The organism is Parahaliea mediterranea (genome assembly GCF_017255185.1).
Taxonomy (GTDB): Bacteria; Pseudomonadota; Gammaproteobacteria; order Pseudomonadales; family Halieaceae; genus JAFKCZ01.
Genome location: NZ_JAFKCZ010000019.1, coordinates 1 through 57,671 on the forward strand (window position 1 = coordinate 1; position 57,671 = coordinate 57,671).

At 65.0% G+C, this 57,671-nt stretch carries 50 protein-coding genes and 1 pseudogene; 19 read left to right on the forward strand and 32 right to left on the reverse strand.

All coding sequences use genetic code 11. The annotated features are described in order from the left end of the window. Positions 1–189: 189 nt before the first annotated feature. The 3 genes from clpA to icd form a co-directional block, all read right to left on the reverse strand. Complete coding sequence (gene clpA / locus JYP50_RS19515; protein ID WP_206562248.1) at positions 190–2,472, reverse strand: ATP-dependent Clp protease ATP-binding subunit ClpA; 2,283 nt, start codon at positions 2,470–2,472, stop codon at positions 190–192. Between the two features lie 31 nt (positions 2,473–2,503). Continuing rightward, positions 2,504–2,860 (reverse strand): ATP-dependent Clp protease adapter ClpS, encoded by a 357-nt coding sequence (gene clpS / locus JYP50_RS19520; RefSeq protein ID WP_347136856.1) that lies wholly within the window; start codon positions 2,858–2,860, stop codon positions 2,504–2,506. Positions 2,861–3,134: 274 nt separating this feature from the next. Beyond that, a complete protein-coding gene (gene icd / locus JYP50_RS19525) occupies positions 3,135–4,388 on the reverse strand; it encodes an NADP-dependent isocitrate dehydrogenase (protein WP_206562250.1) in 1,254 nt (417 codons plus the stop codon). 155 nt (positions 4,389–4,543) lie between these two features. Here icd and JYP50_RS19530 point away from each other — a divergent pair, with 155 nt between their 5' ends. The 7 genes from JYP50_RS19530 to JYP50_RS19560 are packed head-to-tail and all read left to right on the forward strand — an operon-like array spanning position 4,544 to position 10,866. Then, complete coding sequence (locus tag JYP50_RS19530) at positions 4,544–5,137, forward strand: pseudouridine synthase (protein WP_206562251.1); 594 nt, start codon at positions 4,544–4,546, stop codon at positions 5,135–5,137. Positions 5,138–5,189: 52 nt separating this feature from the next. Further along, complete coding sequence (locus JYP50_RS19535; protein WP_206562252.1) at positions 5,190–5,645, forward strand: NUDIX hydrolase; 456 nt, start codon at positions 5,190–5,192, stop codon at positions 5,643–5,645. After that, a complete protein-coding gene (gene mnmA, locus JYP50_RS19540) occupies positions 5,642–6,730 on the forward strand; it encodes a tRNA 2-thiouridine(34) synthase MnmA (RefSeq protein ID WP_206562253.1) in 1,089 nt (362 codons plus the stop codon). Before JYP50_RS19535 ends, mnmA begins: the two co-directional genes overlap by 4 nt. Positions 6,731–6,733: 3 nt before the next feature. Further along, positions 6,734–7,378, forward strand: a complete 645-nt coding sequence (hflD, locus tag JYP50_RS19545) for a high frequency lysogenization protein HflD (protein ID WP_206562254.1) — start codon at positions 6,734–6,736, stop codon at positions 7,376–7,378. Positions 7,379–7,415: 37 nt separating this feature from the next. Beyond that, entirely contained in the window at positions 7,416–8,804 is a 1,389-nt protein-coding gene (purB, locus tag JYP50_RS19550) for an adenylosuccinate lyase (protein WP_206562255.1), read from the forward strand. A 9-nt stretch (positions 8,805–8,813) separates the two neighbouring features. After that, positions 8,814–9,926: a cupin domain-containing protein gene (locus JYP50_RS19555; RefSeq protein WP_206562256.1), complete on the forward strand. Its 1,113-nt coding sequence runs from the start codon at positions 8,814–8,816 to the stop codon at positions 9,924–9,926. Further along, complete coding sequence (locus tag JYP50_RS19560; protein WP_206562257.1) at positions 9,916–10,866, forward strand: GNAT family N-acetyltransferase; 951 nt, start codon at positions 9,916–9,918, stop codon at positions 10,864–10,866. The genes JYP50_RS19555 and JYP50_RS19560 overlap by 11 nt, the downstream gene beginning before the upstream one ends. 165 nt (positions 10,867–11,031) lie before the next feature. On the opposite strand, the gene JYP50_RS19565 is transcribed toward JYP50_RS19560, so the two are convergent. The 6 genes from JYP50_RS19565 to JYP50_RS19590 all read right to left on the reverse strand — a co-directional run bounded on the left by JYP50_RS19565 (position 11,032) and on the right by JYP50_RS19590 (position 19,809). Continuing rightward, positions 11,032–11,352: a Rieske (2Fe-2S) protein gene (locus JYP50_RS19565; RefSeq protein ID WP_206562258.1), complete on the reverse strand. Its 321-nt coding sequence runs from the start codon at positions 11,350–11,352 to the stop codon at positions 11,032–11,034. A gap of 41 nt (positions 11,353–11,393) precedes the next feature. Beyond that, the gene (gene meaB, locus JYP50_RS19570; protein WP_347136857.1) at positions 11,394–12,353 is read right to left on the reverse strand and encodes a methylmalonyl Co-A mutase-associated GTPase MeaB; all 960 of its coding nucleotides are present in this window, start codon (positions 12,351–12,353) and stop codon (positions 11,394–11,396) included. 58 nt (positions 12,354–12,411) lie between these two features. Continuing rightward, complete coding sequence (gene scpA / locus JYP50_RS19575) at positions 12,412–14,568, reverse strand: methylmalonyl-CoA mutase (protein WP_206562260.1); 2,157 nt, start codon at positions 14,566–14,568, stop codon at positions 12,412–12,414. 221 nt (positions 14,569–14,789) lie between these two features. Next, complete coding sequence (gene mce, locus JYP50_RS19580) at positions 14,790–15,200, reverse strand: methylmalonyl-CoA epimerase (protein ID WP_206562261.1); 411 nt, start codon at positions 15,198–15,200, stop codon at positions 14,790–14,792. Positions 15,201–15,210: 10 nt separating this feature from the next. Continuing rightward, the gene (locus JYP50_RS19585) at positions 15,211–18,024 is read right to left on the reverse strand and encodes a biotin/lipoyl-containing protein (RefSeq protein WP_206562262.1); all 2,814 of its coding nucleotides are present in this window, start codon (positions 18,022–18,024) and stop codon (positions 15,211–15,213) included. A 51-nt stretch (positions 18,025–18,075) separates the two neighbouring features. Continuing rightward, the gene (locus JYP50_RS19590) at positions 18,076–19,809 is read right to left on the reverse strand and encodes an acyl-CoA carboxylase subunit beta (protein ID WP_206562263.1); all 1,734 of its coding nucleotides are present in this window, start codon (positions 19,807–19,809) and stop codon (positions 18,076–18,078) included. Positions 19,810–20,133: 324 nt separating this feature from the next. Between JYP50_RS19590 and pabB the strand changes: the two genes are divergently transcribed. Then, positions 20,134–21,531, forward strand: a complete 1,398-nt coding sequence (pabB, locus tag JYP50_RS19595) for an aminodeoxychorismate synthase component I (RefSeq protein ID WP_347136858.1) — start codon at positions 20,134–20,136, stop codon at positions 21,529–21,531. A 294-nt stretch (positions 21,532–21,825) separates the two neighbouring features. Here the strand turns inward: pabB and thrH are convergent, their stop codons facing one another. The 7 genes from thrH to yajC form a co-directional block, all read right to left on the reverse strand. Then, positions 21,826–22,443: a bifunctional phosphoserine phosphatase/homoserine phosphotransferase ThrH gene (thrH, locus tag JYP50_RS19600; RefSeq protein WP_206562264.1), complete on the reverse strand. Its 618-nt coding sequence runs from the start codon at positions 22,441–22,443 to the stop codon at positions 21,826–21,828. A 244-nt stretch (positions 22,444–22,687) separates the two neighbouring features. Beyond that, positions 22,688–23,662 carry an HTH-type transcriptional regulator CysB gene (gene cysB / locus JYP50_RS19605; protein WP_206562265.1) on the reverse strand — a complete coding sequence of 325 codons (975 nt, stop codon included), beginning with the start codon at positions 23,660–23,662 and terminating at the stop codon, positions 22,688–22,690. Between the two features lie 157 nt (positions 23,663–23,819). After that, complete coding sequence (locus tag JYP50_RS19610; protein ID WP_206562266.1) at positions 23,820–24,746, reverse strand: 5'-nucleotidase; 927 nt, start codon at positions 24,744–24,746, stop codon at positions 23,820–23,822. A 77-nt stretch (positions 24,747–24,823) separates the two neighbouring features. Next, positions 24,824–26,950 (reverse strand): acetyl-CoA hydrolase/transferase C-terminal domain-containing protein, encoded by a 2,127-nt coding sequence (locus tag JYP50_RS19615; protein ID WP_206562267.1) that lies wholly within the window; start codon positions 26,948–26,950, stop codon positions 24,824–24,826. Positions 26,951–27,052: 102 nt separating this feature from the next. After that, positions 27,053–28,375 (reverse strand): alanine/glycine:cation symporter family protein, encoded by a 1,323-nt coding sequence (locus JYP50_RS19620; protein WP_206562268.1) that lies wholly within the window; start codon positions 28,373–28,375, stop codon positions 27,053–27,055. Between the two features lie 60 nt (positions 28,376–28,435). After that, on the reverse strand, positions 28,436–29,422 hold the full coding sequence (locus tag JYP50_RS19625) for a 1-aminocyclopropane-1-carboxylate deaminase/D-cysteine desulfhydrase (protein WP_206562269.1): 987 nt from the start codon (positions 29,420–29,422) through the stop codon (positions 28,436–28,438). A gap of 20 nt (positions 29,423–29,442) precedes the next feature. Then, positions 29,443–29,781 (reverse strand): preprotein translocase subunit YajC, encoded by a 339-nt coding sequence (yajC, locus tag JYP50_RS19630; protein WP_206562270.1) that lies wholly within the window; start codon positions 29,779–29,781, stop codon positions 29,443–29,445. Between the two features lie 282 nt (positions 29,782–30,063). On the opposite strand from yajC, the gene JYP50_RS19635 reads away from it, so the two are divergent. After that, entirely contained in the window at positions 30,064–31,767 is a 1,704-nt protein-coding gene (locus tag JYP50_RS19635; RefSeq protein ID WP_206562271.1) for a class I adenylate-forming enzyme family protein, read from the forward strand. A gap of 50 nt (positions 31,768–31,817) precedes the next feature. Here JYP50_RS19635 and JYP50_RS19640 read toward each other — a convergent pair whose 3' ends face one another. The 11 genes from JYP50_RS19640 to moaC all read right to left on the reverse strand — a co-directional run bounded on the left by JYP50_RS19640 (position 31,818) and on the right by moaC (position 39,274). Continuing rightward, positions 31,818–32,267: a nuclear transport factor 2 family protein gene (locus tag JYP50_RS19640; protein ID WP_206562272.1), complete on the reverse strand. Its 450-nt coding sequence runs from the start codon at positions 32,265–32,267 to the stop codon at positions 31,818–31,820. Between the two features lie 34 nt (positions 32,268–32,301). Further along, on the reverse strand, positions 32,302–33,066 hold the full coding sequence (locus JYP50_RS19645; protein ID WP_206562273.1) for a glutathione binding-like protein: 765 nt from the start codon (positions 33,064–33,066) through the stop codon (positions 32,302–32,304). Positions 33,067–33,074: 8 nt separating this feature from the next. Continuing rightward, a complete protein-coding gene (locus JYP50_RS19650; RefSeq protein ID WP_206562274.1) occupies positions 33,075–33,947 on the reverse strand; it encodes an amidohydrolase family protein in 873 nt (290 codons plus the stop codon). Between the two features lie 194 nt (positions 33,948–34,141). After that, positions 34,142–35,377, reverse strand: a complete 1,236-nt coding sequence (locus JYP50_RS19655) for a cytochrome P450 (RefSeq protein WP_206562275.1) — start codon at positions 35,375–35,377, stop codon at positions 34,142–34,144. A 170-nt stretch (positions 35,378–35,547) separates the two neighbouring features. After that, positions 35,548–36,237: a type II secretion system protein GspG gene (locus JYP50_RS19660; RefSeq protein WP_206562276.1), complete on the reverse strand. Its 690-nt coding sequence runs from the start codon at positions 36,235–36,237 to the stop codon at positions 35,548–35,550. A gap of 106 nt (positions 36,238–36,343) precedes the next feature. Further along, entirely contained in the window at positions 36,344–36,823 is a 480-nt protein-coding gene (bcp, locus tag JYP50_RS19665; RefSeq protein WP_206562277.1) for a thioredoxin-dependent thiol peroxidase, read from the reverse strand. Between the two features lie 38 nt (positions 36,824–36,861). Beyond that, positions 36,862–37,413, reverse strand: a complete 552-nt coding sequence (locus JYP50_RS19670) for an NUDIX hydrolase (RefSeq protein WP_206562278.1) — start codon at positions 37,411–37,413, stop codon at positions 36,862–36,864. A gap of 80 nt (positions 37,414–37,493) precedes the next feature. Further along, entirely contained in the window at positions 37,494–37,970 is a 477-nt protein-coding gene (locus tag JYP50_RS19675) for a flavin reductase family protein (RefSeq protein ID WP_206562279.1), read from the reverse strand. A 96-nt stretch (positions 37,971–38,066) separates the two neighbouring features. Next, a complete protein-coding gene (locus tag JYP50_RS19680; protein WP_347136860.1) occupies positions 38,067–38,534 on the reverse strand; it encodes a molybdenum cofactor biosynthesis protein MoaE in 468 nt (155 codons plus the stop codon). Further along, positions 38,535–38,777, reverse strand: a complete 243-nt coding sequence (locus JYP50_RS19685) for a MoaD/ThiS family protein (protein ID WP_347136862.1) — start codon at positions 38,775–38,777, stop codon at positions 38,535–38,537. 11 nt (positions 38,778–38,788) lie between these two features. Then, a complete protein-coding gene (gene moaC, locus JYP50_RS19690) occupies positions 38,789–39,274 on the reverse strand; it encodes a cyclic pyranopterin monophosphate synthase MoaC (RefSeq protein ID WP_206562281.1) in 486 nt (161 codons plus the stop codon). 205 nt (positions 39,275–39,479) lie between these two features. On the opposite strand from moaC, the gene JYP50_RS19695 reads away from it, so the two are divergent. The 5 genes from JYP50_RS19695 to JYP50_RS19715 all read left to right on the forward strand — a co-directional run bounded on the left by JYP50_RS19695 (position 39,480) and on the right by JYP50_RS19715 (position 47,020). Then, on the forward strand, positions 39,480–40,493 hold the full coding sequence (locus JYP50_RS19695) for an LLM class F420-dependent oxidoreductase (protein WP_206562282.1): 1,014 nt from the start codon (positions 39,480–39,482) through the stop codon (positions 40,491–40,493). Positions 40,494–40,694: 201 nt separating this feature from the next. Next, complete coding sequence (locus JYP50_RS19700) at positions 40,695–44,027, forward strand: efflux RND transporter permease subunit (RefSeq protein WP_206562283.1); 3,333 nt, start codon at positions 40,695–40,697, stop codon at positions 44,025–44,027. Further along, the gene (locus tag JYP50_RS19705) at positions 44,020–45,072 is read left to right on the forward strand and encodes an efflux RND transporter periplasmic adaptor subunit (protein WP_206562284.1); all 1,053 of its coding nucleotides are present in this window, start codon (positions 44,020–44,022) and stop codon (positions 45,070–45,072) included. Before JYP50_RS19700 ends, JYP50_RS19705 begins: the two co-directional genes overlap by 8 nt. Before the next feature lie 49 nt (positions 45,073–45,121). After that, the gene (locus JYP50_RS19710) at positions 45,122–45,697 is read left to right on the forward strand and encodes a Tll0287-like domain-containing protein (RefSeq protein WP_206562285.1); all 576 of its coding nucleotides are present in this window, start codon (positions 45,122–45,124) and stop codon (positions 45,695–45,697) included. A 108-nt stretch (positions 45,698–45,805) separates the two neighbouring features. Further along, positions 45,806–47,020, forward strand: a complete 1,215-nt coding sequence (locus tag JYP50_RS19715; RefSeq protein ID WP_206562286.1) for an NnrS family protein — start codon at positions 45,806–45,808, stop codon at positions 47,018–47,020. A 77-nt stretch (positions 47,021–47,097) separates the two neighbouring features. On the opposite strand, the gene JYP50_RS19720 is transcribed toward JYP50_RS19715, so the two are convergent. Both JYP50_RS19720 and JYP50_RS19725 read right to left on the reverse strand, forming a co-directional pair. Continuing rightward, positions 47,098–47,493 (reverse strand): SirB2 family protein, encoded by a 396-nt coding sequence (locus JYP50_RS19720; protein WP_206562287.1) that lies wholly within the window; start codon positions 47,491–47,493, stop codon positions 47,098–47,100. 87 nt (positions 47,494–47,580) lie between these two features. Further along, a pseudogene (locus tag JYP50_RS19725) lies at positions 47,581–47,811 on the reverse strand (GTP cyclohydrolase I); the annotation flags it as partial. A 328-nt stretch (positions 47,812–48,139) separates the two neighbouring features. On the opposite strand from JYP50_RS19725, the gene JYP50_RS19730 reads away from it, so the two are divergent. Next, positions 48,140–48,589, forward strand: a complete 450-nt coding sequence (locus JYP50_RS19730; RefSeq protein ID WP_206562288.1) for a MarR family winged helix-turn-helix transcriptional regulator — start codon at positions 48,140–48,142, stop codon at positions 48,587–48,589. Then, a complete protein-coding gene (locus JYP50_RS19735) occupies positions 48,586–49,896 on the forward strand; it encodes a carotenoid oxygenase family protein (protein ID WP_206562289.1) in 1,311 nt (436 codons plus the stop codon). Before JYP50_RS19730 ends, JYP50_RS19735 begins: the two co-directional genes overlap by 4 nt. A 22-nt stretch (positions 49,897–49,918) precedes the next feature. Here JYP50_RS19735 and map read toward each other — a convergent pair whose 3' ends face one another. Next, a complete protein-coding gene (gene map / locus JYP50_RS19740; protein ID WP_206562290.1) occupies positions 49,919–50,671 on the reverse strand; it encodes a type I methionyl aminopeptidase in 753 nt (250 codons plus the stop codon). Positions 50,672–50,953: 282 nt separating this feature from the next. Here map and JYP50_RS19745 point away from each other — a divergent pair, with 282 nt between their 5' ends. Further along, the gene (locus tag JYP50_RS19745) at positions 50,954–51,832 is read left to right on the forward strand and encodes an enoyl-CoA hydratase-related protein (RefSeq protein ID WP_206562291.1); all 879 of its coding nucleotides are present in this window, start codon (positions 50,954–50,956) and stop codon (positions 51,830–51,832) included. Positions 51,833–51,838: 6 nt separating this feature from the next. Continuing rightward, complete coding sequence (locus tag JYP50_RS19750) at positions 51,839–52,636, forward strand: TIGR03084 family metal-binding protein (RefSeq protein ID WP_206562292.1); 798 nt, start codon at positions 51,839–51,841, stop codon at positions 52,634–52,636. Positions 52,637–52,670: 34 nt separating this feature from the next. Here the strand turns inward: JYP50_RS19750 and JYP50_RS19755 are convergent, their stop codons facing one another. Then, positions 52,671–54,365, reverse strand: a complete 1,695-nt coding sequence (locus JYP50_RS19755) for a cation:proton antiporter (RefSeq protein ID WP_206562293.1) — start codon at positions 54,363–54,365, stop codon at positions 52,671–52,673. 43 nt (positions 54,366–54,408) lie between these two features. Further along, a complete protein-coding gene (locus tag JYP50_RS19760) occupies positions 54,409–55,059 on the reverse strand; it encodes a c-type cytochrome (RefSeq protein ID WP_206562294.1) in 651 nt (216 codons plus the stop codon). Positions 55,060–55,502: 443 nt separating this feature from the next. Between JYP50_RS19760 and JYP50_RS19765 the strand changes: the two genes are divergently transcribed. Then, positions 55,503–57,491, forward strand: coding sequence for an acyltransferase family protein (locus JYP50_RS19765; RefSeq protein ID WP_206562295.1), 1,989 nt, complete (start codon positions 55,503–55,505; stop codon positions 57,489–57,491). The last annotated feature ends 180 nt before the right edge of the window (positions 57,492–57,671 follow it).

Sequence of the window (57,671 nt, forward strand, 5' to 3'; positions counted from 1 at the left end):
GGTCAGTTGTGGGCACAACTCAACCTCAAGAGATAGCATGAGCCTTTCTATTCGTAACAGGCAGAGCCTGCCACTCATGACCACGTCCGTAGGACGTGGTTTCCCACGCTTAAATGAATTCCGCACTACAGGAACCCCTTCCCAGCCGCTGTAGGGTCGAATTTATTCGACCAGCCAATCCGGCGGCAGCTAATCCGAGGTAACGGCGGCCTCCTCTTCCTCCACCGTGACCTCCAGGCGGTCCCCGGCGTGATCGAGCCGCACCAGCGCGGTGCCGCCCTTGTCGGCGAGGGCGCCGAACAGCACCAGCTCCGCCAACGGCTTCTTGATGTACTCCTGGATTACCCGCTCCATGGGGCGGGCGCCCATGGTCTTGTCGTACCCCTTCTCCACCAGCCACAGGCGGGCATCCTCGTCCACATCCAGGGTAACGCGCTTTTCGTCGAGCTGGCCCTGGAGCTCGGTGAGGAACTTGTCCACCACGGTAAGAATGACGTCCTCGCCCAGGGGCTCGAACCGCACAATGGAATCCAGCCGGTTGCGGAATTCCGGGGTGAACATCTTGTTGATCGCCTCGAGGGCGTCGGTGCTGTGGTCCTGGTTGCTAAAACCGATGGTGCGGCGGCTGATGTTCTCGGCGCCGGCATTGGTGGTCATCACCAGGATCACATTGCGAAAGTCGGCCTTGCGGCCGTTGTTGTCGGTCAGGGTGCCGTGGTCCATCACCTGCAGCAACAGGTTGAACACTTCCGGGTGGGCTTTCTCGATCTCATCCAGCAGCACCACCGCGTGGGGATGCTTGGTCACCGCGTCGGTGAGCAGGCCGCCCTGGTCGAAACCCACGTAGCCCGGGGGCGCGCCGATCAGGCGCGATACCGTGTGGCGCTCCATGTACTCCGACATGTCGAAGCGCACCAGCTCCAGACCCAGCTGCTTGGCCAACTGCCGGGTCACCTCGGTCTTGCCCACCCCGGTGGGGCCGGCCAGCAGGAAGGAGCCGATCGGCTTCTCGCCGGCGCGCAGGCCGGCGCGGGCCAGCTTGATGGAGGTGGCGAGACTGGAGATCGCATCCTGCTGGCCAAACACCACCATCTGCAGGTTTTTCTCCAGCTTCTGCAGCACCTCCTTGTCGTCGGAGCTGACGGTTTTGGGCGGAATGCGCGCGATCTTGGCCACCACCGCCTCGATGTCGCCCACGCCCACCACTTTCTTGCGCTTGGAGGGCGGCTGCAGCTGCTGGTAAGCGCCGGCCTCGTCGATCACGTCGATGGCCTTGTCCGGCAGGAAGCGGTCGGTGATATAGCGCGCCGCCAGGTCGGTGGCTGTGCGCAGGGCCTTGTCGGTGTAGCGCAGGCCGTGATGCTCCTCGAAGCGGGTCTTGAGCCCCTTGAGAATCTTGTAGGCGTCGTCAGGGCTGGGCTCGAGTACGTCGATTTTCTGGAAGCGGCGGCTCAGGGCGCGATCCTTGTCGAAAATGCCGCGGTATTCCTGGAAGGTGGTGGAGCCAATGCAGCGCATGGTACCGGAGGTCAGCAGGGGCTTGAGCAGGTTGCTCGCGTCCATGACCCCGCCGGAGGCCGCCCCGGCGCCGATGATGGTGTGGATCTCATCGATGAACAGGATCGCGCCCTCGCGCTTCTTCAGGGTGGCCAGCAGGCCCTTGAAGCGCTTTTCAAAGTCGCCGCGGTACTTGGTGCCCGCCAGCAGGGAGCCCAGGTCGAGGGCGTAAACCGTGCTGTCCTTGAGGGTGTCCGGCACCTCGCCGTCGACGATCATCTTCGCCAGGCCCTCGGCGATAGCGGTCTTGCCGACACCGGACTCGCCCACCAGCAGGGGGTTGTTCTTGCGCCGGCGGGCCAGGATCTGCGCCACCCGCTCCACCTCCGGCATGCGCCCGATCAAGGGGTCGATGCGGCCGGCGGCGGCCTCCTCGTTCAGGTTGGTGGCGAAATTGTCGAGCGGATTGCCCTCGCCCTCGTCCCCGGCTTCCTCCTCGGGAGCCGGCTGGCCCGGCTCGGCGCCCTCGCTGTCGTTGCCGACCTTGGAAATGCCGTGGGTGATGTAGTTGACCACATCCAGACGGGCCACGCTCTGGGTTTTCAGGAAGTAGACCGCCTGGCTCTCCTGCTCGGAGAAAATGGCCACCAGTACATTGGCGCCGGTCACCTCGCTCTTGCCGGAGGACTGCACATGAAACACCGCCCGCTGCAATACCCGCTGGAAGCCCAGGGTGGGCTGGGTTTCGCGTTCGTCCTCGCCCTCGGGGATCAGGGGCGTGGTGGCGTCGACAAATTCCACCAGGTCGCCGCGCAGGGCGCCGATGTCGGCGCCACAGGCCTTCAACACGCGGATCGCGTCATTGTTGTCCAGCAGGGCCAGCAGCAGGTGCTCCACCGTCATGAACTCGTGACGCTTGGCCCGCGCGCCGCGAAAGGCCTCGTTCAACGTCTGTTCCAGATCCTTGCTCAGCATACTTTACCGCTCCCCGGGTACGGGCCCTGCCCTACCCCTCTGATGCCTCGATCTCACACAGCAGCGGGTGTTCGTTCTCACGCGCGTACTGGTTAACCTGTGCCGCCTTGGTCTCGGCGATATCGCGAGTATAGATGCCGCACACGCCCTTGCCTTTCGTATGCACGGTCAACATGACGTGGGTCGCCTGCTCGCGGTTCATGCGGAAAAACGTCTCCAACACCTCGACGACGAACTCCATGGGCGTGTAGTCGTCGTTGATCAGTACGACTTTGAACAACGGCGGCCGCTTGAGTTCAGGACCGGACTCCTTGAGTGCCAAATTGCCGTCACGGTGTTCTTCCTCCTTCGCGAGGCGCCACCGGTGTTGTGACTGATTCTCGATCACGCTTACCACTTCCAACCAAATTGCGGTGCTAACTACTGGATATGGAACCATTATAAGTCATTTCAAGGGAAGCTTCTTTTCAGCGGAAAAACGGGGACGGATACCTATTACATCGAAAAATAGGTGTCCGTCCCCCGTTTCGGGGGGCCGCTAACGAAAATGGCCCGCACGGGGCGGGCCATATCGCGGGCGCCCCCCATACGTCCGGCGGAATGAATTCCGCCCTACGGGCGAGGGGCAGCCCAATCTTGCCGGGGCCATTCCCCGGCGATGCTTACATGTTTTCGATCAGTTTCTGACCGAATTCGGAGCAGCTTACCAGGGTGGCTCCGTCCATCAGGCGCTCGAAGTCGTAGGTGACCGTGCCGTTCTGGATCGCGCCGTTCATGCCCTTGATGATCAGGTCCGCGGCCTCGTTCCAGCCCATGTGGCGCAGCATCATCTCGGCGGAGAGGATCAGCGAACCGGGGTTGACCTTGTCCTGGCCGGCATACTTGGGCGCGGTGCCGTGAGTGGCCTCGAACAAGGCCACGTTGTCGGACAGGTTGGCGCCCGGCGCGATGCCGATACCGCCGACCTGGGCCGCCAGCGCGTCGGACAGGTAGTCGCCATTCAGGTTCAGCGTGGCCACCACGCTGTAGTCCCGGGGGCGGGTCAGGATCTGCTGCAGCATGGCGTCGGCGATCACGTCCTTGATGACGATCTCCTTGCCGGTGTTGGGGTTCTTGATGCTGACCCAGGGGCCGCCGTCCAGCAGCTCACCGCCGAACTCTTGTTGCGCCAGTTCATAGCCCCAGTCGCGGAACGCGCCCTCGGTGAACTTCATGATGTTGCCCTTGTGCACCAGGGTGACGGAGGGCAGGTCCTGGTCGATGGCGTACTGGATCGCCTTGCGCACCAGGCGCTTGGTGCCTTCCTCGGATACCGGCTTGATACCGATGCCGACATTCTGCGGGAAGCGGATCTTGGTGGCGCCCATCTCGTTGATGATGAAGTCGACGACTTTCTGCGCTTCCTCGGTACCGGCCTGGTACTCGATGCCAGCGTAGATGTCCTCGGAGTTTTCGCGGAAGATCACCATGTTGCAGGCGCCGGGATCCTTGACCGGTGACGGCACACCCTCGAACCAGCGCACCGGGCGCAGGCAGGTGTACAGGTCGAGCTCCTGGCGCAGGGCCACGTTCAGCGAACGGAAACCGCCGCCCACCGGGGTGGTCAGGGGGCCCTTGATGGCCACGGAGTACTCCTTGATGGCGTCCAGGGTCTCTTCCGGGAACCAGTCGCCGTCGTAGAGTTCGGCGGCCTTCTCGCCGGTGTAGATTTCCATCCAGGAAATTTTCTTGTCGCCGCCGTAGGCCTTGTCCACCGCCGCGTTTACCACGTCAATCATAACCGGGCTGATATCAACACCGATGCCGTCGCCCTCGATGAAGGGGATGATAGGATTGGCGGGGACGTTCAGGCTGTAGTCGTCGTTAACGATGATTTTTTCACCGCTCGCAGGCACCTGAATATGCTTGTAGCCCATATGATGTACTCCGTAGATTAAGAGGGTTCTATGAAAGGCGGGGCGCGGCATCCTTGTGGGAGACCCCGGTTCAAGCGGCGCGTATTGTAGCAGGTTTCACACCATTTCTCTTGATCGAAACAGACATTTTTACCCGGGAGCCTTCACACCCAGCCATGGCAAAACTCATTCTCTTCAATAAGCCCTTCCAGGTGCTCAGCCAGTTCACCGACACGGATGGCGGGCGCGCCACACTGGCCGATTACCTGTCGGCACCGGGCTTTCGCGCCGCCGGGCGCCTGGACTACGACTCCGAGGGACTGTTACTGCTGACCGACAACGGGGCACTGCAGCAGCGCATCGCCAACCCCCGTCACCGGCACTGGAAAACCTACTGGGTGCAGGTGGAGGGCGAGGTCGACGAGGCCGCCCTGGCGCGCCTGCGCGGCGGCCTGGAGCTGAAGGACGGCCCCACCCTGCCGGCCCGGGCGCGACGCATCGATCCACCTGAGGGCCTGTGGCCGCGCCAGCCGCCGGTGCGCGAGCGCAAAACAGTGCCCGACAGCTGGCTGGAGCTGTCCATTCGCGAGGGCCGCAACCGCCAGGTACGCAGAATGACGGCGGCGACCGGGTTCCCCACCCTCAGGCTGATTCGCAGCCAGGTGGCGGACTGGACGCTCGACGGCCTCGCCCCTGGCGAGTACCGAACACTGGCGCTTCACCTGCCACGTCAAAACAAACAACCCAAAAGGGGTCAGAGCCCTTTTTAGCCTAAACCTGGATCAAAAAGGGCTCTGACCCCTTTTCTGGATACTGCAAGCGATGAATAGCAACTGGCATGCCCATGTAACCGTGGCCACGGTGGTTGAGCGCGACGGCCGCTACCTGCTGGTGGAGGAGCGCGACAAGGTCACTGGCGAGAAGGTGTTCAACCAGCCCGCCGGCCACCTCGAAGCCGGAGAGTCATTGCAGGCCGCGGCCCTGCGCGAGACCCTGGAGGAAACCGGCTGGCGCGTCGAGCTGACCGGCGTCCTCGGCCTGGTGCTCTACACCGCGCCGTCCAACGGCGTCACCTACTACCGCAATACTTTTCTGGCGCGGCCACTGGAGCCCTTGGAGAACGCCCGGCTCGACCCCGACATCCATGCAGTGCACTGGCTGGATTACGGGGAAATCCGGGCCAATTCTGCTAGAATGCGCAGCCCCTTGGTCCTCGCCGCAGTGGAACAGTCGCGCTCGGGCGAGGTCTACCCACTGGATCTTATTAGGCAGATATGAGCAACGCTTCCACCAAAGTCATCGTCGGCATGTCCGGCGGTGTCGATTCCTCTGTTTCCGCGCTGTTACTGAAGGAGCAGGGTTACCTCGTGGAAGGCCTGTTCATGAAAAACTGGGAAGAGGACGACGGCACCGAGTACTGCACGGCGAAGGAAGACTTCGCCGACGCCCAGGCGGTGGCGGACAAACTGGGCATTCCCCTGCACGGGGCCAATTTCGCCGCCGAGTACTGGGACAATGTGTTCGAGCATTTCCTGGAGGAGTACCGCGCCGGGCGCACGCCCAATCCGGACATCCTGTGCAACCGGGAGATCAAATTCAAGGCCTTCCTGGACTACGCCCTCATGCTGGGCGCGGACCTCATCGCCACCGGCCATTACACCCGCCGCGGCGAACACGCCGGCAAGGCCACGCTGCTCAAGGGCCTGGATGACAACAAGGACCAGAGCTATTTCCTGCACGCCGTGGGTCACCGCGAGCTGGCCAGGACCCTGTTCCCGGTGGGCGAGATCGAGAAGCCGGCGGTGCGCGAACTGGCGGCTAAACACGGACTGGCGACGGCGAGGAAAAAGGATTCCACGGGTATCTGCTTCATCGGCGAGCGGCGCTTCGGCGATTTTCTCAAGCAGTACCTGCCGGCCCAGCCCGGCGAGATCCACAGCCTGGATGGCGAACGGCTGGGGCAGCACCAGGGCCTGATGTACCACACCATCGGCCAGCGCCAGGGCCTGGGTATCGGCGGCCGCGCCGACAGCCAGGACGCCCCCTGGTACGTGGTGGACAAGGACCTCGAGCGCAACGTGCTGTTGGTGGCCCAGGGCAACGACCACCCGGCGCTGTTCAAAACCACCCTGTACACGGGGCCGGTCTACTGGATCGAGGGCGAGGCGCCCGCCACCCCCCTGCGCTGCCGGGCCAAGGTCCGCTACCGCCAGGCGGACCAGGACTGCGTCGTGCACGCTCAGGGCGAGGGTTACCGCGTTGTATTCGACGCGCCCCAGCGGGCGATCACGCCGGGCCAGTCGGTGGTTTTCTACGACGGTGATCGCTGCCTGGGCGGCGGCGTGATCGAGCGGGGCGAATAACAGATGCAGCACAAGGAACGCAGCAACCTGGAACAGCAGGCCATCGCCCTCGCCGGCGTGGTGCAGGCGGCGCGCATGGTCGACCAGCTGTCCAAGACCGGCAGCTATCCCCTGGAATTCCTCGAGCCCTCCATCCACAGCCTGTTCGAATTCGAGCCCGGCCAGGTGGAGGATATCTACGGCGGCGTGAGCGGCGTCAAGCTGGGCCTGCACAACCTGGCCAGCCTGCTGGCCAGCCGCCAGTCCGAGGAACACCGCGATCTGGTGCGCTACCTGTTCAACCTGCTCTACCTGGAGCGCAAATTCAGCACCGACCCCGGCATGATGTCGGTGGTGCGTTCGCGCCTGGAGCACGCCAGCTTTCGCGCCGAGCACTTTGCCAACCACGTCAACGACATCTGTCACAGCGTGTCGGGCATTTACCAGGATACGCTGAGCAAACTGAAGTTCCGCATCAAGGTGACCGGCAGCGCCCAGCACCTGCAGGACCGCAACAACGCCGATATCATCCGCGCACTGCTGCTGGCCGGTATCCGCTCGGCGTTCCTGTGGCGCCAGCTGGGCGGGCGCCGCTGGAAACTGCTGTTCCAGCGCAAGGCGCTGCTGCAATGCGCGCAGGAACTGTCGCGCGATCTTGGCGTGGTGTAAAATCCCCCGCCCAGCCCATCCCCCACCGGAGTCAGTCATGGACCTCTCAGCCCTCACCGCCGTTTCCCCGATCGATGGCCGCTACGGCGGCAAGACAGAGGCGCTGCGCGACGTGTTCAGCGAGTACGGCTTGATCAAGCGGCGGGTACTGGTGGAAGTGCGCTGGCTGCAGCAGCTGGCGCGGCACCCGGGCATTCCCGAGGTAGCGCCGCTTTCCGCCGCGGCCAACGGCCTGCTCGAGGGCATCGCCGCCGAATTCACGGTCGAGGACGCGGCGCGCGTCAAGGCCATCGAGTCCACCACCAACCACGACGTGAAGGCGGTGGAGTACTTCATCAAGGAACGTTTCCAGGACAACGCGGAACTGCAGGCCATCGCCGAATTCGTGCACTTTGCCTGCACCTCGGAAGACATCAACAACCTGTCCCATGCCCTGATGCTGCGCGACGGCGTGTGTGAAGTGATCGTCCCGGAGATGCAGCGCCTGGTGGCGGCGCTCACTGACCTGGCCGTGGCCACCGCCGACGCCGCCATGCTGTCGCGCACCCACGGCCAAACCGCCAGCCCCTCCACCATGGGCAAGGAAGTCGCCAACGTGGTGGCGCGCCTGCGCCGGCAACTGCAGCAGGTGGAGCGCATCGAATACCTGGGCAAGATCAACGGCGCGGTGGGCAACTACAACGCCCACCTGGCCGCCTATCCGGGGGTGGACTGGCAGGACAATGCCCAGGCCTTCGTCGAGTCACTGGGGCTCACTTTCAACCCCTACACCACACAGATCGAGCCCCATGACTACATGGCGGAGCTGTTCGACGCCATCGCCCGCTTCAATACCGTGCTGGTGGATTTCGACCGCGATGTCTGGGGCTATATCTCACTGGGCTACTTCAAGCAGAAGACCGTGGCCGGTGAAGTCGGCTCCTCCACCATGCCGCACAAGGTCAACCCCATCGACTTTGAAAATTCCGAGGGCAACCTGGGGCTGGCCAACGCGGTTTTCGGCCACCTGGCCGCCAAACTTCCGATCAGCCGCTGGCAGCGCGACCTGACCGACAGCACCGTACTGCGCAACATGGGCGTGGGCATGGGTTACAGCCTGATCGCCTACCAGGCCAGCCTCAAGGGCATCGGCAAGCTCCAGCTCAATGGCGAGCGCCTGGCGGCGGACCTGGACGGCAGCTGGGAAGTGTTGGCGGAGCCGATTCAAACGGTGATGCGCCGATACGGTATCGAGAAGCCCTACGAGAAACTCAAGGACCTGACCCGCGGCCGGGACATGAATCGCGAGACCCTCCGCGAATTCATTACCGCGCTGGAGCTGCCCGAGGCCGCGCGGGATGAACTGCTGGCGCTGACCCCGGACGGCTACATCGGCAACGCCGCCGCCCAGGCCCGGGCCATCAAGCCGGCTCCGGCCGGCAAATAAGCGGCCCCCTTGCCGCTGCCGATCGACATCGGGGACTTCCTCGCGCGCCACTGGCAGCGCGAGCCCCTGCTGATTCGCGACGCCCTGCCCGGCTTCTCGCCACCACTGTCCGCCAACGAACTGGCCGGGCTGGCGCTGGAGGCCGAGGTGGAGTCGCGCATCGTCGAGGAGGACAAGGGTAAGTGGCGCGTCAGCCACGGCCCCTTTACCGAAGCCGACTTCCAGCGCCCGCCCCCATGGTCGCTACTGGTTCAGGCGGTGGACGACTACGTACCCGAAGTCGCCGACCTGCGGCGACTGGTGGACTTCATACCCGACTGGCGGGCGGACGACGTCATGGTCAGCTACGCCACCGACGGCGGCAGCGTCGGCCCGCATTTCGACCACTACGATGTTTTCCTGCTGCAGGGCGAGGGCCAACGGCACTGGCGCCTGGGCCAGCACTGCGACGGGCAAAGCCCCCTCATCCCCGGTACCGAACTGCGCATTCTCGACAAGTTCGAGCAGACACGGGACTATCTCCTGAATCCCGGCGACATACTCTACGTACCGCCGGGCGTGGCGCATTGGGGGGTCGCCCGGGGCGAATGCACCACCTTCTCCATCGGCTTTCGCGCGCCGCGCCGCGGGGAGATGCTGGCCCGGCTGGCGGACGCCGCGCTTGAGCACAACGACCCCGATCATTTCTTCAGCGACCCGGGCCGCGCGCCGGCCACCCGGCCTGGCGAACTGTCCACCGCGGACCTGGCGCTGGCCCGCGTGCAGGCGCTGGCCCTGCTGGAGTCGACAGCCTCACCGCGCTGGTTTGGCGAATTGGTGACCGAGCCGCGCTATCCTGCGGAGGGAGAGGATGCCAGCGCGGAGACCATTGAGGCGCTGCTGCACGGGGAAGGTGAGCTGCACCGCACACCCGGGGCGCGCATCGCCTGGCTAGAACAGGGCGGGCGCCTGTACGTGTTCGCCAACGGCGCCAGTTACGAGACGGAAACCACCTGTCGCCCGCAGATCATCGCGCTATGCAACAACGGCCACCTGACCGTCCCGGCCCCGGATGGGAACAGGGCCGCGCTGGCGAATCTGCTACAGTTCCTGCTCGAATCCGGGGGTGTCCATGTCGAATAGTGCGCAACAGGTCGATGTGAGGGAGGTCGCCTGGGTCGAGGCCGGGGACAGCCTGCGCGCCCTGCGCGAACAGGTCTTTATCGTCGAACAGGGCGTGCCCCGCGAGATCGAGTGGGACGGCCGCGACGACCAGTGTCGCCATGTCATGGCGCGGGTCGACGGTGAGCCGGCCGGCTGCGCCCGCTTGATGCCCGGCGGCAAGGTGGGGCGCATGGCGGTACTGGCGCGCTATCGCGGCCGGGGCATCGGCGCCGCCCTCCTGGACGGGATTATCGCGGTGGCGCGGGCGCAGGGCTACGACCGCCTGTTCCTGCACGCCCAGCAGCACGCCGCGCCCTTTTATCGCCGTGCCGGTTTCGAGCCCCGCGGCGCCACCTTCGAGGAAGCCGGTATTCCCCATGTCAGCATGCACCTCGACCTGGACATGGATGCGCCTTCCCTTGAGCTGGAAGCGACCGGCGACAGCTTCCTCGGCGGGGTAGCCTACCCCTCCCCCTTCAACAGGCTAACCTTGACGCTGGCCGAAAGCGCCAGCCGCTACCTGTACATCCTCAGCCCCAGCCTGGACTTTCGCGTATTCGATAACAGCGCCCTGGAAGAGGCCATCACCGCCCTCGCCCGCCGCAGCCGACAGACCGAGATCCGCATACTGATCGCCGACCCGCGACCGCTGGTGCAGCGCGGCCACCGCCTGCTGAATCTCGCCCGCCGCCTGCCCAGCAAGGTGCAGCTGCGCGCGCTGGCGGAACACCCCGAATGGCGCGGGGAAACCCTCGTCATCCGCGACCGCGACGGGGTGCTGTACAAGCCCGGCGACAGCGATAAGGAAGGCTTCTACGAGCCCGATTCACGCGCCTCGACCCAGCGCCACCTGGAGTTGTTCCAGGAACTGTGGCGCCAGGGCACCCAGGGCCCCGAACTGCGCCGCTTAAACCTGTAGGGATAGCCGCAAGCCCCTTGTCGGGTATTTTATTGCCGGATGGGAATGGCCCTGGTTGCCAATGGCGGATTTCATTGCCAACAGGGGCCTGCTTTCACCGTGGGGTGGCGCAATGAATTGCGCCCTATAGGGGCTGTAGGGTCGAATTCATTCGACCGGTTTCCACTACCGCTCTTCGAGCATCACCCCGATCTCGTTGCGCTCATAGACCAGGTCGAAAGTGCGCAGGCCGCGGCAGGGTTCCTCGGTGGCGTGCAGTAGACGGCCGTCGGCAATCGAAAAGCGGTACTGGTGCAGGGCGCACTGGATGACGCCCTTGTCGATGGTGGCCGCATCAAGGGGATGGGCGCGATGCGGGCACTGGGCCTCGATCAGGTAGCGCTCACTGTCGCGCTGGATCAGCAGCAGCTGCAGGTTGTCGATCTTGAACTGCCGTGTGTAGCCATCGTGCAGGTTAATCAGTTTGTCCAGCGGATAGAAACGCATCGACCGTCACCTCGAAATGGGAGGCTGGATTCAGCGGCGCGCTAAAAGGCCTCCATGATCTGCCTGGCCGCAGCGTACGCGGTAGCCCTGCCCTGGGCAACCTCGCGTTCCAGGCGCGGCAGCAACTCCCGCACCCGGGGATTGCGGCTGAGTTTCAGATGCAGCATTTCGTCGACCAGCTGGCGCATCCACTCAAGGTTCTGTCGGGCGCGCTTGCTGTGGAAGGCGTCTTCTTCCAGGGCCTGGAAATAGTAGTCGACGATCATGCCCCACACCGCATCGATGTTCTGGCCCTCCAGGGCTGAGCAGGTCATCACCCGGGGAGTCCAGAAGGAGGTATGACGCAGCAGGTTCATGGCGTTGGTGTAGTGCTGGCGCGCTTTTTTCGCCAGCACCGCGCTATCGCCATCGGCCTTGTTGATCACCAGGGCGTCGGCGAGTTCCACAATCCCCTTCTTGATGCCCTGCAGTTCGTCGCCGCCCCCCGGCAGCATCAGCACCATGAAGAAATCCACCATGCCGGCGACCTGGTACTCCGACTGGCCCACACCAACCGTTTCCACCAGAATCACGTCGTAGCCCGCCGCCTCGCACAACAACATGGTCTCCCGTGTTTTCTGCGCGACGCCGCCCAGGGCGCCCTCGGAGGGCGACGGCCGGATAAAGGCCTCCTCCCGCCGTGACAGCTCTTCCATACGTGTTTTGTCGCCGAGGATCGAGCCCCCGGCGATCGGCGAGCTGGGGTCCACCGCCAGCACCGCCACGCGTTTGCCCTGCTCGATCAGGTACAGGCCGAAGCGCTCGATAAAGGTGGACTTACCCACCCCGGGCACGCCAGTGATACCGATGCGGATGCTGTTGCCACTATGTGGCAGCAGCTGCTCGAGGATGTCCTGGGACTGCTGGCGATGGCGATCCAGCTTGCTCTCGACCAGGGTGATGGCCTTGGCCAGGGCACGCCGGTTGCCATCCAGCAGGGGTTGCGGGTCGTAACGGTCCACGGTTAGCGATTCGCTGTTGCCGAATTCATTCGGCCTTTGCGTGCAGACACCCGCTGACTCATTCGGTGGCCGCATTGACAGCGTCCAGCACCTCCCGGGCACATACCGGAATCGGCGTGCCGGGACCGAAGACGCATTTCACCCCGGCCTGGTACAGGTGGTCGTAATCCTGACGCGGTATCACCCCGCCGGCAATAACCACGATATCGTCGGCGCCCTGTTTACGCAGCTCCTCCACGAGCTGCGGCACCAGCGTTTTGTGGCCGGCGGCCAGGGACGAGGCGCCCACCACATGCACGTCGTTTTCCACTGCCTGGCGCGCCACTTCCTCCGGGGTGGAGAACATCGGCGACAAGTCGATATCGAAACCCACGTCGGCGAAGGCGGTGGCGATCACCTTGGCGCCGCGGTCGTGGCCGTCCTGGCCCATCTTGCACACCAGCATCCGCGGACGGCGGCCGTGGCGTTCCACGAAGGCGTCGATGTCCTTGCTGATACCCTGCCAGTTCTCGTCGTCCTGGAAGGCGGAGCCGTAGACACCCGACACGGTCTGGGCCTGGGCGTTGAAGCGCCCGAACTCGCGCTCCATGGCATAGGAAATCTCGCCCACCGAGGCGCGGCAGCGGGTGGCCTCGACCGCCAGCGCCAGCAGGTTGCCCTCGCCGGTCGTGGCGCACTGGTAGATCGCCTCCAACACCGCCTCCACCTTGGCCTCGTCACGATTCTCGCGCAGTTGCTCGAGACGCTTGATCTGTGACTGGCGCACCGCCTCGTTGTCGATATCGAGGACTTCCACCTCGCTGGCGGCGTCGGTCTGGTATTTGTTGACCCCGACGATCACGTCGTCGCCACGGTCGATGCGGGCCTGCTTGCGCGCGGCCGCCTCCTCGATGCGCAGCTTGGGCATGCCGGTCTCGATGGCCTTGGCCATGCCCCCGGCCTCCTCGATCTCCTCGATCAGCTCCCAGGCCTTGTCGGCCATGTCCTGGGTAAGTTTCTCCATCAGGTAGGAACCGCCCCAGGGGTCCACCACCTTGGTGATCCCGGTTTCTTCCTGGATGATGAGCTGGGTGTTGCGGGCGATGCGCGCGGAGAATTCCGTGGGCAGCGCGATCGCCTCGTCGAGGGCGTTGGTGTGCAGGGACTGGGTGCCGCCGAATACCGCGGCCATGGCCTCGATCGTAGTGCGCACCACGTTGTTGTAGGGGTCCTGTTCGGTCAGCGACCAGCCGGAAGTCTGGCTGTGGGTGCGCAGCATCGAGCTCTTGGGGTTCTTGGGCTCGAACTCGCTGACGATGCGCGCCCACAACATGCGCGCGGCGCGCATCTTGGCGATCTCCAGGTAAAAGTTCATGCCGATGCCCCAGAAGAAAGACAGCCGCGGCGCGAACTGGTCGATATCCAGGCCCGCCGCCAGCGCGGTACGGATGTACTCCTTGCCGTCCGCCAGGGTGTAGGCGAGTTCCAGTGCGTTGTTGGCCCCCGCTTCCTGGATGTGGTAACCGGAGATGGAAATGGTGTTGAAGCGCGGCATGTGGTCCGAGCAATAGGCGATGATATCGCCAATAATCTTCATGCTCGGCGCCGGGGGGTAGATATAGGTGTTGCGGACCATGAACTCCTTGAGGATGTCGTTCTGGATGGTGCCCGCCAGCTGGTCCTGGGAAACGCCCTGCTCCTCCGCGGCCACAATATAGCCCGCCAGCACCGGCAATACCGCGCCGTTCATGGTCATGGACACCGACACCTGGTCCAGGGGAATCCCGTCGAACAGGACCTTCATGTCCTCCACCGAGTCGATGGCGACACCGGCCTTGCCCACGTCGCCGCTCACCCGCGGGTGGTCGGAGTCATAGCCGCGGTGGGTGGCCAGGTCGAAGGCCACTGAGACCCCCTGGCCGCCGGCCGCCAGCGCCTTGCGGTAGAAGGCGTTGGACTCCTCGGCGGTGGAGAAGCCGGCGTACTGGCGAATGGTCCAGGGGCGCCCGGCGTACATGGTGGCCTGGGGGCCGCGGATATAGGGGGACAGGCCCGGCATGGTGTTGGTGTATTCCAGGCCCTCCAGGTCTTCCGCGGTGTACAGCGGCTTGACCGGAATGCCGTCCGGGGTCTTCCAGACGAGGTCATCGAGGGACTTGCCCTTCATTTGCTTGCTGGCCAGCTCGCGCCAGCTACCGGGTGTGGCCGTGTCTTTGTCGTAAATCTTGTCGCTCATCGGTGTTCCTCTGGATCCCGTTACAGAGGGATCGCATACATTCGTCCGGTGTCCGGCCGCAGAAAAGGGGTCAGAGCCCTTTTCTGGGCAGCGAAAAAGGGTTCTGACCCCTTTTCTGTTTTCTGCTACAGCCGGTGGTGCTCAGGCGGAATGAATTCCGCCCTACAGGGGGTAGCGCCGCGCCTGTAGGGTCGAATTCATTCGACCACCCCCTCGCTACATCAATGGTCCGCCGGGGGCTGGTTCAGCTCGATCAACACCCCGTCACAGCACTTGGGATGGATAAAAATGGTCAGGCAATCGTGGGCCCCCGGGTTCGGCGTCTCGGACAGGAACTGATAGCCCTTCTCCTTCAGCCGCGCCACGTCCGCCTCGATGTCGTCGCTGCGGAAGCAGATGTGATGCAGGCCGCCGCCCTTCTTCTCCAGGTACTTGGCGATCGGCCCCCGCCCTTCCAGGGGGTGCACCAGCTCGATGCTGGTGGGCGGCAGGGGGAAAAAGGCGGTGGAGGTCTGTGCCGCCTCCACGTCCTCGGCGCCCTCGAATTCCAGGCCGAAGTCCTCCATAAAGCGCTTGATGGCTTTGTCGAAATCCGGCACCGCGATGGCGATGTGGTCCAGGCCAGTGATCATAGCGTTTACCTCAAAGCAGCTGTTGCAGGAAACCCGCGGTCAGTTCACGACGCCGGGCAGCGATTTCCTCGGGTGACTGCACCACGATTTTCTCGTCTGGAGTGATCTTGAACAAGGGCTGCCCCTTGCTGATGATCACCCCGTCGTCCTCCACCAACACCTTGTCGATAGTACCGGAGAACGGCGCGTAAACCTTGTTGAACATCTTCATCACTTCCACGATGTACAGCGGGTCGCCGGCCTCGAAGTGATCGCCCTCGCGCACGTAGAGCTCGTGCTGCGGGGACTCGCGACCGTAGAACATACCGCCGCTCTCCGCCAGGATCTCGTCGGACTTGGCCACCGGCGGCGGCACCAGCACCTTGGCCATCCGCTCCTGCAATTCGTCGTCCAGCAAGCGCTCGGGAATGTGGATGCTGAGATCCGGGTTGACGGCCAGCGCGTAGTAGCCGGTCGCCTCGGCGATGCTCGGCAGTACCGCTAGGATGTCCGCGCCGGCCTGGAAGCCCAGGTGGGCCGCGCGCACCTGCTGCCAGCTGGTGTCGCTGAAACCGGCGGCCGGTTCGGGCTGCGCCAACAGGGTTTGCAGCGCGATCCAGTCGTCGGCTTCCAGGCGGTTGTTGAGCTCGCCGTAGAAGTCCAGGGCTTCCTGCAACAGGTCGTTGTCGTGATCCCAGATCATGCTCGAGGCGGCGGCGCCGGGCACATAGTCCATGTTCAGGAAATGGTAGGTATCGGCCAGCAACTCGATGGGGTTCTCGTTCCAGCTGATGCGCCCGTCGATCAAGGTGTAGCAGTCGCGGTTGATACTGAGCCAGCCGCTAAGGATATGGGGTTCCTCCAGCATCCGCTGCAGGGGGCGCAGCAACAGCGTGCGCTTGAGCTCAAGGGCCCGCGACAGCGCCCCGGTCGCCGCTTCGCCCAGCCCCTTCAATGCCGCCTTGGATACCTCGCTCCAGGCGTAGTCCAGGTCCATGCCATTGGCCTGTTCCTTGAGTTCGCCCACCGCGGTCAGGTAGGGCACGATAAAGCGCGTGGTGGGCCGGGCGTTGATGTTCTGGCCGATAAACCAGTTCACCAGGCCGTAGTGGAATTCCAGGTTGGTGGCCAGGTCCTTGCCGCGCATGCGGGTGCGGCGAATCGTTTCGGCCATGCGCTCGTAGGTGTCCAGGCGCGTCTCGCCCACCGTCAGCAACAGGGCGATATTGGAATCGTAGGCCCCGGCCAGGGTGTATTTCATGAACGTATCGGTATCGGGATTGTGCAGGCTGATGCCCTGGTCGTCGCGAATTTCGCCCTCGACCGCATCCGACCAGAACTCGATCACACCGCCGGCACTGGGCTGCAGCGCCTGGTTGGTGGCGTTCAGGCGCGCCTCCACGCTGTCGTTGTGGCGCGGTATCCGCTCGGGCCGCGGCAGCTTGTCGCCGTGGGCGGCCAGCAACACCATCGCCTCCACCAGCGACTCCACGACGAAGGACTCGTCGGGATTCTCCGGATTGGCGAAGCGCAGCGCATAGCACAGCTCGGTCACCCGGTGTTCCACCTGGATGCGGGTATTCATCTCCATGAAGAAGTGCTTGTCGCGATCGACAATACACTCGAAGGTGGACACCGAGTCCAGGCCCACCGCCGCGCCAAATCGCTCGGCCTGGTCCTCCATGGATTCCAGTGTCGCCAGGTCCTGCTTCAGGATGCGCGTCTCGGTCTCGTTGCCACTGGCCTCGGCCTGGGCGATTGCCGCGCGCAACGACTCGACGGTCACCGACACTTCCAGCAGTTTCTGCTCGTGCATCTGCAGGGAGCAGTCGCGGCCGCCCATGGTGATGCACCAGTCACCGTTGCCGATTACCTGGATTTCCTGGTGGCGGGTGGTTTCGATGTTCAGTTCCACCAGCACGTTTTTGTTGTCGCCAACGCCTGTGGTCTTCACCTCGTTGAGGATTTCACGCACCAGCTCCGCAGTGCGCGCGGCCTCGCCGATCCCCAGGATACGCTGGCCCTTGCCGCCGCCACCGCTGATCGCCTTGAGGCGGATGCGGTTCTCGGGGTACTCCGACGCCATTTTTTCCACCGCCCGGGTCAGGGTCGCGCACAGCTCGTCCACGGTATACAGGTCGATGCCCTTGCCGTAGGACGCCGCCAGCACCAGGTCGGCCTTGTCTTCCAGGGACTGTTCGGCATCGTCCAGGGCCGCCTCGTCCACCGCCAGGTCGTGCTGCTGGCACAGGGCCTTGAGGTCGGCCACCGTGGGGTGCTTCTCCAGCAGGGTCAGGGCGGTGCCATTGTCGATGCCCGGGGTCACCGAGACCCCGGCCTTGAGGGCGGTGCGCTTGGCCTCGTCCTTCAGGCCGGCGTCGTGCACGGTGCGCGAGCAGGGCCCGATGAAGTTGAGCCCGGCGCGCTCCATCGCCGCGACCATGCTCTCGTCTTCCGCCATGAAGCCGTAGCCGGCAAAGATGGCGTTGTAGTCGTTGTCCCGGGCAATACTGATGATCTGGGCGATACGCTGGTCGCGCTCTTCCTTGTTGCTGCCCGTGTAGTCCGGCACCCGGTGGATGTGGCCCGGGTCGGCCATGGTGCGCAACTCCGGCGCCAGGGCGTTCTGGTAGACGATGGAATCCTTTTCCGACAGCAAAATGCCGAAATGCTCGATGCCCATCTCCTTGAACACGTCCATCGCCTCTTTGCGAATGGGGCCTCGGCAGATGATCAGGGGACGCAGGTGGCTGCAATCGAACTGGCTCACCCAATCGGTGTGACGGCGCCCCAGGCGCCGGTCGCGGTGAATCAGGGGGTTGCGCAGATAGTGCTCGTTGGACACGGGGATTCCTCTGTTCTCGTTCTGTCTCGTTCGATAAGTAAATGCGGGCGCCTAGTGGAACTCGCGCTGCACGGCGCCCAGCGGTTCCGGCGTGTAGTGGCGCAGGCAAAAGTCCATGTGCTCCGCCAGCACCTGGCGCAGGTCGGATGGCATGACGATCTGGGAAATCGAGCCGAGGCTGAGGGCCTCGTTGGGGTTCATCAGCTCCCGCTCGTAGCGCTGGGCGAGCAGCTGCTCCTCTGACTTGACCCAATCGCCCACCAGCTGCCGCGCCGCCTTGTCGGCCTCGTCGGGGGACAGCCCCGCCTGGGTCTGGGCCTGGGTTTCCGCCGCGATCCTGGCGGGCACCGAGGAACGGATTTTGCGCAGCTCGTCCTTGTACACGTACTCCACGCCCGCGGGCCCCATCACCGCCACCCGCGTGGTTGGCAGCGCGACCACGAAGTCGGCGCCGGTCGGATAGTTGTTGTAGGAGGCGTAGGCACCGCCGAAGGCGTTGCGCACCAGCACCAGGAAGCGCGGGGTGCGCAAATCGACGATGGCGTCGAGCATGGCGCGACCCGCCTGCACGATGCCCCCGGCCTCCTGCTCCCGCCCCGGCAGGAAGCCGGTGGTGTCTTCCAGGAAGATGACGGGAATATTGTAGAGGTTGCAAAAGCGGATAAAGCGCGCGTTCTTGTAGGCCGCCCCGATATCGATCTGGCCCGAGGCGACCGCCGAGTTGTTGGCGACGAAACCCACCACATTGCCACCCATGCGCCCCAGGGCGGTGACGGTGTTACGCGCCCGCTCGGCCTGGACTTCCAGGAAGTCGCCGTGGTCGCACAGCTGCTGGATCATGATGGTGATATCGATCGGCGTATTGAAGCCGGTGGGCGAGTTGAAGGCTTTTTTCAGCAGGATGTCGATGTCCCAGGTCTTGCGATTCACCGGGTCCGAGGAGGCCTGGAACGGCGCCAGCGCATTGTTGCTGCTGGGCAGGTAGTTGAGCAGCGCCTTGACCTTGCGCAGCGCGGCGACCTCGTTGGCCACCGAGAAATCGGTCACCCCGCTCTGGCTGTGCACGCCGGGCCCACCGAGCTCGTCGGGGGTTACGTCCTCGCCCAGCACCGACTTCACCACCCCGGGGCCGGTGAGGCCAAAGAAAGTGTCATTGGGCTGGATCAGGAAGCTGCCCTGGCGCGGCAGGTAGGAGCCGCCGCCAGCGTTGAAGCCGAACATGCACATGATGCTGGGCACCACGCCGGAGATCTTGCGCAGCGCGGTGAACGCGTCGGCGTAGCCATCCAGGCCGCCGACACCGGCGGGGATATAGGCCCCGGCGGAATCGTTCAGGCCCACCAGCGGAATGCGGCGCTTGGCGGCGAGCTCGAACAGCCGCGCCAGCTTCTTGCCGTTGGTGGCGTCCATGGAGCCCGCGCGCACCGTGAAATCGTGGCCGTAGATCGCCACGTCGCGCCCGCCCACTTTGATCAGCGCGGTAACCAGGGAGGCGCCGTCGAGATTCGGGCCCCAGTTCTGGTACAGCACCGTGGGCGCTTCGTCTGCCAGGTACTGAATGCGCTCCCACACCGTCATCCGGTTCTTGGCGTGCTGTCGCTGGGTGCTCTTGACCCCCGCCGCGCGGTAGGGCCGCTGCTGCAGCTCCCACCCGGCTTTCAGCGCGGACTCGTACAGTCCGGGCTCGCTGGCGATTTGTCCCGGAACCTTGAATTCCAGTTCGCTGTGCTCGGCGAAGGGGTTTTCCAGGGATGCGATAAGTTCCTGATTGTTTTCTGCGGTCATTGTCCTTGAGTTCCAGGCTGCCTCGTCGCCGAACCACTCGCAGGCTGGGCCTGCACCGCGCGGCTCGGGACGTGGGGGAATTGCGCGTCGCGACGGACAGGCTTACGATGCAGGCCTGCCCCATGTCGGCGCCAAACAGTAATTCACCCGATATAGTGAGTCAATTTCCACAGATGACACAAAAATTGACATTCCGAACGCAATTCAAGAGCTTGAACCGGAGTGTTTGCGCATTTTGCGCAGAGCTGGTCGGCCGTTTTCTCGCATATAGGCAGTGCTAACATTGTCCGCGCCCCGTCCGGCGCTCCATGTGAGCGGTGAACCGTGAGCCGCGCCCTGCATATCGACGATATCCCCTACCGCGGCGACAGCTGTGCGCTGTTCGAGTCCCTGCGGGACCTGCCCGGGGCGGCCTTCCTGGACAGCTGCCACGGCGCCCCCCGCGGCGGCCGCTTCGATATCCTGGTCGCCGATCCACTGGACGACGGCCCACCCCGGCTGGCGGGCAAGCCCAGCGCGCGGCAGTGCGAGGACTACTTCAGCGACCTGGCGCAGTTTCACCGCGAACGCTACGCGGGCATTCACAGCCCGGACGCGGACCTGCCCTTCTGCGGCGGCCTGCTGGGCTACCTCGACTACGAAGCCGGCGCCGGCCTGCAGCGAGTGGCGATGACCGGAAAGGCCGACACCGCGGCCCCCCTCGCCAGGGTCGACGCCTACGACTGGTGCGTAATCCAGGACCATCTGCTGTCGCGGGCGGCCCTGGTCTCGCTGCCGTCGCTACCGGCCCACAGGCGACGGGACTACCTGGCGCGGCTGCGCCAGGCCGGCGGCTCCGCCCCCGTTGGCGGTGGAGCCCATGGCGCCCCCTTCCGGCTCGACGGGGTCTTCACCGCCAATATGAGCCGGCCGGAATATGCGCGCGCCTTCGACCGTATCGCCGACTACATTCGCGCCGGCGACTGCTACCAGGTCAACCTGGCCCAGCGCTTCGCGGCAAGCTACAGCGGCGACCCCTGGCAGGCCTACACCTGGCTGCGCCGGGAGGCCGGGGCGCCCTACTCCGCCTATTTGGCGCTCGGGGACGGCGACGCCCTGCTCAGCCTGTCGCCGGAGCGCTTCATCACCCTGCGCGGCAACCGCGTGGAGACCCGCCCCATCAAGGGCACGCGACCGCGGGACCTGACCGACCCATCGCGCGACGGGGCGCTGGCGCAGGCGCTGCTGGCCAGCCCCAAGGACCGCGCCGAGAACCTGATGATCGTGGACCTGTTGCGCAACGACCTCGGCCGCAGCTGCGTGCCGGGCAGTATTCGGGTGGACAAGCTGTTCGAGGTGGAGAGCTATCCCACGGTGCACCACCTGGTGAGCACCATCAGCGGCGAGCTGCGGGCCGGTCGCGGCGCGGTGGAGCTGCTGCGCGACAGTTTTCCCGGCGGCTCCATCACCGGCGCGCCGAAGCGACGCGCCATGGAAATCATCGCCGAGCTGGAGCCGCACCCGCGGCAGGCCTACTGCGGTTCGGTACTGTATATCAGCGCCGACGGGCGCATGGACAGCAACATCGCCATCCGCAGCCTGCTGTGCCAGCGCGGGGAGATCCTGTGCTGGGGCGGCGGCGGCATCGTCGCCGACTCCGAGTGCGAGCGGGAGTACCAGGAAACCTTCGACAAGGTCGGGCGGTTTTTGCGGTGCCTGGAGCAGCGCTCGGGGCTGGCTTGATCGCAGCGCGCCTGGCTGGGTGAATTCGACCCGATAGAGGGTGGGCTTGGGCCTGCTCTGTAGGGTGGGTTTTAGTGCGTCGTGGTCGAATGAATTCGACCCTACAGGGGGTGGGCAGGGCCTGCTCTGTAGGGTGGGTTTTAGTGCGTTGTGGTCGAATGAATTCGACCCTACAGGGGGTGGGCAGGGCCTGCTCTGTAGGGTGGGTTTCAGTGCGTCGTGGTCGAATGAATTCGACCCTACAGGGGGGAAGTGTCCGCCCCTGTAGGGTGCGCAATTTATTGCGCCGCTTTGCTACAGCGCCAGCGGCCGCTCGCTGGCGTCGATAAAGGCCTGCTTCAGGTCAGCGAATTCGTGCACCGCGGGAAACTGCGGAAACTCTGCGATCACGTTGTCCGGGGCGTGGAACAGGATGCCCGCGTCCGCCTCCGCCAACATGGTGGTATCGTTGTAGGAATCCCCGGCGGCGATCACCCGGTAGTTTAGGCTGTGCAGGGCTTTCACCGAGGCCCGCTTGGGGTCTTCCTGGCGCAACTTGTAGTCCACCACCTTGCCGCCCTCGTCCGTGACCAACTTGTGGCAGAACAGCGTCGGCCAACCCAGTTGGCGCATCAGTGGCGCGGAGAACTCGTAAAAGGTGTCAGAGAGGATAATGACCTGGAAGCGCTCGCGCAGCCAGCCGATGAATTCCACCGCGCCGGGCAGCGGTTCGAGGGTGGCGATGACCTGCTGGATATCGTCGATGGTCAGGCCGTGCTGCTCGAGCAGCGCCAGGCGCTGGCGCATCAACACGTTGTAATCGGGAATGTCGCGGGTGGTGGCGCGCAGTTCGTCGATACCGGTTTTCTCGGCAAAAGCGATCCAGATCTCGGGGACCAGTACCCCCTCCAGGTCCAGGCAGGCCAGTTCCATGTACTACTCCAGGGCGGCGAATAAAGCGCCACAATCTACCGGCAATGACGTGGCGCGGCAAGTAGCTGTGGCGCGTTACCGGGGCGGCACCTTGAACCATGGCGTGCGGGGTCGAGAGCCCGCCCTCTTTTTCGCGTACAGCGGGCCCCTCTTTTCGCGTCAATCTTCGACCAAGACGGATTGAAATCCGCCCTACAGGAGGCTATGCCCCCCTGTAGGGTCGAATTCATTCGACCGTTCTCACTCAGTAAACCGGCAACTCCAGGCTGGAGAACAGCTCCTCGAGCTCGGCCTTGCTGTGGCGGCCGAAAGCCTCGGTCACCACCTCCCGGGTCAGGTGCGGCGCGAAGTCCTCGATGAAATCGTACATATAGCCGCGCAGGAAGGTGCCGCGCCGGCAGCCGATCTTGGTGATACTGGTGGCGAACAACTTGCTGGCATCCAGCGGCACCAGGTCGGCGTCGATCTCCTCGTCGTAGGCCATGGCGGCAATGATGCCGATCCCCAGCCCCAGCCGGACATAGGTCTTGATCACGTCGGCGTCGGCGGCGGTGAAGACCACCCGCGGCACCAAACCCTTGTCCATAAAGGCCTCGTCGAGCTTCGAGCGGCCGGTGAAACCGAACACGTAGGTGACGATCGGGTGAGCCGCCACATCCTCCAGGCTCAATTCGCTCACCTGCGTCAGGGGGTGGTCCCGCGGCACCAGCACGCAGCGGTTCCAGCGGTAGCAGGGCATCATCACCAGGTCGGAAAACAGCTCCAGCGCCTCGGTGGCAATGGCGAAATCCACCGTGCCGTCGGCGGCCATTTCGGAAATCTGCATCGGCGTACCCTGGTGCATATGCAGCGACACTTCCGGATAGCGTTCGATAAAGGAGCGGATGGTGGCCGGCAAGGCGTAGCGCGCCTGGGTATGGGTGGTGGCGATGGACAGGCTGCCCTTTTTCTCGTTGGAGTATTCCTGGGCCACCTGCTTGATACTCTCGACCTTGCGCAGCACCTCGCCCGCGGCTTTGAGGATGGCCTCACCCGCCGGCGTAACGTGGGTCAGGTGCTTGCCGCTGCGGGCGAAAACCTCGACCCCCAGCTCATCCTCAAGCAGGCGAATCTGCTTGCTGATCCCCGGTTGCGATGTGTAGAGACTTTGGGCCGTCGCCGACACGTTCAGGTCGTGGTGCGCCACTTCCCAGATGTAGCGCAGCTGCTGCAACTTCATGAATACCTCCAACTGGACCTGGCCCGCGCGATCCGCTCCCTGCACCGCGCCCATCGGCGACGGCGAGTTCCCAGGACTTATGAAGGATAGTAGTCAATACGTGCCCTTGCTACCACTTTTGGAATAACAAACCGCAAATGCCCTCGGCTGGCGCCGGTTACGTCGCGGCGGGGTCCACGCTAGCGGGTGTATTCGCCACGCCATGCGGTACATGCCCGGTGGCCACATGGGGCCCCGCGGAGGCGCAGTGGGTCTGCTGGTCGTCAAAGAACACGTCGGCCTGGTAGGCGCGCAGAAACTCGGTTTTGTTGAGCCCGCCGAGAAAAATGGATTCGTCGATGCGAATATTCCAGGCGCGCAGGGTGCGGATCACGCGCTCGTGGGCCGGTGCCGAGCGCGCGGTGACCAGGGCGGTGCGAATGGGCGCCTCGCTGGCCGGAAAACTCTGCTGCAGGCGGTGCAGCGCGGCGAGAAAGGGCTTGAAGGGCCCACCGCTGAGCGGGGTGCGGGCCGCGGCCTGCTCGCTCGCGGTAAAGGCTTCCAGGCCCTCGGTTTTGAATACGCGCTCGGCCTCGTCGGAAAACAGCACCGCGTCACCGTCGAAGGCGAAACGCAGCTGCCCGCTGTCGGACAGTCCGCCGCGCGAAGACACCAGGGTCGCGGCGGCCACGCCGCAGTCCAGGGCGTAGCGCACGTCCTCGGCCTCGTTGGACAAAAACAACTGGCAGCCAAAGGCGCGAATGTAACGCCAGGGGCTCTCGCCGCCGCAGAAGGCAGCGCGACTGATCGGCAACTCGTAGTGCTGGATGGAGTTGAACACCCGCAGGCCGGTGTCGGCGCTGTTGCGCGACAGCAGCACCACTTCCACCCGGGCCTCGTCGCCGAGCATGGCGTTGAGCCGCAGCATCTTTTGCACCAGGGGAAAGGCCTCGCCCGGCTCCAGCGGCTCTTCCTCGCGGGCGACCTGATAGGCGGAGTAGGCCTCCAGGCCCTCGCGTTCATAGACCTCGTGACTGTCGTCCAGGTTGAACAGGGCCCGGGAGGAGATCGCAATGACCAGCTTGTCGTCGCTCGTGTTATCCATGCCGGCAAGCATACCGCCGGGACGCAGCCGACGCCAGCAAGCGGCGGCGCCGGGTTCGTTCACCGGCGCGGATTGGCTCAGCGCAGATACCCCCCCTCCTGTAACTGCCGGCCGATCAGCGCCGCCAGCACACGCTCCCGCAGGGTAACGGGTCGCCCCAGGTCGAGCCGCTCCAGGTAGGGCCTGGCCTGTTGCGGCAGCGGACGACGCCAGGCGCGCCACAACAGGCCCGCCGCCCGTCGCGGCTGGCGCATTGCCGCCCGGGTCTCCATCAACACCCCGGCGAGGGCGCGCTCCGTATCGTCGAGATCGGAACCAAAGGGATAGGCGGGAAGTAGCCCCGCTCGCCGGAACTCGCCCAGCGCGGCCTCGAGTCGCCGGGGGGTGTTGTCGCGAAAGGCCTCGGGCACGACATAGCCCGCCTCCAGCTTGCCGCTGGCCACCGCCTGCCGGCGCAGAGCCTCCTGGAAACGGGAATCCGCCACGTTGAGCAGACGCTTGATCACCTCGACATCACTCTGTCCGCGCAGGTCGGCGATACCGTACTCGGTAACCACGATATCGCGCAGGTGACGCGGGATCGTCGTATGAGCGTAACGCGCGACGATGTTGGAACGCAGCTTGCGGCCCTCGCCACGGGTACTGCGCACGCACAGGATCGAGCGCGCGCCGGGCAGATCGTGCGCCATGGCGACGAAATTGTACTGCCCCCCCACCCCGCTGATCACGGTGCCGTCCTCCAGGGCGTCCGATGCCACCGCTCCGGACAGCGACACGATCATCCCGGTATTGATAAAACGCGCGTTGTGCCGCTGGGCGCTGTACAGGGGCACATTGTCCAGCAGCTGGTTGGTACGCTCCACCCCGGTCATGCACAGTTGCGCCGCGCGTTCGGGTTCGAGCTCGCGCAGGCGCCGGTAAAAACTGCGCGGACCGAGGAAAAAACCGCCGTGCAACACGCTGCCGTGACGCAACACCCGTCCCCGCGCCGCGCCCAGCAGGCGCGAGCGGGTTTCCGGGTGATCCATGTCGTTGCGCAATCTGTCGCCGCGCAGAACAAGGCCGCTAGCCTCAAGGCCGAGGTCGTCGCCGAGAATACCCCAATACTGCAATTCCTCGAGCGCGGCATGATCGAGTACCCGCGGCAACAAACCCTGCGCGCGACAGTAGCGGAACAGGCTCTCGTCGATGTGTTCGGTGATTTCGCCGCTGTTGAGACCCCGCTGCAGCGCGAGGTTGTCGTATACCCGGCGGCTCACCACGCCGGCATCGATCAGCTCCAGCATGCCGTTCACGAACATCTCGGTGGAAACATAGAGCCCGCGCCGAAAGGGCGAGCGCTCCCGCTCCACGCCCGCCAGCGGCGATTCCAGTGCGCCCAGCATGCCGCGGTAATCGCCGTTTCGGCTATGCCGCAGGATACAGGCCTGGGCCAACGCATCGCCCAGGGCGCCAATGCCCACCTGCAGGGTACCGCCATCGATCACCAGGCTGCTGGCGTGCAGCGCGGCGGCGTAATCGGCCAGCGGCACCGTGACATTGGGTGCGCTGAACAGGGTGCGATCCAGCGAGGACGAGGCCACCAGCAGGTCGAAGAACCCGGGCGCCACCTCGGCGTCGCGCCCCATGAACGGCAGCTCCGGATGCACCTGGCCCAGATACATGCAGGGCCGACCGGCCGCGCGCAGCAGTGATGCCATATGCCCGGTGATGTCCGGATTGCAAGACAGGGATATGGCAGCGCCGCGCCGCGCGACCAGCTGCGCCACCACATTCACGCCGTGACCGACCAGGTCCCGTGCGACGTGCGTATAGTTGCTGGAGATATAATCGCGCTGGGCGTCGCGCACCCCCTTCATGGCACCGGCGCGAAAATAGAATTCGCTGACCCGGATATTGGCCGGCATCTGGCCCGCTCTCAGCGGCGCCATGTAGGCCAGCTCCTCGTAGTCGCCGTAGACCCGATCGAGCACCGGGCCGGCCAGCTTGCCCGCGAGGCCGGACGGGGCCGACGGCCGTTCCAGCGACAGTGCGGTAAGAATATGCAGGCTGATGGAAGGGTCGCGGGCCGCGCGCCTGTAAAAGGCGTTGATCAGCTGCACCGGCTTGCCCAGGCCCAGCGGCGCGGCCAGCACCAGCCGCCTGCCCACGCGGGCGATGGTGCGGTCCACGCAATCTTCGACCGACTCCAATGTCTCGGACATCCGCGCCCTCCCTGGACCAGCCCGCTCGCTAACTGTTACCGACCAACTGTACTGTTAAACCGGCGGCCTGTCCCGCCTACGCTGCCTCTCTTCGCTGACGCGCTAACTATTAAAATATTCCCTGGTCAATTTAAAAACCAGGGGCGACAGCAACAACAGTGCCACCAGGTTCGGAATCGCCATGAAAGCGTTCAGGGTGTCGGCAATCAGCCACACCAGGTCCAATTTAATCACGGTACCCACCGGAATGGCTATCACCCAGGCTAGGCGGAACGGGAGGATGCCCCGCGTGCCGAACAAATACACCACGCAACGCTCTCCGTAGAAGGACCAGCCAATCATGGTGGTAAAGGCGAACAGACAAAGGCCGAGGGTGACAATGTAGTGCCCGCCCGGAAAAGCGCCCTCGAAAGCCATCGACGTGAGACTGGCGCCGCTGACGCCGCTGGGCAGCACGTCCATGATCACGATCACCAGGCCGGTCATGGTGCACACCACCAGGGTATCGATAAACGTACCCAGCATCGCCACCATGCCCTGCTGCACCGGCTGGTTGGTGCGCGCGGCGGCATGCGCGATGGGAGCACTGCCCAGCCCCGCCTCGTTGGAAAAAATGCCGCGGGCCACGCCGAAGCGCAGCGCCGCCCACACGGTGGCGCCGGCGAACCCGCCGGCCGCGGCGGCACCGTTGAGCGCGCTGTCGATGATCACCCCAATGGCGTGCGGAATCTGGTCGATATGCGTCACCAGCACCACCAGGCCCATCAGGATGTAGCTGATGGCCATGAATGGCACCAGCCAGCTCGCCACATTGGCGATGCGCCGGATTCCGCCGAGCACCACCGCCCCCACCAGCAGCATCAGCACCAGGCCGGTGGCCAGGGGCGGCACCGAAAAGGAGTCACTGAGCACTTGCGACACGGAGTTGGACTGCACGGTGTTGGCGATACCAAAGCCCGCCAGGCTGCCAAAGATGGCGAAGGCATAGCCCAGCCAGTGCCAGCGGCGGTGCAGGCCATTGCGGATATAGTACATCGGGCCGCCGCTGTAGTTGCCGTCCGCGTCCTGCTCGCGAAAGCGCACCGCGCAGACCGCCTCGGCGTACTTGGTCGCCATCCCCACGAAGGCGGTAATCCACATCCACAGCAGCGCGCCGGGACCACCGAGCGCCAGCGCCGTGGCCACCCCGGCGATATTGCCGGTGCCGATGGTGGCCGACAGCGAAGTCATCAACGCGGCGAAGGGAGAAATATCGCCCTCGCCGGTGCCAGTTCGCCCCCGCAGCAACAAACCCAGCGCCGCCGGTATTTTGCGCACCGTCATGAAACGCAGCCCGACGCTCAGGTAAATACCGGTACCCAACAATAGCACCAGCATCACCGGCCCCCAGGCGAAGGCGTTCACCGCGGTGATCAACTCAGTCATGAATCCCCCTGTTGTGTTGGCGACATCGCACAGCCCGCGCCGCCTTGTGGTTGTGTCAATTTAACAGTGCTGGCGCTGGGCTAGCAGGCCGAATATGCCCCCGGTGTGCACGAACACAATGTCCCGGCAGTCATCGAAGCGCCCGGCGGCGAGTTCCTGTAGCAGGCCGTGGAAGGCCTTGCCGGTGTAAACCGGGTCCAGCACCAGGCCCTCCATCCGCGCGAGGTCACGAATCAGCTGGAAGATTTCCGGCCCCGCCTTGGCGTAGCCCTCTCCCACGTAGCCATCCAGCACCCTCGGCACAACCGCGATCTCCGGCACGCCGGGAAAACGCCGGCGCCAGTCATCGGCGTCCTCGCGGACCTTGTCCAGGAAATACTGTTCGTCGTCGCAGACATTGACGCCCCACACGGTCATCGGCAGGCCGTGCAGGGCCGCGCCCAGCGTGAGCCCCGCCTGGGTGCCGCCGGAACCGGTGGCGGTCACCACGTGGGCCTGCTCGATCCCCGCGGCCTCCAGGTCCGCACCGAGTTCCTCCGCCGCGGCGATATAGCCCCAGGCGCCGATACCGTCGCTACCGCCGGTGGGAATGGCCAGCGCCTTGCGGCCCTGGCGCGCGTACCGCGCCTGGCACTGGCGAAACAGCGTGGGCAATTCGGCGAAAAAACGCTGGGGAGGAAAGCAGTCGATGGTCGCGCCGGCGAGCTGGTCGAGGAAGTAGTTCCCGTCGGCTTGTGCCGGAACGTCGCCGCGCAGCAACAGGTGGACGGCGAGCCCGGCACGGGCGCCGACAAAGGCGGTGGCCCGGCAGTGATTGCTCTGCAGGCCGCCACAGGTGATCAGGGTATCGCAGCCCTCGTCCTGGGCGTGTGCGAGGATGAACTCCAGTTTGCGGACCTTGTTGCCGCTGAGTTCGCAGCCGGTGAGGTCATCCCTCTTGACCCAGATCCGCCGGCCACCGCCCCAGGCCTCCGAGGCCCGGGGCAGGAACTGCAGTGGCGTGGGTGCGCGGGCCAGCTCAACCCGCCGCGGATAGGTCAGTGCCATCGGCTAGTTGCCCGGGCCTGTCAACCGATGGACTTCAGGGTTCCCTTGGGCAACACGGCGTGAACGTGTACACGCTGGAACTTCATGTCCACCTTGTCGGCGACATTCAGCACCATGTAATTGTCATCCAGTGCGGCAATCCGCCCGAGAATCCCGGAGGTGGTCACCACCTCGTCGCCCTTGGCCAGCTCCGCCACCATCTGGGCGTGCTCCTTCTGGCGCTTGCGCTGGGGGCGAATGGCGATGAAATAAAACAGCGCGAACAGTCCGATCAGGAATACGATCTGGAAAAGTTCACCACCCTGGGACGCCGGTGCGGCGCCGGCCTGGGCGTGCGCGCTGGCAACAAACAGACTCATACTGGTTTTCCTTACTGTGATGAGGCCCCGCGGGGCCCGGGAGGCGTTCAGTCGCGGTAATGTACCGGGTTTGGCGTGGAGCCGCAATTAAGGCGGCAAACGGCGTGTCACTGGCGGCAGCGGTCATCGCCGGCCGCCACGGTATAAATAAGTCTACGGCGCCGGATATTGGTCCGCCCCCGCTGTCCCCCCCGGACGCCCACTTGTATGATGCGCCACTACAGCGGCCGGGATTGCGACCGGGCACCCGCCGGCATAATGAATGACAGTCGAGGAGCCGACATGAGCACAGAGGTATCCGATCTCGTTGCCGCCATGCACCGCGCCAGTGAGCAACTCACCGCCCCCGGGGCGCCCTGGGAGCTGGAGCAACGCCGGATCAACGGCGTGGAACTGCGCAGCTACAAAAATGCCCCTGGCACCCTTCGCGACGCCATCGACGCCGGCCGCGCCCACGGCGACAAGACCTTCGTGACCTACCAGGACGAGCGCTACAGCTTCGACGACTTCTTCGCCGCGGCGGACCGGCTGGCCCACCACCTGGCGCAAGGCCTCGGCATTCACAAGGGCGACCGGGTGGCGATCGCCATGCGCAACTACCCCGAGTGGATGATGAGCTTTGTCGCCATTGCCTCCATCGGCGCCGTGGTCGTGCCCCTCAACAGCTGGGGGCGCGCCGAGGAGCTGGCTTACGGCATCCAGGATGCCGGCGCGCGCCTGGTCATCTGCGACAGCGAGCGCCTGGCCTACCTCGCGGACCAGCTCCCGGCATTGAATTGCCGCGCCATCCAGGTGCGCGGCGATGAGCGGCGGGACGACTGGGTGGAGCCCTGGTCCCGTTCCCAGGAGGCGGCCGCGGAACTGCCCGAGGTCGACATCGGTCCCGGCGACCTGGCGATCATCATGTACACCTCGGGCACCACCGGCAAACCCAAGGGCGCCGCCTCGACCCACTTCGCCATCGCCCAGGCGCTGTACAACTTCGAGTACCACGCGGCCCTGTCGGCGATGGCCAACATGCCCACCGTGGAGAAAATGCTGGGCAGCGGCTTCGACCCGGCGACCCTGCTCGCGGTCCCCCTGTTCCACGTCTCGGGATGCTACGCGGTATTTCTCGGCAACCTCCGCGGCGGCCGCAAGCTGTCGATCATGTACAAATGGAATCCGGAACAGGCGCTGGACATCATCGCGCGGGAACGCATCACCGTGTTTACCGGCGTGCCGGCGATGACCCTGGCCCTGCTGGAATCGCCGCGTTTCGCCGACAGCGACACCAGCAGCCTGTTCGCCCTCGGGGCCGGAGGCGCCGCCTGCCCGCCCCACCTCAAGGACCTGATCTACGACAAGCTGCCTGACGCCTACCCCGGCACCGGCTACGGCATGACGGAGACCAACGCCACCGGTTCCAGCTGCACCGGCGCGGCCTTCCGCCTGCGCCCCAACGCCGCGGGCACCCTCTCCCCCATCGTCGAGGTAAAAACCGTGGGCGAGAACGGCAACGCCCTGCCCCGGGGGGAAACCGGCGAGATCTACATCAAGAGCCCGACCAACGTGCAGCAGTACTGGAACCTGCCCGAGGCCAGCGCGAATACCTTCGTCGACGGCTGGGTGGCCACCGGCGACGTCGGCTACGTCGACGACCTGGACTTCCTGTACATCGTCGACCGGATCAAGGACATGGTGATCCGCGGCGGCGAGAACATCTACCCGGTGGAAGTGGAAGGCGTGTTGCTGGGCCACCCCGCGGTGCTCGAAGCCACGGTCTTCGGCGTGCCTCACGAGCAGTGGGGCGAGGAGCTGATCGCCAGCGTCCACCTGGGCGACGACAGCGCCACCGAGGAGGAACTGCGGGCCCACGTGGCCGGGCATCTGGCGGGTTTCAAGGTCCCTGCGCGCATCCTCATCAGCGGTGACGAGCTGCCCAAGAACGCCACTGGCAAGGTATTGAAAAAGGCGGTGAAAGAGCAATACCTGGCGGCCGGCTGACCCGACCCGCCAGTGACCCCCAGCACCGTGACCGGCGCCGGGCAGTCGATTTACAGCTGCATGAAATCGGGGGTATTGAACACCCAGCTTTTTTCCTCTTCCCGGCGGGCGATGCGCCAACCCGCCGGGGTGCGGCGATACTCATCCACGTACCACAAGCCCAACAGGAATACCTGGGTGCCGCCATCGGGCAGGGCCATTTCCATGGGGTTGAAACACATCACCCGCCCGCTGGCGCGATCGCCGTCGAGGGCGACCTGGACGTTGGCGTTGAGATGCTGGGAATTGGGAAAGACCTCGTCCGCCACCGCCTGCTTGAGGTAGGCAATGGTCTCTTCCAGGTCGCCGACGCTGCCGCCAAAGGCGCTGTAGTCGACATGGGCATCCCCGGTGAACACCTCGCGCAGGCCGTCGAAATTTTTACTGTCGATCAGGTCGGCGTAGTGGAACACCAGGTCCTGAATTTCCCAGCGATCGGACATCTCCTGTTGGCTCATCATATTCTTCTCCTTGTCGTTATCGTGGCGCGGCCAGCTAGAAATCCAGCGGCAACCGCAGGTGCCGCTCGTACATGCGCTCGCGGTGGGCCAGCAGGCGCGGGGTCAGCAGGCCCCGAACGCTATCGCCGCCGGAGGCGTAGACCGCGCGCATGGACTCGGGCATGGGATTGACCTCGTGCGGCAGTGGGTCAACCATGCCCGCGAAGTTGGCCCAGTAGATATCCACCGCGGTGAGGCTATCGCCAACGAAATACTGGCTACCGGCCGCCTGCCGGACTTCCAGCTGCCGGTCGAGGTAGTCGCAGATACGCGCCAGCTGCGCCGGCGCCGCCACCGCGGCCGCGGCCGAATAGCCGTACTTCGCCGCCATGCGCGCGACCGCGGCGGGGGGATCGTCGGATTGCATGCCCGGGTGCAGCAGCATCAGCCGGCGCTGCCAGCCGAAGCCGTCGACACCGGCGATCAGCGCCGACAGGCCAATGGCCTGCTGGCGCAGGTCCAGTCCCGCCGGCAGCAACGGCGCCTGTGGCGCCAGGCGCTCCGCCAGGTGCAGCAAGTCCAGCCAGTGGCTCACCGGCGGCCCGTCACCGGGTACGGCCACCGGCGCCGAGTCCTGTCCGGTCCACTCGCGCAGCTCCTCGTTGGCCTGCCCCGCCACCTGCCGCACCGGCAGGAAATCGAGCCCCTTGAAGTTGAGGATCGCCTTGGCGGCCTCGCCCCAGGGTCCCGGCACGCCGGCGGTCAACACCAGGCGCAGGCCCGGCAGGCTTTTGGCATCACTGACGCTGAGGTAGTCCACGTCGTCTCCTATTGATCGAGTTTGAACACCCGGAGCGCATTCTCGCGCAGGAATTTGGGCCACACCTCGTCGCGCAAAGGCACATCTGGCATCTCGCGGAAAATGCGGTCCAGCGACAGGCCCATGGGGAAGTAGCCGGCGTACATCACCTGGTCGGAGCCGCGGGTGTTGGCGAAGTGCACGATATCCTCGGGGTAGTGCTTGGGCGCGAAGGCCGAGGTCATGTAGTGCAGGTTGGGGTACTTGAGCATCATTTTCCAGGCCACGTCGGTCCAGGGCTCGCAGCCGTGGCGCGTCACCACGCGCAGTTCCGGGAAGAACCACAGGACCTCGTCCAGCAACTCCACCTTCTGCGGCCCAAAGGGCAGCCGCGGCCCGGGAATGCCCATGCAGGGACAGAAGGGAATATCCAGCTCCACCAGCTTGGCGTAGATGGGATACCACTTCTTGTCGTTCACCGGTACCGGCGGGCAGATCATCGCCGGCGAGGCGGTGACCGCCTTGATGTCGAATTCCTCCTTCAACGCGACGATGGTGCGCACCTCGTCCATGCCGTTGTTGGGGTTGGCCTCGTAGCAGGCGAAAAAGCGGTCCGGAAAGCGCCGCAGGGCCTCCTTGTGGTGCTCGGCGTAGGGCCCCACCCCGATCATCGCGCGCTCGATGCCGTGCTTGTCCATTTGCGCCACGGTGTAGGCCACGTAATCGTCCTGCCCGTCGATCTGGGGGATGTCCTTGAACATGTACTGGGCCGGCATCTTGAACATCTCATGGCTCTCCTTGTCCATGAGCATCGGCTTGATCCACTCGTAGAAGTGGCTGTTGTCGTCGCCGGGTACGGCCAGCATCAGGTCGATGACGCCGATATCCTTGGGCATGGGCATGGGGAGTTCTCCAAAGCAATCTGTCGAGCGACCATTGTGGTCAATCCGGGCGCGGCGACCAAGCCCGGCCAGCCCGGCCGCGGCAGATTGTAGACCCGGGCACAACAGCGTGAACCGGTCGCCGGGCGCGCTGTGCGGTAGCGGTCACCGGGGGTGACCTGAGCGCTCAGGGCGGCGCGACTCCTCGCCGCGACTCAAGCCCCCGCCACGTCGAAGGCGATGGGCATGGACTTGATGCCGTTGATAAAGTTGGAGCGCAACCAGTTGATATCGCCATCGAAACGCGGATTGCGCACGTGTTTCAGTATTTCGGTGAAGATCACCTCCAGCTCCAACCGGGCCAGATGCGAGCCCAGGCAGAAATGCTGGCCGTGACCGAAGGCCCGGTGCTCGTTGCGCACGTCCTCGCGGCGATTGCGGGCGATGTCGAAAGTGTCGGGGTCGCTGAAGACCCTTTCGTCGGCGCTGGCCGCGCCGTAGTACAGCTGCACGCGGTCCCCCGCCCGGATGCGCTGCCCGCCCAGTTCCACGTCCTCCATCGCCGTGCGGCGGAAGGCGATCACCGCCGGGTTGTAGCGCAGAAACTCTTCGATCGCGTCGCGCACCAGGGTCGGGTCCGCCACCAGCTGCCGGTACTGATCGGGGTGTTCGATCAGCAGGCGCATGCCCTGGCTGGTCACCGTGCGCGTGGTCTCGTTGCCGGCCACGATCAACAGCATGAAGAAGTTGCAGAACTCATCGTCGGTCAGCGGCTCGTCCTCCACCGTGCCCTCCAGCAGGGTATTGACGATATCCTCCTGCGGCCTCTCCTTGTGTGCCTGCGCGATATCCATGGCCATCATGAACATCTCGGTCATGGCGTTGAAGGCGTCTTCCTCGGAGGTATTGAGGTCCGGGTCGTCCTGGCCCAGCATGATGTTGGTCAGCTCGAACAGCCGATGGCGCTTGTCCGCCGGGACCCCCATCAGCTCGCAAATCGCCAGCAGCGGCAGCTCCATGGCGACGTCCTCCACGAACTCGCAGCGCCCCCCTTCCACCGCCTTGCTTACGATATCGCGGGCCAGCGCCTCGAAACGCGGGCGGTAACTCTCGACCTTGGCGGGCGTGAACGCGCTGCGCACCAGGCGCCGGTACTTGAGGTGTTGCGGCGGATCCATGTTGATCATCAACAGGCGCAGCATGGCCAGGTCATCGTCCGAGGCGGGCTCGTGCAGCATGCAGCTGCGCTCGTGGGAGGAAAACAGCTTGGGGTTCTTGGATACGAAGTCCAGGTCCTCGCGGCGACTGATGACCCAGAAGCCCGGGTGGCTGTCCGTGCCCTCGTGCCAGTACACCGGCGCTTCCGCGCGCAGGTGGCGGTACATGTCGCGGGGGTGTCCCCCCTGGAAAGTGTCGGGGTCGATAAGGTCGATATGCGGGCAAACTGACATTTGCTACTCCTTGCGCGGGGCGACGGGGCTCTAATCATTGGGCCAGCCTATATACTAATAGGCATTAGTCTAACCCAGCCGGAACGCTCCGTCACCTGCCTCCCGCGGACCCCGATAGCCCGCGGCGGCAATGCCGGCCCTGGCGGTCGCGGCTTGCGACCGCCCCCGGCTCAACGCCCTATCAGGTATTCCAGGTAGGGCAACTGCTCGATGCCGATATCCGCTGCCTCGCCGGTGCCGCCGGCCGCGTGGTCGGCGCCTTCGGTCCACAGTTTGTACTGGGATTTCACTCCACTCCACTGCGCCCCTGCATAACCATAAGGCTTGTGCCAAGGATCAAGCGGTACTTCCTTGAGATAGCCACCTTCGGGGTAGTTACTGAATTTTGGGCCACTTCCCGGGGCTTTCGACAATGCGGCAAGCCCCTCGGCCGTCGTGGGATAGCCACCATGTTGCTGGTAATACTGCTCCAGAGCCTCCGACAGGCGCTCGAAATCACCAATGATCTTACTGATTGCTTGGTGGGACTCAGGGCCCATAACGATGCCGAAACGCTGCTCCATCGCCGCGACGGGGTTTTCGGTACAGAACACCGCCACATCGTCTTCCGATGCAGCAAGCTGCGCCCTCCCGTCACGATAGATGTACCTTCGCTTTGGCCCTGACTCGCCCCACTTACCGAAACTCTGGTAGCTCCCGCATACGGTGCCGTTGTCGTACTGCCGCGTGTCTATAAGACGGTAGTCATCGCCATACACTTCCAGCTCGGCGGCAACCGCTTGCTCGGCCTTTTCCACCGGGTAGGTGCAGGCGACGAACAACGGCAGCGTCGCCAGGCACAGTAGCGTTCGTTTGATCATGTCAATTCTCGCTCGAGGGGCAGTGACGCCCCCGTCAACTCATATCGATTAGGGCGCCGGGCGCATCACAGCCGATCGCCCGCCGCATCCGTGAACAGTGAAAAAACTAGCGAATACCGAGTTCGTCCAGCTCCGCCAGCAGATCCTCGTGATGGGACTTGGTCTTGAACTTGTCCATGACCTTGAGCAGGCGACCGTCCTCGCCGATGATAAAGCTGGTGCGGATCAGGCCCATGAATTCCTTGCCCATGAACTTCTTCAGGCCCCAGCAGCCGTATTTTTCCGCAACCTTGTGATCCTCGTCGGAGAGCAGCGGAAAATTCAGGTCGTGCTTGTCGATAAACTTCGGCAGGCGCGCCACCGGGTCCGGGCTGACGCCAAACACCGCCACCTTGCGCTTGTCGAGCTCCTTGCGGATGTCGCGAATGCCGCAGGCCTGGGTGGTGCAGCCCGGAGTCATGGCCTTGGGGTAGAAAAACAACACCACCGGCTGCTTGCCCTTGAAGTCCTTCAGGCTGACCTTGCCGCCGTCCTGGTCCAGCAGGGTGAAGGCCGGGGCCAGATTGCCGACTTTGGGGTGTGCCATGTCTGTCTCCTAGAAAACGTTGGGTATGGGGGTAGACATCAAACGGCGGGCGGACGTTTCATCCGTTCGATGGCGGAAACGCGCACCGGAAATCGTCCCTGGCGCACGTCGTCGAAGTATTCGCTGAGCGCCTCGCGCACCACCGGGAAGGCGATCTCGTCCCAGGGAATCTCCGCCTCGCCAAACAGGGCGGATTCCAGGCTCTCCGGGCCGACACCGTACTCGCCCCCCTGCAGCCCGCAGCGATAGAACATGTAGACCTGGCTGATATGGGGAACGTCGAAGATGCGGTACAACTCGAGATCGGTGGCGCGGGCGTGGGCTTCCTCCCAGGTTTCCCGGGCGGCGCCGGCCATGCTGGTTTCACCGTTTTCCATGAATCCCGCGGGCAGGGTCCAGTAGTTCCTGCGGGGTTCGATGGCGCGCCGGCACAATAGCACCCTGCCCTCGTGCACGGGCAGGCAGCCCACGATGACCCGCGGGTTGATGTAGTGGATCGCCTCGCAGGACGCGCAGACATAACGCTCGCGGTCATCGCCCTCGGGAACCCGCAGGGTGACAACCGCGCCGCAACTGCTACAGAAATTCATGGCACCGGGAGCCTGTTACGCATTGGCGCCACAGTATAGACACTTCCCCCGGTGATCGACAGTACCCGCGAAGCCCGCCGTCAGTGCAGCTCGCAGTAGGCGCCGCTGTAGAACAGCAAGGGCTTGCCGGTGGGGCGGTGGGTCATGTCCTTCACCCGGCCGACGATGATCAGGTGGTCGCCGCCCGCGTGGGTGGCATCGAGCTCGCACTCAAAAGTCACCAGCGCATCGCGGATGACCGGCGCGCCATACCGCCCCTGGCGGAAGTGCTCGGGCCGCAGCAGGTGCTCGCCCTTGCGCGCGTACTCATTGGAGTGATCGGCCTGGTCGCTGGATAGCACGTTGACATTGAAGTAACGCGCGGCGGCGTACTCCCGGTAGACCTCGGAATTGTTCTGCAGGCTCCACAGCACCAGCGGCGGGTCCAGCGACACGGCGGCGAAGGAATTCACGGTCATGCCGATCGGTGCGCGCTCCTCTGTCGTCGTGGTAATCACACAGACCCCGGTGGCGAATCGCCCCAGCGCGTTCCTCAGTTCACGTCCCTCGATGGCCATCTATACTCCCTGCCTATCCTGTCATTCGGTTACGGTCGCACCCGCGTATTGGACACTCCAAGCGCTGCGCCGACATCCCCTATTCGGGGGACTCGCTCAATTCTCCGCCTGCCAGCGCGCCGCCCTCGCCTCGTCGCTGTCCCGGGCGCACACCCAGCGCTCGCCAAAATCGCCGTATTCTTTTTTCCAGAACGGCGCGCGGGTCTTCAGGTAATCCATCACGAATTCACAGCCGGCGAAGGCATCGCCGCGGTGGGTCGCGCTGGCGCCGACCCATACAATTTGCGCACCCACCGGCAGATGGCCGATGCGGTGCACCACCGAAACCCCCTTGAGCGACCAGCGTTCGACAGCCTCCCTGGCGATGACTTCTATACTGTGTTCGGTCATGCCGGGATAGTGCTCGAGTTCAATGGCCGTCACCGCCGGCTCGCCCTCGACACCCTTTCTGACGTAGCCGGTGAACGTGACCACGGCACCGGCGTCGTCAAACAGCAGCGCCCGCTGCAGCGCCGCGACATCGAAGTCGCCGGCCTGCACCTGCACCCGCACCGTCGCCGCCACTCAACCCCCGGTGACCGGCGGGTAGAAGGCGACTTCGTCGCCCTCGGCCAGCGGTGTGTTGCCGTGGACAACCTGGTGATTGACCGCGCGCACCAGGTTCGCCTCGGTCAGGGCGCCGCGCCAGGCCTCGCCCCGCGTGCCCAGGCTGGCTTGCAGGGCATCCAGGGTGGCGGTCTCCGCCGACAGCGGCAGCTCCAGCTGGCTTTCGCCCACCACTTCGCGAATCCGTGCAAAAAAACGCACCCGCAGCATCCTCAGTCCCCGCCCTCGCGCTGCCAGGCGCCGCTCTTGCCGCCGCGCTTCTCCAGCAATCTCACGGCCTGGATTTCCATGCCCCGGTCCACGGCCTTGCACATATCGTAAATGGTCAGGGCGGCCACCGCGGCGGCGGTGAGCGCCTCCATCTCCACACCGGTCTTGCCCGAAACCCGGCAGCTGGCGACAACCTCGACCACGCCGCGGCTCTCGTCGCACTCGAAACCGACCTCGACGGCATTCAGCATCAGGGGGTGGCAGAGCGGGATCAGGTCGCTGCATTTCTTGGCCGCCTGAATACCCGCGACACGGGCCACGGCGAAGACGTCGCCCTTCTTGTGGCCGCCGGCCAGCAGCAGCGCCAGGGTTTCCGGCCGCATTGCCACGGCCGCGGAGGCCACCGCCTCGCGCGCCGTCTCGGCCTTGTCGCCGACATCCACCATGCGCGCGGCGCCGGTGTCGTCCAGGTGGGTCAATTGCGGCATTTACCTCTCCGTCGCAATGCATCGCCGCCAGTCTATCCAATCGTCCCGGGAATTGACACTGGCGCTGATCGATCCGGCCAGTCCCGGTGGCCGGGTCCCGCGATTGCGCGGTTCCCGCGAGCACGTACAGTAGACATGCTCGATATACAATGCTGACTTGGACACCACCATCAACCGTACATTCCGATAACAAGGGAGCGACATCATGGGCCGGCTTTCACTGGGTTTACAGTTGGGATATTGGGGCGCGCGGCCGCCAGAGGGCTTCGTGGCGCTGGCCCGGGAGGCCGAGAACCTGGGCTACGACTCGGTGTGGACCGCCGAATCCTGGGGCAACGACTGCTTCACGCCCCTAGCCTGGATCGGCGCACAGACTTCCCGCATTCGCCTGGGCACCTCGGTGGCGCAGCTGTCGGCGCGCACCCCCACCGCCTGCGCCATGGCCGCGCTGGCCCTGGACCACCTGTCCGGGGGGCGCATGATCCTGGGTCTGGGGGTGTCGGGCCCCCAGGTCGTGGAGGGTTGGTACGGCCAGCCCTACGCCAAACCCCTGACACGCACCCGGGAATACATCGACATCATCCGCCAGGTGCTGCGTCGCGAAGACCCGGTGACCAGTGACGGCGAGTTCTATCCCCTGCCCTACACCGGGCCCAATGCCTGGGGCATGGGCAAACCGCTGAAGCCAATCACCCACCCGCTGCGAGCCGACCTGCCGATCTTCATTGGCGCCGAGGGACCCAAGAACGTCGCCCAGACCGCCGCCATCGCCGATGGCTGGCTGCCCCTCTACTACTCGCCCTACCGGCAGGAAGTGTACGCCGACCAGATCGCCGGAGCCCCCGAGGGCTTCGAGATCGCCTGCACGGTCATGACCAATGTCAACGACGACCTGGCGGCGGCGCTGTACCCGGTCAAGGCCATGCTCGGTTTCTACATCGGCGGCATGGGCTCTAAAAAGCGCAATTTCCACAAGGAACTGATGGCGCGCATGGGCTTCGAGGACGAGGCGGAACAGATCCAGGAGCTGTTCTTCGCCGGCCAGCGCGATGAGGCCATCGCTTGCGTGCCCGACGCCTTCGCCGACGAGATTTCGCTCTGCGGGCCGAGGGAGCGGATCCGCGAGAAGCTACAGGACTGGGAGCGCTCCCCGGTGACCACGTTGCTGGTCAATGGCGACGCCGCTCTGTTGCGGACCCTGGCGGAACTGACCCTGTAGTCCTGGCGCCTTCTCCCGGGGGCGCGATGACGCCTTGACCCATATCAAGTTCTTCGCCGCCTGTGCGCGGCGCGGTGGCGTTTCGGGCCCCATGTACTGCAAAATGGGTTGGCACGGCGATTGCGCCGGAGTAACAACGGGCATGGACAAGGGAGACCATGTCAATGACGACGCCAACACATGTACCACGGGCCGGCGCCAATGGGTGACCCACGGCCCCCTCCCCACCTCCTGGACCGCCTGGTTTTACTCACCCTCGGCGGCGGCCTGCCGCGCCTGCTGTTTATCGTCGGTCTGCTTGCCGGCGCGCTCGCGCTATACCTGACGCCGCGCGAGGAAGAACCGCAAATCGTAGTGCCGATGATCGACGTCCTGGTCGAAGCGCCAGGACTCAACGCGGCACAGGTCGAACGGCAGGTGTCGATGCCGCTGGAAAAACTCCTGGTGCAGATTCCCGGGGTGGAACACGTCTACGCCACCAGCCAGCCCGGTCGCGCGGCGGTGACCCTCGCTTTTCATGTGGGCGAAGACCGCGAGGAATCCCTGCTCAACAGCTACAACAAGCTGTACTCCAACCAGGACCGCATACCGGCGGTGGTCAGCCGCTGGATGCTGCGACCGGTGGAGGTGGACGATATTCCCATTCTGGTGCTGGCGCTGTGGAGCGAGGCGCCGGAGCGCTACAGCGACTTCGATCTGCGGCGAATGGCCGAGGAACTCACCACCGCCCTACAGGCACTGCCACACACCGGGGAAGTCCGCGTGACCGGCGGCCGCCCGCGCACCATCCGCGTACTGCTGGACCCCGAGAGCCTCGCCGCCCGCCACACCACGGCCGGCGATATCGCCCGGGCACTGCAGCTGTCCAACACACTGCAGCGGGCCGGCTCCTGGACCATCGACAACGAATCCGTCCTACTCGAGAGCGGCGACGCCCTGCGCCATCCCGAAGCGCTGGAATCACTGGTGGTCAACGTGGTGGACGGCAGCCCCGTGTACCTGCGGGAAGTTGCCAACATTGTCGACGGCCCGGCGGAGGTGGATGCCTATACCTGGCTGGAGTTCAGCCCCACTCACCCGGCGGCGCCAAACACCAGCGGCGCATTTCCCATGGTGGCCATCAGCGTGGCCAAACAGCGCGGCAGCAACGCCGTCGCGGTCGCGCGCCAGGTCCATGAAGCCCTGGCGCGACTGCGCTCGGAGCTGCTGCCGCCGGAGGTGCGGGTTGAGGTATTGCGCGACTACGGCGCGACCGCCAACGACAAAGTCAACAACCTCGCCTCCAGTCTCGCTTTCGCCATTGTCACGGTAGTGGTTTTCATCGGCGTGTTCCTGGGCTGGCGAGCGGCCTTGGTGGTGGGTATGGCGGTGCCGGTGTGCTACGGCATCACCCTGGCCCTGGATTTCGCCTTTGGCTACACCATCAACCGGGTCACCCTGTTCGCGCTGATCCTGTCACTGGGCCTGCTGGTCGACGACCCCATCACTGGCGTCGACAATATTAGCCGCACCCTCGCCACCGGCGCCGTGGAGCGCGGGCGCGGCATCGTCCAGGCCATGGCCGAAATCCGCGTGCCGCTGCTGATGTCCACCCTGACCATCGTGGTGGCTTTTCTGCCGCTGGCTTTTATCACTGGCATGATGGGGCCCTACATGGCGCCCATGGCGTTCAATGTCCCCGTCGCGGTTATCGCCAGTACCGCGGTGGCCTTCCTGATAACCCCTTGGCTGGCGAACCGGCTGCTGCCGTCACCGAGTGACAAGGCTCCGCCACCGGGCGAGGGCGGCGCTTCGCTCTACGCCCGCCTGATGGCCCCGCTACTCGCCAGCCGCGGCCGTGCCCGCTGGCTGGTTGTTTGTGTCATCGGCCTGTTCGCGCTCGCCGCCTGCCTGCCGGTGCTGCGCCTGGTGCCGCTGAAACTGCTGCCTTTTGACAACCGCAATGAAGTGCAGGTGCTGATCGACATGCCCGAGAGCGCCAGCCTGGAACACACCGCCGCCATCGGCCGGAGGGTGGCTGCCGCGGTAAAGCGGCTGCCCGAAGTGCAGGCCGTCGCCGCCTTCGTCGGCACCCCCTCGCCCGTCGATTTCAACGGCATGGTGCGCCGCTATTACCAGCGCACGGGGCCGGCGATGGCGGACCTGCGCCTCACCCTGGTCGATAAAGACGGGCGCGTGCACCAGTCCCACGCCGTGGTACTGCGCCTGCGCCAGCTACTGGCGCCGCTGGCGCGGGACGGCGTATCGCTGAAGGTGGTGGAAGTGCCCCCCGGGCCGCCGGTGATGAGTACCCTGGTCGCGGAAATCCACGCTGATACGCTGACCCCCTACGCGCGCCAGCGCCAGGCCGCCACCGTACTGATGGAGCGCCTGCGCCGGGAGCCCCACGTGGTGGAGGTCGACTCGACCGTGCAAGCCCCGCAGCGGCGCTGGCGCTTTGTCACCGACAAAACCAAGGCCGCCCTGTCCGGGGTTGCCACCGAGGACATCAACACCACCCTGGCCACGGCCAACGCCGGCGCCGTGGCCGGCCACCTCCAGGACGACAGCGAGGTCCGCCCCCTGCCCCTGGAGCTGCGACTGGCGCCGCAGCAGCGGGGCTCGCGCCACGATTTCGAGCGCCTGCAGGTGCGGGGGCGCGAGGGTATCGCACGCGCCAGTACCCGGCAGGGCCTGGAGGCCGCCCCCCGCCCCCTGGTCGCCCTCGGCGAACTGGGTCGCTTCGAGCAGGGCCTCGCCGAACAGGCCCTGCACCGCAAGGACCTGCAGCCGGTAGTCTATGTCACCGCGGAACTCTCCGGCCGCACCCCGGCGGAAGTGATCGCCGATGTGGCGGCAGACTTTGAATCCGACGGCACACCGGGCCGCGACTGGCGCGATCGCAGCTACCTGGCCCCTGGCGGAGGCGACGCCTGGTCGCTGCCGCAGGGGACCCGGGTGCGCTGGACCGGCGAGGGCGAGTGGCGCATCACGGTGGACGTATTCCGCGACATGGGCCTGGCCTTCGCGTTCGCGCTGGTGGCGATTTTCGCCATACTGCGGGTACAGACGGCGTCGACCGCCCTGTCCCTGATCATCATGTCGGCCATCCCGCTGACGGTCATCGGCATCATGCCCGGTTTCTGGCTGCTCAACCTGGCAGGCGAACGGGAGGTGGCCGGCGCGCCGGACCCGGTCCTGTTCACCGCCACGGCGATGATCGGCATGATCGCCCTGGCGGGTATCGTGGTACGCAATTCGCTGATCCTGGTGGAGTTCGTCACCCAGGCCCGGGCCGAGGGCAGCAGTGTGCGCGATGCGCTGCTGCGTGCCGGCTCGGTGCGCATGCGCCCGGTGCTGCTGACCGCGGGCACCACATTGCTGGGCAACCTGGTGATCATCCTCGACCCGGTGTTCAGCGGACTGGCGCTAGCGATCATGTTCGGCATCCTGGCGTCCACCCTGTTCACACTGGTGCTGGTGCCAGTGGTGTATATGCTGGTATTCAGCGGGCGCCCCGGCGCCACCGCGGCGGAGGCGACAAACCATGGCTAGGTGGAAACTACCCCTGATGGCGGCACTGGCGCTCGCGACACTGGCGCTGCTGGTGGCCTACATGGCCGGCGTGTTCGACAGGCGGGTCGAACCGGGCCTCGCCCCCGTCACTGCGGCGCAATCCGGCGACGCCTACGAGGTGCGCCTGGAGGAAGTGGCTGTCACCGAACCGGTGGCGGGCTCGGTGGAAGCGAAGCAGGCGACCATTATCTCCTCGCGGACCCTGGCCCGCATCACCGCCATTCACGTGCGCGCCGGCGACCTGGTCAGCGAGGGCGAGGTGCTGCTGGAGCTGGAGAAATCCGACCTGCAAGCACGGGTGCAAGGGGCCCGGGAGCAGATCAACGGTATTGCCGCGCGCCTGAACGAGGCGGAGTCCAGCCTGCAACGGGCGCGGGAGCTGCACCAGCGGGGGCTGATCGCCGACGCGGACAGGGAGTCCGCCCGCGCCAATCGCGATGCCTTGCGCGCCGGGCTGGACAGCGCCAACCGCACCCTGGAAGAGGCCCAGGCGGCCCTGTCCTACGCCACGATCCGGGCGCCGATCAGCGGCCGGGTGGTGGACCGCTTCGCCGAACCGGGGGACACCGCCGCCCCCGGCGCCAAGTTACTGTCACTTTACAACCCGCTGTCGCTGCGCGTGGAAGCCCGGGTCAGGGAACAGCTCGCCCTGGCGCTGCGCCCCGCCCAGGAAATACCGGTGGCGCTACCGACCCTGGGGCAGCGAGTGTCCGCCACCATCGAGGAAATCGTGCCCGCGGCGGACCCGGGTTCGCGCAGTTTCCTGATCAAGGCGCGGCTGCCCTTTGATGAGCGCCTGTTGCCAGGCATGTACGCTCGGGTACTGGTCCCCGCGGGCGCGGAGCCCTGCCTGCGCATCCCCGCCGATCGCGTGGTCGAGGTGGGGCAGCTGCCGCTGGTGGTGGTGGCCACCGCCGCGGGGCCGCAACGGCGTTTCGTGCGCCTGGGACCGGTTACCGACGACGGGCGGGTCGAGGTCCTCTCGGGCCTGGTGCCCGGTGACCGCTTGCTGCCCCCGGATTGATTGTCTTCCATTCCCCGAAGGCGGAAACCAACCGCCAGGAGCCAATGCCATGAACTACCGTGGACTCTACATCCTTCCCTGCCTGCTCGCGACATGGGCCGCCGCGGCCGAACCCCCGGGGGACGCACGCCATGGCGCCAGCCGCGAAATCACCCGGGGCTTCGCCAGCGAACTGAAATCCGCCCTGCAACAGGCCATGCGCGAAGACGGCCCTGTAGGCGCGATCGCTGTCTGCCAGAGCCAGGCTCCGGCCATCGCGGCGCGCCTGTCGGAAGAAAACGGCGTGGCGGTCGGTCGTACCAGCCTCAAACCGCGCAACCCGGCGAATACGCCCCGCGACTGGCAGCGCGAGGTCCTGGCGCACTTTGAACAACGCCGTGCCGGCAGCGGCGCGGAAACACCGCTGGAGTGGTTTGTCACCCTCCCCGACGGCTCGGCGCGCTATATGATGGCAATCGACACCCAGCCACTGTGCCTGGCCTGCCACGGCGAGCAGTTGGCACCGTCCGTGGCAGACGCCCTGCGAGCCCGCTATCCCGACGACCAGGCCACCGGCTACCGTCTCGGCGACCTGCGCGGGGCGTTCTGGGTCGATTGGCCAGCCAGTCCCAATCCCGGCCACTGAGCACCGCGCCGGGAGCGCATCCGCCGCCACATAAGATGTATTTTGTTTGCATATTTAGATGAGCCCGCTAGACTGCGTCTGATCCCCCATCGAGCATGCAGCGACACTGTGCGAGCCGCGCCCGCAGAAAACACACAGAATCCGGCCCCGTGGCCCCACACGCTGCTGGCCTACCCTTTCAGGCCCTTTTTTCTACTGGCCGGACTCTATGGCGCTCTGGGCATGCTCGGCTGGCTGAACTGGCTGTTTGCCGAGGCGCCGCTGCTCGCGACCGCCAGCCCCCTGCAGTGGCACGCCCACGAAATGCTTTTCGGTTGGGTATCCGCGGCGATCGCCGGCTTCCTGTTGACCGCGATCTGCAACTGGACCGGCGCTCCGCCACTGCGCGGCTGGCGCCTGGGCCTGCTGGTGTCGCTATGGCTGGCCGGTCGCGCCGCCATGTGGTCGCCACAGTGGCTGCCCCCAATCTGGATGGCGGCAATCGACCTGGCCTTCCTCCCGGTACTGGCCGGCTACGTGGCGCGGGTATTGATAAGGGCCGGCAACCGGCGCAACCTGCCCATCGTCGCGGTGCTGGGCCTGCTGGCCACCGCCAACGTAATCACCCACCTGGCTTTTTCCGGTGTGACCCCCGGCCTGGCGGGCGTCGGCGAAGGCATGGCGGTCAACCTCATTATCGTGCTGATGGTGGTGATCGGGGGCCGCATCATCCCCCTGTTTACGGCCAACTGGCTTGCCCACCGCGGCGGTCCCGCCGACCGCGTCCGCTCTCGCCCGATGGTGGACCGGCTGACGCTGGCGGCGACCGCGCTGATGATCCCCGCGGACTGGCTGACGACCACTCCCTGGCCCGGCGCAATCCTCGCGCTGATCGCCGCCGCGGCCAATAGCTGGCGACTGGCGGGCTGGCGCGGATGGCTCGGCCGCAGTGAACCGCTGCTGTGGGTGTTGCACCTGGGCTACCTGTGGATCGTGGCGGCGCTGTGGTTCAAGGGCCTGACACCCTGGCTGGATGGCGCCGGCAAGGCGCTGTGGCTCCACGCCGCCGGCGCCGGGGCGATGGGCACCCTGATCCTGGGGGTCATGAGCCGGGTCGCCCTGGGACACACCGGCCGCGCCCTGCGCCTGCCACGCGGTGCCAGCGCTATTTACTACGGAGTGACTGTCGCCGCCCTGCTGCGCATCGGCGCGGCACTGGGCTGGGGGGAATATCGCGCGCTGCTGACAGGCTCCGGGGTGGCCTGGGTCGTGGCCATGCTACTTTTCGTTCTCTACTATTGGCCCATCCTGAGCCGTCCGCGGGTCGACGGGCGACCGGGCTAGCCGCCGGGGTTTCCATGCGACTCACCCATACACCGACCACGTCTTCCGCGCACTGCTCTATCTGGGCCGCGGACCGCTTAACCCAGCAGAGAAGACAACACGCCCAGCGAATCGCGGGTTAAAGCCACGGAAACAATCAGGCCAAAAACCGCCACCGCCAGTACGAAACAGGTGCCCCGCACCGCCGGCGTCCTCCCGCGCTTGAGCGCAAGGCTGCCCAACACGATATAGAGCACCAGCAGCAGAACCTTGGCGGTCAGCCAGGCGTGCACAAAAGGATACTGGCGCGAGAGAACCGCCAGGCAAATGGCCGAAACCAGCAGCACAGTATCCACCACATGCGGCGCAATCCGCAGCAGCGGACGATCGAGCCAGGACGAGCCGGCGTATTTTAAACCGCCCCGAAACAGGAACAGGATGAAGCTCAGGCCAACGCTGCTGAGATGGATATGTTTGAGTAGCAGATACGACATTGCAAAATCAATTCTGGTAGTGGAAACGGCCGCGTATTAAACGCGAGTGCCGCCGACAATACCACCGAATTCGACGCGTGCACTCCGCTACCGCCGCCCTCCCACCAACGACAGGAATTCATGGCGGGTCGCGGCGCAGTCCCGGAGCGCACCGAGCATGGCCGAGCTCTTCATCACCGAGTTCTGCTTTTCCACACCGCGCATCATCATGCACAGGTGCTTGGCCTCGACAATGACACCCACCCCCGAGGCGCCGGTGAGCGCCTGGATCGACTCGGCGATCTGCGTGGTCAGGTTCTCCTGGATCTGATATCGCCGGAACTGCAGCCAAATTTGACGCTGCTATAACGTCAACTGTTGGAGATCGGTGCCCATTGTGCTGATCCCACGCCGATGCTCTGGTAACTATCACTGAACATTTCCACGGAGACGTGGGAAGACGCGCTCGGCGATATCGCGCCGGAGGTGGACACCTGCAAGCCCTACTGGACCGGCGAGCATCCAGATTACGGTATGGCGGTGGACGGCTTGCTGCGACGACGGCGCACTTAAAGCAGCCCAGCCAGAATAAGCCCCTTGACAGAGATGACCATCCAGTCTCAGAATGCTTCCTAATACATGAGCACTCACGGATACTTCAGTTATTATGCACACAGATGAACTTATCGACAGTGAACTAACTTCGCTGCTACTCGGGCTTCTCGAGACGGCGGCGGTGCTGGAGAAGCGGCTGGACCGGACGCTTTCGTGTGGGCGTGGTATCAGTTTTAGTGAATATCGCCTGTTGCGGGCGCTGATGGCGGCGCCGCGCAGCACCGCTTCGCGGGTCGACCTGGCGGCCGCAGTGGGGCTTACGGCATCGGCAGTGACACGGGCGCTGAAGCCCCTGGAGAAGCTGGGTATTGTCACCACCGAACGCAGCGCGCGCGATGCCCGGCAGAGCCTGGCCAGCCTGACCCCGGCAGGAGCGGAACTGCTCCGCGAGGCGCACGGGATGCTCGAGGACACGCTCGCGTCGACGCCGGCCCGGCGCTTTGGTCCACGGCAGATGGAGACGCTGCGCACCTGCCTCGCCGAACTGGGGGCAAGGTCATGATCGGTCTCGATTTGAATGCCGGGGCGCTGGCGCCGGTGACGGACGAGGTTGAGCTGGCACCGCTGTCGGTCGAGGGCGAGATACCCGAAGCGCTCACCGGCACCCTGATGCGCAATGGGCCAAATCCGCTCGGCGAGCGTTTTGTCGGTGAGGGTGTGCTGAACTGGTGGCCGGAATCCGCCATGCTGCACGCGGTCGCCTTCGGTAATGGACAGGCGCTGGGGTACCGCAATCGCTGGCTTCGCACCCGGCGCTGGCAGGCACATGTCGGCGGTGATAACGGCACACTGGTCGACACCAACCCCAACGTCAACGTGTTGCAGCACGGCGGCGAGATCCTGGCGCTGGCCGAGGGTGGCCCCCCGCTCGCGGTAGATCGCGCGCTGAATACGCTCGGCTCGCCGCTCGCTCACGCGGCGGTGGCCGCGGGTATGACGGCACATCCCAAGGTCGACCCCGCCAGCGGTGAGTTGATGTACTTCCACCTCTCTCCCCAGGGGCTGCGCTACGGGGTGCTGGACAGGGCGGGCCAACAGCGTGTTGAACAGCCCGTTGCGCTGGCGCAGCCGGGCATGATGCACGACATGGCCATTACCGCCACCCGCAGCGTGTTGATGGACCTGAACGTCGGCTTTGACTTCAGCATGCTCGAGCGGGGTTTTCGCCTACCGGTGTGCTGGCAGCCGGCTCGCGGTTCCCGCCTGGGTATCCTGCCACGCCTGGGCGGTGAGGTACGCTGGATCGACATCGGACCCTGTTTTATCCAGCATGTGGTCAATGCCTGGGATACCGGGCCCGATTCGCTCATCATGGATGTGGTCCGCTACCCCTGGTACTTCAAGCCCGACGCACACGGCGGCTTCCTGCCCGACCCACTCGGCGTGCTGTGGCGCTACGATATCGACCTGGGCCGCGGCGCGGTTGTCGAGCGCCAACTCTGTGACCTGAACGTGGAACTGCCGCGGATCAACGAAACCCGCACCGGCAGGCGACACCGCTATATCTACACCGTGGCGCAACCGACAGAGGTCGAAATGCGGGGTGTGGTGAAGTTCGACGTCGAGCGCGGCGCAATCCAGATTCACCCGGTGGCTCCGGGCGACCAGAACAGCGAACCGGTGTTCGTGCCGAACCCGCCGGGTTCCGGTGAAGATGATGGCTGGCTATTGGTCTGCGTCTATCGACAGGCTACCGACACCACCGAAGTCCGAGTGCTCGATGCCCGCGACATCCGCGAGCCGCTGGCGACGGTCGCGTTGGGGCGACGCATTCCCGCCGGCTTTCATGGGGCCTGGATCACAGACTGACCCGACGACGCGCAGAGTGCGGCTAAGCGCGAAACTCTGAACGCGTGGCGACGATGGGGGCACCCCTGGTAACGATCAGGGTGTGCTCAAACTGCGCGGACAGGTTGGCGGGATGGCCGACCAGCGTCCAGCCGTCCTCCGCTTCGGTGACATAGGTGCTTTTGGTGGAAAGGAAGGGTTCGATCGCGATGACCTGGCCGAGTTGCAGGCGGCGCGTATCGTAGCGGTCGTGGTAGCTGAGGATATCCTCGGGCTCCTCGTGGAGGCTGCGGCCAATGCCGTGGCCGGCCAGGTTTCTGATGGTCTTGAAGCCATGGGACTTCGCGGTGCGCTGTATGGCTTTGCCAATCCGGTTGATGGGGGCGCCCGCCCGGGCTTCGGCCAGCGCCAGCTTCAGGGCCACCTGGGTGGCGTGACACAGCCGCGCCTTGACGCGGGTAACCGGTGGCACGACGATGGTGCCCCCGGTGTCGGCAAAGTAGCCGTCCAGTTCGGCGGACACGTCGACATTGACCACATCCCCGGCGCGGATCACTTTGGCCCCGGGAATGCCGTGGGCGGCCTCTTCATTGATACTGATGCAGGTATGCCCGGGGAAATCGTAGGTCACCCGGGGCGCGGACACGGCGCCGAAATGCGCCAATAGCTCCCCGCCCAAGGCGTCCAGTTCAGCGGTGGTCATGCCCGGTTCCACCGCATTCAGCATGGTATCGCGCACGTGGGCGACCACCCGCCCGGCGTTCATTATCCCGTCAATGTCTTGCTGGCTTTCCACGGTCATTTGCTTACTCTGATGAATTCGTCGCCTCCCGACGCGAGCGATTATAGCACCATTATCACGGCCATTCGCCGGAAGCCGCGGGCACTCCCCAGCACAGCGCGCACCCTCTTCCTCCAGAGCCGTCAATAGCGACAGGCGCTCAGCGGCGTGAACTTTCGCTGACTTCCCATTTTGCGGGGCCTGGAAAGTCGGACGCTGAAAGCGCGGGAGCGGCACGGTAGTATATGGTCGGACCACGGATATAATAAACGGCGAAACAGCGACAGGGGACGCGGGATGGACAAGGACCAGACGAATGCAACCTACCAGTGGAAGTCGGTGCCCGTGCGCGACAACGGCCACCGGACAGCGGAAAACACCTCGCCTTCACAGCCAGCAACAGCGCTGCCCGACACCCTGAAAGTCACCACCGCCGGCGGCGTGACCACCATCACCCTGGCGGACACCGACAACCGCAACGCCCTCGGCGCCGCCATGCTGCAGGGCCTGCGCGACGCCATCGCGGCGGCCAACGCCGACCCCGCGGTGCGGGCCATCGTTCTGACCAACGAAGGCTCCACCTTTTGCGCGGGCGCCAATCTCAAGGAGCAGTCCAGCAAGGGCAACCAGCCCGGCGCCTTCGGCGGCTTCGAGCTGCTGCTCGGCGAGATACTCGAATCCCCCACGCCGGTGATCGGCCGTATCGCGGGCCATGTGGTCGGTGGCGGTATGGGCCTGGCGGCGGCGCTGGACATCGCCATTGCCCGGGACGACGTCAAGTTCGGCTTTACCGAGGTGCGGCTCGGGGTGGTGCCAGCCATCATCTCGGTGGTGTGCCTGCCAAAAATGCGCCTGGCGGACGCCCGCGAGGCCTTCCTGCGCGGGCACCGCTTTGCCGGCAGCCGCGCCGCGGAAATGGGCCTGATCAACCGCGCGGTGCCCGGGGACGAGCTCGATACCGCGGTCGGCGAAGTCCTCGCCGACCTGCGCAAGGGCGGCCCCAATGCCCTGCACGTGGCCAAACAGCTGATCCGCAAGGTGCCGGGCATGGACCCGAAGCAGGCCTTCACCTGGGCCGCGGGCGTGTCCCAGGAGCTGTTCGCCGGCGAGGAAGCCGCCGAGGGGATGGACGCCTTTCTCAACAAACGCCCGCCAAAGTGGGCAGAGCAGGAGTAAACGCCTATGACACCGGCAGCCCGGGACCTGATCGCCGAAGCCGACGCGCTTCACCAATTCCTGCAGACCCTGGACGCGGCGGACTGGCAGCGCCCCACTCCGTTTATGGACTGGACGCCCTGGGATGTGGTCGCGCACCTGCACTTTTTCGACGAGGTTTCCCTGCTGGCCCTGGCCGGGCGGGAGCCTTTCGAGGCCAGGGCCAACAGCATCATGACCCAGATAATGGAAGGGGTGAGCGGCACCGAGCAAACCCGCCGGGAGCTCGGACACCTGGATGCTCCGGCACTACTTACGCAATGGATCGAGACCTGCCACCGGCTGGCCACCGCCCTGGGCGAACTGCCGCCCAAGCAGCGCCTGCCCTGGTTCGGCCCCGACATGTCCGCCAACAGTTTCATCTCGGCGCGTTTCATGGAAACCTGGGCCCACGGCCAGGATGTGTACGACCTGATGCACGCGCCCCGCGAGCACGGCGACCGTATCAAGCTGGTGGCCGATTTGGGCGTGAAGACCTTTGGCTGGACCTTCGTCAACCGCAAGCTCGAGGTCCCCGGCGAGCCCCCCTATGTCCGCCTCACCGCGCCCTCGGGGGCGATCTGGGAGTGGCACGAACCCAATGCGGAAAACTGCATTACGGGCCCGGCGCTGGCCTTCTGCCAGGTGGTCACCCAGGGGCGCAACATCGCCGACACCGACCTAGCGGTCACCGGCGACACCGCCAGTCGCTGGATGGCCATCGCCCAGTGCTTCGCCGGGGCGCCCGCCGATCCGCCGCGGCCGGGAGAGCGGGCCTGGGAGTAAAGCCGCGCGGCAATGGCGCAGCAACCGGCGAGCCTCAACTGACATCGCCGTGATGTTCGCGCCGCGCTTCCAGTTGCTGCCTGATCACGCTGTGATCGACATCCAGTAGCTCGAGCATCTGCGCGCCGATCGCCAGGCTGGCTTCCTGCATCTCCGGCACCACGCGGTTGGCGCCCAGTGACAACAGCTCGCGCACGTGCCCCTGCTCGTGGCAGCGCACGATCACGGGGGTATTGATACCCACCGAGCGCATCTGAGCGATCATCGCCCGGGCCTGCTCCAGCGAGCGAAAGGTCAACACCGCCAGCAGCGCGCTGTCGATATGGCAGCTGCGCAGAATTTGCAGGTTGGCGCTGTCGCCGAACAGCACGTTGCGCCCCTCCGCCCGGGCCCGGTCCACCACCGCCACGTTGTTGTCGATGGCAATATAGGGGACCTGGTTCTCCTCCAGCAGTCCGGCCAATACCCGCCCGATACGGCCGTAGCCGCCGACGATCACGTGCCCGCCCTGGTGAATTTCCGCCTCGCGGGGGATTCCGGCGGCCACCGGCGGCGCCACGCCCAGCGTGTGCAGCAACCAGGGGGTGATTCGCTCGCTGTAGCGCAGCAGCAAGGGACTGACAGCCATGGTGAGAATGGCCACCAACACAATAAACGAAGCGTGGTCGGCGGGCACCACGCCGCTGAGTTGCCCCAGGGCCAGCAGGGCGATGGCGAACTCACCGGACTGGGCGAGATTGAGCCCGCAACGCAGGGCTGTATAGCGGTCCTCCCCGGTCAGCCCGACGACCAGCGCAATCAACGCCGTCTTGACCAGCATTAGCAGCGCCGCGAACAACAGCAGGCGCGGCCAGTAGTCCAGCAACAGGTCGACCTGGATATCCATGCCGATGGTAATAAAAAACAACGCCAGCAGGATGTCCTTGAAACCCCGGATATCGCTGTCGATCTGGTGCCGGAAGCTGCTTTCTCCCAACATCATGCCGATCACGAAGCCACCCAGGGCCATCGACAGACCAAAACCGTGAGTCAGCCACGCCGCCAGTAGCACGATCACCAGAGTGCTGATCACGAAAATTTCTTCCGAGTGGGCGCGCGCAATCTCCCGATAGAGCGGGGGCAACAGCCACTTGCCGACACTCATCAGGATGGCGAACAGCACCGCGCCGCGCAGCAGGGCGGTGGCGATCTCCGATGCCAGGCCTCCCTCTTCCGCCCCGGCGAGCACCGGCACCAGAATGAGGAAAATAATCGCGGCCAGGTCCTGAAACAACAAGACCCCCACCGCCAGCTGGCCGTGACGCTGGTGCAGCTGCCCCAGACTGCTGAGCTCCCGGATCACGATGGCGGTGGAGGACAGCGCCAGCGCGCCGGCAATGACCACCGCGGCCTGCACCGTGGTGCCCCACAGGTAGACCGCCGCGCCGAACAGTAGCGCGCAGAGCACCACCTGGAAGCCGCCGACACCGAACACCGATCCCCGCAGGGCCAACAGGCGGGACAGCGAAAACTCCAGGCCGATGGAAAACAGCAACAGCACCACGCCGAACTCCGCCACGAAAGCGAAGGATTCCGGTTCCCCCACCCAGCCGGTGACGTGGGGCCCGATAACACAGCCCGCCAGCAGGTAGGACAGGATATTGGGCAACCCCAGGCGGCGCAGCAGCAGCGCCGCGACCAGGGCCGCCGCCATCATCACCAGCAGGTCCTCGAAGACCAGGCTGTGCATCAGTACCAATCCGCGACAAGGCGTTCAGGACAGCGCCCGGGCATCACCGTTTGCGGTAGATCCCGAAATGCACGTAGCCGGCGCTGGTGCGCTGCCCGGGATCGACATTGGCCGGCACCCGGTGCCGCACCGGCGGCAGGCTGAGCAGGTAGGTGGCGACCGCGCTGGCGTCGTCGTCGGACAGGCGGGCGTAGGCCGGCCAGGGCATCACCGGCAGGTGGCCGCGCCCGGCGCGATCGATCCCACTGCGCAGAAAAGTCACGATATCGTCCTCGCGCCAGCCACCAATACCGGTTTCCGTATCCGGGGTCAGGTTGGCGGGAAAAACCACGCCGGGATAGTCCTCTTGCAGCGGATTGGACCAGGCGATGCCCACGCTCGAACCGGCCAGTCGGCGCCCGGCATTCGGCTGCCCCACCAGCGCGCCGTCGGTGTGGCAGGTGCCGCAGCCCAGCAACTCGACCAGGTACTGGCCGCGGGCCGCCGCGGCGGCCCGGTCCGGTGCCAGGCGGGATGTGTCGGGGTTTGGTGTGCCAAAGGTGGTGGCGGGGGTCACCTCGTCGATACCACCGGGCGTCGACCCGGTGGCACAGGCCGCCAACACCGCCACCACACTACTGGCCAGGACTTTGGCGACAAGCGACAGTCGATTCGATGACGATTGCCGTGGAAAGGTTGCTTGACGGGTTTTCATCTCGGTTCCTCACTGCTTGTAGTGAACAATTGCACTGCGTTGATGAAGAGAGTGTAGCAGCGCGGCGGTGACAGGGATTGATCGTGCGCAAACAAGCACGGGATTCAAAGCACCGGGAACTGCTGGAAAGACAGGGCATGGGATTGCCTCCCGCCGTGCAGGGTGACTCCAGCCGCCCGCAGCGACGAGAACCGGATGGCGCTGGCGCGGTGCTTGAGCTCGGGTGGCCCCCTGTGTATGGTTACAGCCTTGAAGGAACTCCGGTTTTACACCTTTCGGACTGCGACATCCCCTCCATACTGCTCCTGAAGAAGACGCTTCAGAATGCGACGGGATATCCTGGACGCTCCGGGCTGCGGTGCAGGCCCGTCCAGCGATATCCCCGCACGCTGGCGGGAGAACGACAGCAGCCAATCCGATTGCCGAATTAGAGAGTAGCCTGGATGCACTATCGCGCCGACATTGATGGCCTGCGCGCCATTGCCGTGCTTGCCGTCGTTGTCTTTCACCTTGGGATATCGCAATTGTCCGGCGGATTCGTCGGCGTCGACGTTTTCTTCGTCATCTCGGGCTACCTGATCACCGCCATCATCTCCGACAAGATTTCGCGCGACAGTTTCCAGCTTGCCGACTTCTATGGGCGCCGCGTGCGCCGCCTGTTTCCGCCACTCATCGCAACAGTGGCGGTTACCTTCATTGCCGCGGCTTGCATTCTCGAACCACTGGATTTCACGACCTTCGGGCGGTCCGCCACGGCCGCCCTATTCAGCGTATCGAACTTCGTGTTCCTCACCGAGGCGGGGTATTGGGACACGGCATCCGAGCTCAAGCCGCTGTTGCACACCTGGTCACTCGGGGTCGAGGAGCAATTCTATCTGCTCTGGCCGGCGCTGTTGCTCGCCACCTTGCGTGGGGGCCGCGATGGGCGCCTGACCTGGCTGCTGATCGTCGTCGGCACGGCGAGCTTTGCCGCTTGCGTGTGGTGGACGGGACGCGATTCCCTGGCGGCATTCTACCTGCTGCCCTTCCGTATGTTCGAATTCGCCCTGGGTGCGGCCGTCCTTCCCCTCTCCCGCTCGGCGGGGATACAGCGTGCACTCTCGGCCAGCTCCACTCGCGATAGGGTATTCGCCGCCGGTGTGCTGATGATTGCATGGAGCGCGGTCGCCTTCGACAACAACACCGCCTTCCCCGGCTGGGTGGTGGCCTGGCCCACCCTGGGCAGCGTACTCATACTGCTGGCCGGTAGCGGAACCGGGGGGCAGGGCCCCATCGGTGCGATGGTGCTCTGCAATCCCGTCAGTTTGTGGCTCGGCAAGGTATCCTATTCGCTGTACCTGACCCACTGGCCTATCGTATCGCTCTATCGCTACGCAAGCGGCGATCACTCCCTGGCAATTGGCACGCAGATCGCGCTTGCCGCTGTTACCCTGCTCGCCACGGTCGTCCTCCACTATGGTGTCGAGCTGCGTTTTTACCAACGGGTGGGGGCTATGACGCCACAGAGGTCCGCGCGTCGCCGCCCGATTTCCGCGCCGGGGATCGTGCTGGTATCGGCACTGTTCGCCGTGGCGCCGGTCGCCGCCTGGCTCGGAGACGGCTGGCCATGGCGACGCGCCAACACGGTTTTGAGCTCCGCGGCGGTAACCCAGGGCATGGATGACCGCTTCCAACTGGTACGCAAGGCTTGCTCGGTCACCCGCTGGCGGCGGGATGAATACTGCTCGACGGACCGCCCGATACAGGTGCTGGTTTTCGGCAATTCCCATGAGCCGGACGCTTTCAATTTTCTCCACGCGGCCTACGCCGACGATCCGGACATCAACCTGATTCAATTCGGTTCCACCAATAACTGCCCGAACCTGAAAGGCGCCGCCGGCGAATACCACAGTACCAATGAGACCTGCACCCGAAGGTTCGCGGCCCTGTTTCGCGATGAGGTCATTTCCCAACTCGATGTCATTGTCTACGCCGCCGCGCGCCCCTTTCGATCAATCCAGCAGATACACCTCGATGTGATCGGTGACATTATGGCGCGCAATTCACGGGTCAAACTCGCTACCGTGGGCGGCTACATCGCCACCAGGGAGCCATGCTGGCGCCTGATCAACAGGCACGGAAGCAGCACCGCCTGCGCCCTTCCTGCCAATGTGACGTATTTTGAGGACCAACCCTCGCAATGGCCGCTGTACGAAGCCTTCATGGCTATCACAGACCTCTACATCGACCGCGTTGGCCTGCTTTGCAAAGACAGGAAACTGGAGAATTGCGTTACGCAAACACCCGCCTCGGTGCCGATGTTCTATGACCGGCACCACCATTCGATAGAGTTTGCGCGCTACGCGGGGCAGCGATACGAGAGTGAGCATCCCGGCTTTCTGAAGCGGTTGGTGGGTGCGCCTGACAGTCCGGTAGTTTCTCCAGGGAAATAGCCGGGCTGTTTAAACAGCGCTTCAGAATAGTTATGCGGGAGATACAAAAAAGGGCCCCTATGGGACCCTTTTTCGTATATGGCGGTGAGGGAGAGATGAATCACAACGGCTTTTGGCCGTTGTGACCCCTCCGGGGCTTCGGCGCTGCGCGCCTCGTAGCAAATTGCTCACGCAATTTGT

Excerpts from the sequence above, each read along its gene's own strand:
- clpA (WP_206562248.1), bottom strand. The coding sequence starts at position 2,472 with ATGCTGAGCAAGGATCTGGAACAGACGTTGAACGAGGCCTTTCGCGGC.
- icd (WP_206562250.1), bottom strand. The coding sequence starts at position 4,388 with ATGGGCTACAAGCATATTCAGGTGCCTGCGAGCGGTGAAAAAATCATC.
- JYP50_RS19530 (WP_206562251.1), top strand. The coding sequence starts at position 4,544 with ATGGCAAAACTCATTCTCTTCAATAAGCCCTTCCAGGTGCTCAGCCAG.
- JYP50_RS19535 (WP_206562252.1), top strand. The coding sequence starts at position 5,190 with ATGAATAGCAACTGGCATGCCCATGTAACCGTGGCCACGGTGGTTGAG.
- mnmA (WP_206562253.1), top strand. The coding sequence starts at position 5,642 with ATGAGCAACGCTTCCACCAAAGTCATCGTCGGCATGTCCGGCGGTGTC.
- hflD (WP_206562254.1), top strand. The coding sequence starts at position 6,734 with ATGCAGCACAAGGAACGCAGCAACCTGGAACAGCAGGCCATCGCCCTC.
- purB (WP_206562255.1), top strand. The coding sequence starts at position 7,416 with ATGGACCTCTCAGCCCTCACCGCCGTTTCCCCGATCGATGGCCGCTAC.
- JYP50_RS19560 (WP_206562257.1), top strand. The coding sequence starts at position 9,916 with ATGTCGAATAGTGCGCAACAGGTCGATGTGAGGGAGGTCGCCTGGGTC.
- JYP50_RS19565 (WP_206562258.1), bottom strand. The coding sequence starts at position 11,352 with ATGCGTTTCTATCCGCTGGACAAACTGATTAACCTGCACGATGGCTAC.
- scpA (WP_206562260.1), bottom strand. The coding sequence starts at position 14,568 with ATGAGCGACAAGATTTACGACAAAGACACGGCCACACCCGGTAGCTGG.
- mce (WP_206562261.1), bottom strand. The coding sequence starts at position 15,200 with ATGATCACTGGCCTGGACCACATCGCCATCGCGGTGCCGGATTTCGAC.
- JYP50_RS19590 (WP_206562263.1), bottom strand. The coding sequence starts at position 19,809 with ATGACCGCAGAAAACAATCAGGAACTTATCGCATCCCTGGAAAACCCC.
- thrH (WP_206562264.1), bottom strand. The coding sequence starts at position 22,443 with ATGGAACTGGCCTGCCTGGACCTGGAGGGGGTACTGGTCCCCGAGATC.
- cysB (WP_206562265.1), bottom strand. The coding sequence starts at position 23,662 with ATGAAGTTGCAGCAGCTGCGCTACATCTGGGAAGTGGCGCACCACGAC.
- JYP50_RS19610 (WP_206562266.1), bottom strand. The coding sequence starts at position 24,746 with ATGGATAACACGAGCGACGACAAGCTGGTCATTGCGATCTCCTCCCGG.
- JYP50_RS19615 (WP_206562267.1), bottom strand. The coding sequence starts at position 26,950 with ATGTCCGAGACATTGGAGTCGGTCGAAGATTGCGTGGACCGCACCATC.
- JYP50_RS19620 (WP_206562268.1), bottom strand. The coding sequence starts at position 28,375 with ATGACTGAGTTGATCACCGCGGTGAACGCCTTCGCCTGGGGGCCGGTG.
- JYP50_RS19625 (WP_206562269.1), bottom strand. The coding sequence starts at position 29,422 with ATGGCACTGACCTATCCGCGGCGGGTTGAGCTGGCCCGCGCACCCACG.
- yajC (WP_206562270.1), bottom strand. The coding sequence starts at position 29,781 with ATGAGTCTGTTTGTTGCCAGCGCGCACGCCCAGGCCGGCGCCGCACCG.
- JYP50_RS19635 (WP_206562271.1), top strand. The coding sequence starts at position 30,064 with ATGAGCACAGAGGTATCCGATCTCGTTGCCGCCATGCACCGCGCCAGT.
- JYP50_RS19640 (WP_206562272.1), bottom strand. The coding sequence starts at position 32,267 with ATGATGAGCCAACAGGAGATGTCCGATCGCTGGGAAATTCAGGACCTG.
- JYP50_RS19650 (WP_206562274.1), bottom strand. The coding sequence starts at position 33,947 with ATGCCCATGCCCAAGGATATCGGCGTCATCGACCTGATGCTGGCCGTA.
- JYP50_RS19655 (WP_206562275.1), bottom strand. The coding sequence starts at position 35,377 with ATGTCAGTTTGCCCGCATATCGACCTTATCGACCCCGACACTTTCCAG.
- JYP50_RS19660 (WP_206562276.1), bottom strand. The coding sequence starts at position 36,237 with ATGATCAAACGAACGCTACTGTGCCTGGCGACGCTGCCGTTGTTCGTC.
- bcp (WP_206562277.1), bottom strand. The coding sequence starts at position 36,823 with ATGGCACACCCCAAAGTCGGCAATCTGGCCCCGGCCTTCACCCTGCTG.
- JYP50_RS19670 (WP_206562278.1), bottom strand. The coding sequence starts at position 37,413 with ATGAATTTCTGTAGCAGTTGCGGCGCGGTTGTCACCCTGCGGGTTCCC.
- JYP50_RS19675 (WP_206562279.1), bottom strand. The coding sequence starts at position 37,970 with ATGGCCATCGAGGGACGTGAACTGAGGAACGCGCTGGGGCGATTCGCC.
- moaC (WP_206562281.1), bottom strand. The coding sequence starts at position 39,274 with ATGCCGCAATTGACCCACCTGGACGACACCGGCGCCGCGCGCATGGTG.
- JYP50_RS19695 (WP_206562282.1), top strand. The coding sequence starts at position 39,480 with ATGGGCCGGCTTTCACTGGGTTTACAGTTGGGATATTGGGGCGCGCGG.
- JYP50_RS19700 (WP_206562283.1), top strand. The coding sequence starts at position 40,695 with ATGGGTGACCCACGGCCCCCTCCCCACCTCCTGGACCGCCTGGTTTTA.
- JYP50_RS19705 (WP_206562284.1), top strand. The coding sequence starts at position 44,020 with ATGGCTAGGTGGAAACTACCCCTGATGGCGGCACTGGCGCTCGCGACA.
- JYP50_RS19710 (WP_206562285.1), top strand. The coding sequence starts at position 45,122 with ATGAACTACCGTGGACTCTACATCCTTCCCTGCCTGCTCGCGACATGG.
- JYP50_RS19720 (WP_206562287.1), bottom strand. The coding sequence starts at position 47,493 with ATGTCGTATCTGCTACTCAAACATATCCATCTCAGCAGCGTTGGCCTG.
- JYP50_RS19730 (WP_206562288.1), top strand. The coding sequence starts at position 48,140 with ATGCACACAGATGAACTTATCGACAGTGAACTAACTTCGCTGCTACTC.
- JYP50_RS19735 (WP_206562289.1), top strand. The coding sequence starts at position 48,586 with ATGATCGGTCTCGATTTGAATGCCGGGGCGCTGGCGCCGGTGACGGAC.
- JYP50_RS19745 (WP_206562291.1), top strand. The coding sequence starts at position 50,954 with ATGGACAAGGACCAGACGAATGCAACCTACCAGTGGAAGTCGGTGCCC.
- JYP50_RS19750 (WP_206562292.1), top strand. The coding sequence starts at position 51,839 with ATGACACCGGCAGCCCGGGACCTGATCGCCGAAGCCGACGCGCTTCAC.
- JYP50_RS19755 (WP_206562293.1), bottom strand. The coding sequence starts at position 54,365 with ATGCACAGCCTGGTCTTCGAGGACCTGCTGGTGATGATGGCGGCGGCC.
- JYP50_RS19760 (WP_206562294.1), bottom strand. The coding sequence starts at position 55,059 with ATGAAAACCCGTCAAGCAACCTTTCCACGGCAATCGTCATCGAATCGA.
- JYP50_RS19765 (WP_206562295.1), top strand. The coding sequence starts at position 55,503 with ATGCACTATCGCGCCGACATTGATGGCCTGCGCGCCATTGCCGTGCTT.